Source organism: Azospirillum tabaci (assembly GCF_014596085.1).
Taxonomy (GTDB): domain Bacteria; phylum Pseudomonadota; class Alphaproteobacteria; order Azospirillales; family Azospirillaceae; genus Azospirillum; species Azospirillum tabaci.
The window spans coordinates 56711-112397 of record NZ_JACCJY010000023.1; the positions used below are offsets into that span (position 1 = coordinate 56711).

The 55687-nt window shown below is 69.0% G+C and carries 53 protein-coding genes and 1 tRNA gene (2 of these 54 cut by a window edge); 23 read left to right on the forward strand and 31 right to left on the reverse strand.

What is annotated here, in order from left to right; all coding sequences use genetic code 11:
- Positions 1–433 carry the 5' portion of a Fur family transcriptional regulator gene (locus H0B54_RS20010; protein WP_237904835.1) on the reverse strand. Its footprint begins 38 nt before the window's first position, so only the first 433 of its 471 coding nucleotides appear in the window; the start codon lies at positions 431–433; the stop codon falls past the left edge of the window.
- A gap of 462 nt (positions 434–895) precedes the next feature.
- On the opposite strand from H0B54_RS20010, the gene H0B54_RS20015 reads away from it, so the two are divergent.
- A complete protein-coding gene (locus tag H0B54_RS20015) occupies positions 896–2332 on the forward strand; it encodes a DEAD/DEAH box helicase (RefSeq protein ID WP_188261790.1) in 1437 nt (478 codons plus the stop codon).
- Positions 2333–2355: 23 nt separating this feature from the next.
- Here the strand turns inward: H0B54_RS20015 and H0B54_RS20020 are convergent, their stop codons facing one another.
- The 8 genes from H0B54_RS20020 to H0B54_RS20055 form a co-directional block, all read right to left on the reverse strand.
- The gene (locus tag H0B54_RS20020) at positions 2356–2865 is read right to left on the reverse strand and encodes a hypothetical protein (protein ID WP_188261791.1); all 510 of its coding nucleotides are present in this window, start codon (positions 2863–2865) and stop codon (positions 2356–2358) included.
- A 189-nt stretch (positions 2866–3054) separates the two neighbouring features.
- Positions 3055–3489, reverse strand: coding sequence for a VOC family protein (locus H0B54_RS20025; RefSeq protein ID WP_188261837.1), 435 nt, complete (start codon positions 3487–3489; stop codon positions 3055–3057).
- A 50-nt stretch (positions 3490–3539) separates the two neighbouring features.
- Positions 3540–4613 carry a sn-glycerol-3-phosphate import ATP-binding protein UgpC gene (locus H0B54_RS20030; protein ID WP_188261792.1) on the reverse strand — a complete coding sequence of 358 codons (1074 nt, stop codon included), beginning with the start codon at positions 4611–4613 and terminating at the stop codon, positions 3540–3542.
- 3 nt (positions 4614–4616) lie between these two features.
- Positions 4617–5489 carry a sn-glycerol-3-phosphate ABC transporter permease UgpE gene (gene ugpE / locus H0B54_RS20035; RefSeq protein ID WP_211109463.1) on the reverse strand — a complete coding sequence of 291 codons (873 nt, stop codon included), beginning with the start codon at positions 5487–5489 and terminating at the stop codon, positions 4617–4619.
- On the reverse strand, positions 5486–6370 hold the full coding sequence (ugpA, locus tag H0B54_RS20040) for a sn-glycerol-3-phosphate ABC transporter permease UgpA (protein WP_094305179.1): 885 nt from the start codon (positions 6368–6370) through the stop codon (positions 5486–5488). The genes ugpE and ugpA overlap by 4 nt, the downstream gene beginning before the upstream one ends.
- A gap of 191 nt (positions 6371–6561) precedes the next feature.
- Positions 6562–7899, reverse strand: a complete 1338-nt coding sequence (gene ugpB, locus H0B54_RS20045) for a sn-glycerol-3-phosphate ABC transporter substrate-binding protein UgpB (protein ID WP_188261793.1) — start codon at positions 7897–7899, stop codon at positions 6562–6564.
- A gap of 319 nt (positions 7900–8218) precedes the next feature.
- Positions 8219–8593 (reverse strand): hypothetical protein, encoded by a 375-nt coding sequence (locus tag H0B54_RS20050; RefSeq protein WP_188261794.1) that lies wholly within the window; start codon positions 8591–8593, stop codon positions 8219–8221.
- Between the two features lie 201 nt (positions 8594–8794).
- Positions 8795–9925, reverse strand: coding sequence for a PAS domain-containing sensor histidine kinase (locus H0B54_RS20055; protein WP_188261795.1), 1131 nt, complete (start codon positions 9923–9925; stop codon positions 8795–8797).
- 197 nt (positions 9926–10122) lie between these two features.
- On the opposite strand from H0B54_RS20055, the gene H0B54_RS20060 reads away from it, so the two are divergent.
- Positions 10123–10941, forward strand: a complete 819-nt coding sequence (locus tag H0B54_RS20060) for a M48 family metallopeptidase (RefSeq protein WP_188261796.1) — start codon at positions 10123–10125, stop codon at positions 10939–10941.
- 63 nt (positions 10942–11004) lie between these two features.
- The gene (locus H0B54_RS20065; protein ID WP_094305184.1) at positions 11005–12189 is read left to right on the forward strand and encodes a multidrug effflux MFS transporter; all 1185 of its coding nucleotides are present in this window, start codon (positions 11005–11007) and stop codon (positions 12187–12189) included.
- Here H0B54_RS20065 and H0B54_RS20070 read toward each other — a convergent pair.
- Complete coding sequence (locus H0B54_RS20070) at positions 12173–12676, reverse strand: MgtC/SapB family protein (protein ID WP_188261797.1); 504 nt, start codon at positions 12674–12676, stop codon at positions 12173–12175. The two genes, H0B54_RS20065 and H0B54_RS20070, sit on opposite strands and share 17 nt — an antisense overlap.
- 442 nt (positions 12677–13118) lie before the next feature.
- Here H0B54_RS20070 and H0B54_RS20075 point away from each other — a divergent pair, with 442 nt between their 5' ends.
- Positions 13119–14255 carry a type III PLP-dependent enzyme gene (locus H0B54_RS20075; RefSeq protein ID WP_188261798.1) on the forward strand — a complete coding sequence of 379 codons (1137 nt, stop codon included), beginning with the start codon at positions 13119–13121 and terminating at the stop codon, positions 14253–14255.
- 164 nt (positions 14256–14419) lie between these two features.
- On the opposite strand, the gene H0B54_RS20080 is transcribed toward H0B54_RS20075, so the two are convergent.
- Positions 14420–14638, reverse strand: coding sequence for a DUF1127 domain-containing protein (locus H0B54_RS20080; protein ID WP_188261799.1), 219 nt, complete (start codon positions 14636–14638; stop codon positions 14420–14422).
- A 311-nt stretch (positions 14639–14949) separates the two neighbouring features.
- On the opposite strand from H0B54_RS20080, the gene H0B54_RS20085 reads away from it, so the two are divergent.
- Both H0B54_RS20085 and H0B54_RS20090 read left to right on the forward strand, forming a co-directional pair.
- On the forward strand, positions 14950–15636 hold the full coding sequence (locus H0B54_RS20085; protein WP_094305187.1) for an HAD family hydrolase: 687 nt from the start codon (positions 14950–14952) through the stop codon (positions 15634–15636).
- Between the two features lie 14 nt (positions 15637–15650).
- A complete protein-coding gene (locus tag H0B54_RS20090; RefSeq protein ID WP_188261800.1) occupies positions 15651–16007 on the forward strand; it encodes a cupin domain-containing protein in 357 nt (118 codons plus the stop codon).
- Between the two features lie 67 nt (positions 16008–16074).
- On the opposite strand, the gene H0B54_RS20095 is transcribed toward H0B54_RS20090, so the two are convergent.
- The 6 genes from H0B54_RS20095 to H0B54_RS20120 all read right to left on the reverse strand — a co-directional run bounded on the left by H0B54_RS20095 (position 16075) and on the right by H0B54_RS20120 (position 19710).
- Complete coding sequence (locus tag H0B54_RS20095; protein WP_188261801.1) at positions 16075–16464, reverse strand: hypothetical protein; 390 nt, start codon at positions 16462–16464, stop codon at positions 16075–16077.
- A 148-nt stretch (positions 16465–16612) separates the two neighbouring features.
- A complete protein-coding gene (locus H0B54_RS20100; protein WP_094305190.1) occupies positions 16613–17017 on the reverse strand; it encodes a gamma-butyrobetaine hydroxylase family protein in 405 nt (134 codons plus the stop codon).
- Positions 17017–17253 (reverse strand): Trm112 family protein, encoded by a 237-nt coding sequence (locus tag H0B54_RS20105; protein ID WP_014238566.1) that lies wholly within the window; start codon positions 17251–17253, stop codon positions 17017–17019. The genes H0B54_RS20100 and H0B54_RS20105 overlap by 1 nt, the downstream gene beginning before the upstream one ends.
- Before the next feature lie 82 nt (positions 17254–17335).
- Entirely contained in the window at positions 17336–18025 is a 690-nt protein-coding gene (locus tag H0B54_RS20110; RefSeq protein WP_188261802.1) for an LON peptidase substrate-binding domain-containing protein, read from the reverse strand.
- Between the two features lie 113 nt (positions 18026–18138).
- Positions 18139–19089 carry a thioredoxin family protein gene (locus H0B54_RS20115; protein WP_188261803.1) on the reverse strand — a complete coding sequence of 317 codons (951 nt, stop codon included), beginning with the start codon at positions 19087–19089 and terminating at the stop codon, positions 18139–18141.
- Between the two features lie 54 nt (positions 19090–19143).
- On the reverse strand, positions 19144–19710 hold the full coding sequence (locus tag H0B54_RS20120; RefSeq protein ID WP_188261804.1) for a prolyl-tRNA synthetase associated domain-containing protein: 567 nt from the start codon (positions 19708–19710) through the stop codon (positions 19144–19146).
- Positions 19711–19873: 163 nt separating this feature from the next.
- On the opposite strand from H0B54_RS20120, the gene H0B54_RS20125 reads away from it, so the two are divergent.
- The 5 genes from H0B54_RS20125 to H0B54_RS20145 all read left to right on the forward strand — a co-directional run bounded on the left by H0B54_RS20125 (position 19874) and on the right by H0B54_RS20145 (position 25700).
- Positions 19874–19948 (forward strand) — tRNA-Gly (locus tag H0B54_RS20125).
- Positions 19949–20617: 669 nt separating this feature from the next.
- Positions 20618–21295, forward strand: a complete 678-nt coding sequence (locus H0B54_RS20130) for an RraA family protein (RefSeq protein ID WP_188261805.1) — start codon at positions 20618–20620, stop codon at positions 21293–21295.
- A gap of 90 nt (positions 21296–21385) precedes the next feature.
- A complete protein-coding gene (locus H0B54_RS20135; RefSeq protein WP_103040413.1) occupies positions 21386–22315 on the forward strand; it encodes an AEC family transporter in 930 nt (309 codons plus the stop codon).
- 547 nt (positions 22316–22862) lie between these two features.
- Positions 22863–23846 (forward strand): Bug family tripartite tricarboxylate transporter substrate binding protein, encoded by a 984-nt coding sequence (locus tag H0B54_RS20140; RefSeq protein ID WP_094305196.1) that lies wholly within the window; start codon positions 22863–22865, stop codon positions 23844–23846.
- A gap of 225 nt (positions 23847–24071) precedes the next feature.
- Entirely contained in the window at positions 24072–25700 is a 1629-nt protein-coding gene (locus H0B54_RS20145; protein ID WP_246472639.1) for a methyl-accepting chemotaxis protein, read from the forward strand.
- Positions 25701–25821: 121 nt separating this feature from the next.
- Here the strand turns inward: H0B54_RS20145 and H0B54_RS20150 are convergent, their stop codons facing one another.
- The gene (locus H0B54_RS20150; protein WP_188261806.1) at positions 25822–26793 is read right to left on the reverse strand and encodes a Bug family tripartite tricarboxylate transporter substrate binding protein; all 972 of its coding nucleotides are present in this window, start codon (positions 26791–26793) and stop codon (positions 25822–25824) included.
- Positions 26794–27039: 246 nt separating this feature from the next.
- Positions 27040–28707 (reverse strand): HD-GYP domain-containing protein, encoded by a 1668-nt coding sequence (locus H0B54_RS20155; protein WP_188261807.1) that lies wholly within the window; start codon positions 28705–28707, stop codon positions 27040–27042.
- 219 nt (positions 28708–28926) lie between these two features.
- Between H0B54_RS20155 and H0B54_RS20160 the strand changes: the two genes are divergently transcribed.
- From H0B54_RS20160 to H0B54_RS20180, 5 genes are all read left to right on the forward strand, one after another.
- Positions 28927–33783, forward strand: coding sequence for an NAD-glutamate dehydrogenase (locus H0B54_RS20160; RefSeq protein WP_188261808.1), 4857 nt, complete (start codon positions 28927–28929; stop codon positions 33781–33783).
- Between the two features lie 138 nt (positions 33784–33921).
- Complete coding sequence (locus H0B54_RS20165) at positions 33922–35556, forward strand: tetratricopeptide repeat protein (protein ID WP_188261809.1); 1635 nt, start codon at positions 33922–33924, stop codon at positions 35554–35556.
- Positions 35557–35622: 66 nt separating this feature from the next.
- Positions 35623–35838 (forward strand): hypothetical protein, encoded by a 216-nt coding sequence (locus H0B54_RS20170; RefSeq protein ID WP_188261810.1) that lies wholly within the window; start codon positions 35623–35625, stop codon positions 35836–35838.
- Between the two features lie 8 nt (positions 35839–35846).
- A complete protein-coding gene (locus tag H0B54_RS20175) occupies positions 35847–37157 on the forward strand; it encodes an MFS transporter (protein ID WP_188261811.1) in 1311 nt (436 codons plus the stop codon).
- Between the two features lie 81 nt (positions 37158–37238).
- A complete protein-coding gene (locus H0B54_RS20180; RefSeq protein WP_188261812.1) occupies positions 37239–37508 on the forward strand; it encodes a hypothetical protein in 270 nt (89 codons plus the stop codon).
- Between the two features lie 132 nt (positions 37509–37640).
- Here the strand turns inward: H0B54_RS20180 and purH are convergent, their stop codons facing one another.
- From purH to htpX, 6 genes are all read right to left on the reverse strand, one after another.
- Complete coding sequence (gene purH, locus H0B54_RS20185) at positions 37641–39245, reverse strand: bifunctional phosphoribosylaminoimidazolecarboxamide formyltransferase/IMP cyclohydrolase (RefSeq protein WP_188261813.1); 1605 nt, start codon at positions 39243–39245, stop codon at positions 37641–37643.
- Positions 39246–39462: 217 nt separating this feature from the next.
- Complete coding sequence (locus tag H0B54_RS20190; RefSeq protein ID WP_188261814.1) at positions 39463–41094, reverse strand: heparinase II/III family protein; 1632 nt, start codon at positions 41092–41094, stop codon at positions 39463–39465.
- Positions 41095–41242: 148 nt separating this feature from the next.
- Positions 41243–42559, reverse strand: coding sequence for an RsmB/NOP family class I SAM-dependent RNA methyltransferase (locus H0B54_RS20195; RefSeq protein WP_188261815.1), 1317 nt, complete (start codon positions 42557–42559; stop codon positions 41243–41245).
- A gap of 87 nt (positions 42560–42646) precedes the next feature.
- Positions 42647–43393, reverse strand: coding sequence for a hypothetical protein (locus H0B54_RS20200; protein WP_188261816.1), 747 nt, complete (start codon positions 43391–43393; stop codon positions 42647–42649).
- A gap of 8 nt (positions 43394–43401) precedes the next feature.
- Positions 43402–44334, reverse strand: a complete 933-nt coding sequence (locus H0B54_RS20205; RefSeq protein ID WP_188261817.1) for an exopolyphosphatase — start codon at positions 44332–44334, stop codon at positions 43402–43404.
- Positions 44335–44425: 91 nt separating this feature from the next.
- Complete coding sequence (htpX, locus tag H0B54_RS20210; RefSeq protein ID WP_188261818.1) at positions 44426–45316, reverse strand: zinc metalloprotease HtpX; 891 nt, start codon at positions 45314–45316, stop codon at positions 44426–44428.
- Between the two features lie 154 nt (positions 45317–45470).
- On the opposite strand from htpX, the gene H0B54_RS20215 reads away from it, so the two are divergent.
- The 3 genes from H0B54_RS20215 to H0B54_RS20225 all read left to right on the forward strand — a co-directional run bounded on the left by H0B54_RS20215 (position 45471) and on the right by H0B54_RS20225 (position 46775).
- Positions 45471–45686 carry a DUF1674 domain-containing protein gene (locus H0B54_RS20215; protein WP_188261819.1) on the forward strand — a complete coding sequence of 72 codons (216 nt, stop codon included), beginning with the start codon at positions 45471–45473 and terminating at the stop codon, positions 45684–45686.
- 163 nt (positions 45687–45849) lie between these two features.
- Complete coding sequence (locus tag H0B54_RS20220) at positions 45850–46335, forward strand: thermonuclease family protein (protein WP_188261820.1); 486 nt, start codon at positions 45850–45852, stop codon at positions 46333–46335.
- A gap of 80 nt (positions 46336–46415) precedes the next feature.
- On the forward strand, positions 46416–46775 hold the full coding sequence (locus H0B54_RS20225; RefSeq protein WP_188261821.1) for a hypothetical protein: 360 nt from the start codon (positions 46416–46418) through the stop codon (positions 46773–46775).
- Positions 46776–46842: 67 nt separating this feature from the next.
- Here the strand turns inward: H0B54_RS20225 and acs are convergent, their stop codons facing one another.
- On the reverse strand, positions 46843–48783 hold the full coding sequence (gene acs / locus H0B54_RS20230; RefSeq protein ID WP_188261822.1) for an acetate--CoA ligase: 1941 nt from the start codon (positions 48781–48783) through the stop codon (positions 46843–46845).
- A 340-nt stretch (positions 48784–49123) separates the two neighbouring features.
- Between acs and H0B54_RS20235 the strand changes: the two genes are divergently transcribed.
- On the forward strand, positions 49124–49420 hold the full coding sequence (locus tag H0B54_RS20235; RefSeq protein ID WP_188261823.1) for a hypothetical protein: 297 nt from the start codon (positions 49124–49126) through the stop codon (positions 49418–49420).
- Positions 49421–49463: 43 nt separating this feature from the next.
- On the opposite strand, the gene H0B54_RS20240 is transcribed toward H0B54_RS20235, so the two are convergent.
- The 5 genes from H0B54_RS20240 to tsaD all read right to left on the reverse strand — a co-directional run bounded on the left by H0B54_RS20240 (position 49464) and on the right by tsaD (position 53234).
- Positions 49464–49877: an EVE domain-containing protein gene (locus tag H0B54_RS20240; protein WP_137103966.1), complete on the reverse strand. Its 414-nt coding sequence runs from the start codon at positions 49875–49877 to the stop codon at positions 49464–49466.
- Between the two features lie 16 nt (positions 49878–49893).
- Positions 49894–50178: a YciI family protein gene (locus H0B54_RS20245; protein WP_094305214.1), complete on the reverse strand. Its 285-nt coding sequence runs from the start codon at positions 50176–50178 to the stop codon at positions 49894–49896.
- 408 nt (positions 50179–50586) lie between these two features.
- Positions 50587–51597 carry an NAD(P)H-dependent glycerol-3-phosphate dehydrogenase gene (locus H0B54_RS20250; protein WP_188261824.1) on the reverse strand — a complete coding sequence of 337 codons (1011 nt, stop codon included), beginning with the start codon at positions 51595–51597 and terminating at the stop codon, positions 50587–50589.
- A gap of 84 nt (positions 51598–51681) precedes the next feature.
- Entirely contained in the window at positions 51682–52149 is a 468-nt protein-coding gene (locus H0B54_RS20255; RefSeq protein WP_188261825.1) for a GNAT family N-acetyltransferase, read from the reverse strand.
- A gap of 11 nt (positions 52150–52160) precedes the next feature.
- Complete coding sequence (gene tsaD, locus H0B54_RS20260) at positions 52161–53234, reverse strand: tRNA (adenosine(37)-N6)-threonylcarbamoyltransferase complex transferase subunit TsaD (protein ID WP_188261826.1); 1074 nt, start codon at positions 53232–53234, stop codon at positions 52161–52163.
- Positions 53235–53311: 77 nt separating this feature from the next.
- On the opposite strand from tsaD, the gene H0B54_RS20265 reads away from it, so the two are divergent.
- The 3 genes in view from H0B54_RS20265 to H0B54_RS20275 are tightly spaced (at most 55 nt apart) and all read left to right on the forward strand, a layout consistent with a single transcriptional unit that may run on beyond the window.
- On the forward strand, positions 53312–54163 hold the full coding sequence (locus H0B54_RS20265) for a class I SAM-dependent methyltransferase (RefSeq protein WP_188261827.1): 852 nt from the start codon (positions 53312–53314) through the stop codon (positions 54161–54163).
- Between the two features lie 55 nt (positions 54164–54218).
- Positions 54219–55145 (forward strand): hydroxymethylbilane synthase, encoded by a 927-nt coding sequence (hemC, locus tag H0B54_RS20270; protein ID WP_094305218.1) that lies wholly within the window; start codon positions 54219–54221, stop codon positions 55143–55145.
- A gap of 13 nt (positions 55146–55158) precedes the next feature.
- Positions 55159–55687, forward strand: the 5' portion of a protein-coding gene (locus tag H0B54_RS20275; protein ID WP_188261828.1) for a uroporphyrinogen-III synthase. Its footprint extends 227 nt past the window's final position; only the first 529 of its 756 coding nucleotides appear in the window; the start codon lies at positions 55159–55161; its stop codon lies off the right edge, out of view.

Genomic DNA, 55687 nt, shown 5'->3' on the forward strand with positions numbered 1-55687 from the left:
GCGCGTCGCCGCCGTCGAGAGACACGCTGTCGAGCGGGACGCCGTAGATTTCCAGCCGGTGACCGACGATGCGGTAGCCCAGCTCCCGCGCGATGCGCTCCTTCAGCGCCTCCAGCTCCGGGCTGGCGAATTCGATGATCCGCCCGCTGCGCGTGTCGATCAGGTGGTGGTGATGGTCGGTGGACGCCTCTTCGTAGCGGGCGCGGCCGTCGCCCAGGTCCACCTTCTCGATCACCTGCGCGTCTTCCAGAAGGCGCATGGTGCGGTAGACGGTGGCGATGGAGATGCGTGGGTCGATCAGGACGGCGCGGCGATGAACCTCCTCCACGTCGGGATGGTCCTCCGACTCCGACAGGACCTGAGAGATGACCCGGCGCTGGCCGGTCATCTTCAGCCCCTTTTCCAGGCACAAGGATTCGAGACGCGACGTCATTGCCCCACCGCCTTTGCCATCCGTTCCGGCGCCATGTCCCGCGACCCGGGGCGCCATGCTGCAGCGCGCATCATAATACTGAAATTCATTCGCAATCTTATACCCCGTTTTTCTGTCCGGGAATTCGCGCGGCAAAATGCCTCACCTGCCGAAACTCCCCCCGCCATCCCCACCGTTCCCCTAAAACGCCGCCCGGCATAGGGACAATTCCGGTCCGGAACGGGGCCAAGGTCCTTGTTCGCTTGCCAAAAGCCACCCCACCGCCTATGTGTGGGCGGTCGATTTTGCTTTGGGGCTGCCGGCTCCTCGTCGTCCCGGTACCGGCGCCACTTGCGCCTTCCCACGGTGAATTGATGGCTCCGCGCACTCCCGCGGCGGAGCGCCCCAAGCCACGCCGCCCCCGGCCATGTCCGGGCACGGCCCAGGTGCAGCCTCTTTTCACGTGACCAGGACCCTCCCCGTATGACCGAATTCAGTGGCCTCGGCCTGATCGAGCCCCTTCTGCGCGCCGTCGCCGAAGAGGGTTACCAGACCGCCACGCCGATCCAGGCCGGCGCCATCCCCGTTCTTCTGGAAGGCCGCGACGTGCTCGGCCTCGCCCAGACCGGCACCGGCAAGACCGCCGCCTTCACCCTGCCGATCCTCCAGCGGCTGTTCCAGAACAAGAAGCGCGTGCAGGCCAAGGCGCCGCGCACGCTGATCCTGACGCCGACGCGCGAGCTGGCTCTGCAGATCGGCGAGAGCTTCCGCACCTACGGCCGGCACCTGCCGATCCGCCGCACGGTGATCCACGGCGGCGTCGGGCAGAGCCCGCAGGTCGCGGCGCTGGCCCGCGGCACCGACGTGCTGGTGGCCACGCCGGGCCGCCTGCTTGACCTGATGGCCCAGAAGCAGTGCGTGCTCGACCAGGTCGAGATCTTCGTCCTGGACGAGGCCGACCGCATGCTCGACATGGGCTTCATCCGCGACGTGCGGAAGGTGGTCGCGGTCCTGCCGAAGCAGCGCCAGACCCTGCTGTTCTCCGCCACCATGCCGGAAGGCGTGGTCGAGCTGGCGCACAGCATCCTGACCGACGCCGAGCGGATCGAGGTGGCGCCCCAATCCACCACGGTGGAGCGCATCGCCCAGCGCGTGTTGTTCGTGGAGCGCGCCGACAAGCGCCGCCTGCTCGCCGACCTGCTTCAGGACGGCGCCATGGAGCGGACCATCGTCTTCGCCCGCACCAAGCACGGCGCCGACCGCATCGCCGACCATCTGAAGAAGGCCGGCGTTCCGGCGGACGCGATCCACGGCGACAAGTCGCAGTCGGCCCGCGTGCGCGCGCTGGAGTCCTTCCGCAGCGGCGACCTGAAGGCGCTGGTGGCGACCGACATCGCGGCGCGCGGCATCGACATCGACGGCATCACGCACGTCATCAACTTCGACCTGCCGAACGAGCCGGAAAGCTACGTCCACCGCATCGGCCGCACGGCCCGCGCCGGCACCGACGGCAGCGCGGTGTCCTTCTGCGACGCCGAGGAGGTGGCTTATCTGAAGGCCATCGAGAAGACCATCCGCCAGCCGGTCCCGGCGGACCACGACCATCCCTACCACGCGTCGGTTGTGGCGGCGATCCACGCCTCCTCCGCCAAGCCGCCGAAGCCGGCGCCCAAGCAGCCCCGTCCGGGCCGCGGCCAGCCGCAGCAGGCGGCGGGCGGCAACAAGCCGCAGGGCCAGAAGCCTCAGGCGCCGAAGGCCCACGGCGCGAAGCCGCCGGCGCCGCAGGGCGCGCGGGTTGCCGGCGCCACCGGTGACCAGCCGCTGAAGGCCAAGGCCTCGGCCAACCAGCAGAACCGCCACAACCGCCGCCCCGCCCCGCATGGCGGCCAGCCGGGCGGCAACAAGCGGTCCGCGGCCTAAAGTCTGTCCGGTGCGCGGCGGGATCACCGCCCGCCGCGCACCGCCCGATTTGCCGCGGCCTGCTCGTCGATCACCGCGCCACGCGTCGGCGCCGCGCCGCTGTCGCCATAGCGCTGGACCTGGACGCTCCCGCCGAGTTGTTTGGCGATGGCCGCGGCGATCACCTGCCGCCGCTGCGCGTCGGACAGGGCGGCGGTCTGCCGCTCAAGCGCGCTCCAATCCAGCCGCGACGCAAGCCCGTTGCTCATTTGCGTCTGCCCGTCCCGCCAGACGGCGGCGACGACCTGACCGCCCTGCCGGAACACGGTGTGGGCCTGCACGGCGCGGCTGCGCGCCGTGACCGCCGGGTCCACGGCGTTCGGGTCCGCCGCGATCCTCATCTGCTGCTGAAAGGCGGAATCGCCGATTCCGACGCGCGCCATCATCTCCGGCGTCGCCTTGGTCGCCGCGGAGAAGCGGGTGACCATGCCGCCGTTCAGTGCGTACGCCCCGGATGATCCGAATCCCGCCACGGTGACGGGCAGGCTGCCCATGGGACACCTCACGGCTGACCGGCGAGATTGCTTCGGCAATTTCCCATTAGCAGCTTCCATGCCATCCCGATGACGCGAAAACATGGGCTTTCGCCAAGGCGGAGGGGAAAATCGCACCGGCTGCATGGGCCGGATCTTCCCCTCCGGGGTGAAGGAAATGCCGATGGCGTCAAAGCATTGCCGCCGGCATCACCGCGCGAAAATCTGCCCCATGTCCTGGAAGCTCTTGAACTCCAGGGCGTTCCCGCTCGGGTCGAGGAAGAACATGGTGGCCTGCTCGCCCACCTGACCCTTGAAGCGGATCTGCGGCTCGATCAGGAACCGGATGCCCTCGGCCTTCAGCTTGTCGGCCAGCGCGTGCCAGTCGTCCCACTCCAGGATCACGCCGAAATGGCTGGCCGGCACCTCCTCACCGTCCACCGGGTTGGTGGCGCGGGTCGCGGCCTCCTCGGTCACATGAGCCACCACCTGATGGCCGTAGAGGTCGAAGTCGATCCAGCGGTCGGATTCCCGCCCCACGCCGCAGCCCAGCAGGCCGGCGTAGAAGGCGCGCGCCTCCTCCTTGTCGCGGACGGGGAAGGCGAGGTGGAAGGGCGGAACGGGTTTGCGGTCGGTTGCGCTCATGCTCATGGGGGTCTTCGCCCCCCTCCCTGTTGCTTCTATACCCGACCAGTTTAATCAGGCAAACGCCGTCCTGTCTCGGGGTCGAACAGGTGCAGCGCGTCGGGCGGCGCACCGACGCGCAGGGTCTCGCCCTCACGGCAGGACGGCAGGCCGGCGACACGGACCACCAGCCCCTCCCCGTCCGGCAGGCGTCCGTAGACCACCGTGTCGGCGCCCAGCGCCTCCACCAGATCCACCGTGACGATCAGCGGCCCATGGCCGGGGGTAACGGCCAGATGCTCTGGCCGCACGCCCAGCTTGACCGGCCGCCTGGCCATGTCGGGCCGCGGGCGCGGCAGGACGAAGGCGGTGCCGCCGGGCAGGGCCACCGCCTGCCCGCTGGCGTCGAAGCGCGCGTCCAGCACGTTCATCGGCGGCGACCCGATGAAGCCGGCTACGAACAGGCTGGCCGGACGCTGGTAGACCTCCAGCGGCGTGCCGACCTGCTCCGCCACCCCGTGATTCATCACCAGGATGCGGTCGGCCAGCGTCATCGCCTCCACCTGATCGTGCGTCACATAGAGGCTGGTGATGCCCAACCGGTCCTGAAGCCGCTTGATCTCGACGCGCATCTGGGTGCGCAGCTTGGCGTCCAGGTTGGACAGCGGCTCGTCGAACAGGAAGGCGGCGGGCTCGCGCACGATGGCGCGGCCCATGGCCACGCGCTGGCGCTGCCCGCCCGACAGCTGGCTGGGCCGGCGGTCGAGGAAACGGTTCAGCTCCAGGATCTCCGCGGCCTTGGCGACTCGCGCCTGGATGTCCGGCTTGGGCAGGCCGCGGATCTTCAGCCCGTAGGCCATGTTGTCGAACACGCTCATGTGCGGGTAGAGCGCGTAGTTCTGGAACACCATGGCGATGTCGCGGTCCTTGGGCTCCAGCCCGTTGACCACCCGCCCGCCGATGGCGATCTCGCCCCCAGTGATGCTCTCCAGCCCGGCGACCATGCGCAGCAGCGTGGACTTGCCGCAGCCCGAGGGGCCGAGCAGCACGAGGAATTCCCCGTCCGCGACGCTGATGTCGATGCCCTTGATGGCTTCGACGGCGCCGTAGGACTTGCGGACCCGATTCAGATCGACCGTTGCCATTTCTTATTTCTCGCTGTCCACAAGGCCTTTGACGAACCAGCGCTGCATCAGCACCACCACCGCCACCGGCGGCAGCATGGCCAGCACCGTCGTCGCCATGATCAGGTTCCAGTCGGTCGCGGCCTCGCCGTTGCCGATCATCTTGGTGATGCCGATGACCACCGTCTCCATCTCCGCGCTGTTGGTGATCAGCAGCGGCCAGAGATACTGGTTCCAGCCATAGATGAAGAGGATGACGAACAGCGCCGCGATGTTGGTGCGCGACAGGGGCAGCACCACGTCCAGGAAGAAGCGCACCGCCCCCGCCCCGTCGATCTTCGCGGCCTCCGCCAGCTCGTCCGGAATGGTCAGGAAGAACTGCCGGAACAGCAGCGTCGCCGTGGCCGAGGCGATCAGCGGGATGGTCAGCCCGGCGTAGCTGTCGATCAGGCCGAGGTTCGCCACCACCTCGTAGGTCGGGATGATGCGCACCTCGACCGGCAGCATCAGCGTGATGAAGATCATCCAGAAGAAGACCATGCGCAGCGGGAAGCGGAAGAAGGCCACCGCGTAGGCCGAGATGATCGAGATGGCGATCTTGCCCAGCGCGATGACCAGCGCCATGACGAGGCTGTTCCACATCATGATGCGCACGGGCGTGTGCATGACGCGGTTGCCCTGCGACTCGCTCCAGGCCGAGGCGTAGTTGTTCAGCATCTCCCCGCCGGGAGTCAGCGGCAGGTTGCCGCGCCCGATGGTGGCGGCGTCCCAGGTCGAGCCGATGACCGTCACGTAGATCGGGAAGGCGAAGATCAGGACGCCCAGCATCAGGATGAGGTGCGGGACCATGTCCATCAGACGCCCGCCGGAGCGCGGATTGGCGCGGTCGGGATTCATGAGTAATGCACCTTGCGCTCGACGAAGCGGAACTGGATGGCGGTCAGCGCGATGACGATGACCATCAGGATCACCGACTGCGCCGAGGAGCCGCCCAGGTCGTGGTTGACCACGCCGTCCTGGTAGACGCGGAAGATCAGCGTCTCCGTGGCCTTGCCCGGCCCGCCGTGGGTCAGGGCGTGGATCGTGCCGAAGGTCTCGAAGAAGGCGTAGACGACGTCCACCACCAGCAGGAAGAAGGTCGTCGGCGACAGCAGCGGGAAGGTGATCGTCCAGAAGCGGCGCACCGCCCCTGCCCCGTCGATGCTCGCCGCCTCCAGCACGGAGCGCGGGATCGCCTGGAGACCGGCCAGGAAGAAGATGAAGTTGTAGGAGACCTGCTTCCAGCTCGCCGCCAGGATGACCATGGTCAGCGCCTGCCCGTCGTTCAGCCGGTAGTCCCAGGCGTAGCCGAGATTGTTCAGCGCGCGGCCCAGGATGCCGATGTCCGGGTTGAAGATGAACATCCACAACACCGCCGCCACCGCGGGCGCCAGCGCGTAGGGCCAGATCAGCAGCGTCTTGTAGGCCGAGGCCGCCCGGATCTTCGAATCGGCCAATACCGCCAGCCCCAGCGCGGAGCCCAGCGAGAGGACGGTCACCGACACGCTGAAGATGATGGTGGTCTTCACCGTCTCCAGATAGTTCGGGTCGCTCAGCACCGCCTCGAAATTCTCCAGCCCGACGAACTGGCTGCGCAGCCCGAAGGCGTCTTGGAGATGCACCGACTGCCACAGCGCCTGCGCCGCCGGCCAGATGAAGAAGATCAGCGTCACCGCCACCTGCGGCGCCAGCAGCAGGTAGGGCAGCGCCTTGTTGTCGAAAATCACGCGACGTTGCATGGAACCCTTCGGTTGTCTCCGGTTCTTTCAGCCCTCTCCCGCCCCGGGAGAGGGAAGGGGCCCGCGCCGCAGGCGTGGGAAGGGTGAGGGTGCTGCCAAGGACACCGCCTTGATCTTCGTACGACCCTCACCCGCCCGCTACGCGGGCACCCTCTCCCGGGACGGGAGAGGGGGACGAACCGCCGCGCCACTCAGGTCTTGTTGGCGCGCTCGAAGTTGCGCAGGACCGTGTCGCCGCGCTTCACTGCGTTGTCCAGCGCCTGCTGGGCGGTCTGCTGGCCCTGGAACGCCTTCTCCATCTCCTCCTGGATGATGTTGCGGATTTCCGGCAGGTTGCCCAGCCGCAGCCCCATGGTGTTCTCCGTGGTGGCGGTGCGGGTCAGCTGCTCCGCCGGCACCTCGGCACCGGGGTTCTTCTCGTAGAAGCCTTCCTTCTTCGCCAGCTCGAAGCCCTGGAGCGTCACCGGGACATAGCCGGTGTCCATGTGCCACTTGGCGTCCACCTCCGGACGGGCGAGGTAGCTGAAGAAGGCGGCGACGGCCTTGTACTCGTCGGCGGTGCGCTTGGGCGAGGTCATCACCCAGAAGGAGGCGCCGCCGATGATCGAGTTCTTCGGCGAGGAGATGGCGTCCGGCCAGTAGGGCAGCGGAGCGGCGCCCCAGTTGAACTTGGCCTCCTTGACGATCCGCCCGCGCAGGCCCGACGAGGCCTGGATCATCGCGCATTCGCCCGACGGGAACAGCGAGTCCGCGGCGTTGTCGCGACCGCCGTAGCGCAGGGCGCCTTCCTTCTGCAGGTCGATCAGCGTCTGGAGATGCTTCACGAAGAACGGGTCGTTGATCTTCAGCGTGGCGTTCAGCCCGCCGAAGCCGTTGGCCTCCGACGCGAAGGGCTTGTCATGGAGCGCGCCGACCTGCTCGAACTGCGTCCAGGTCGGCCAGGAGAAGGTCATCGGGCAGGTCACGCCCGCCGCCTTCAGCTTGCGCGCCGCGTCGGCCACCTCCGGCCAGGTGGCCGGCGGCTTGTTGGGGTCGAGACCGGCCTTCTGGAAGGCGTCCTTGTTGTAGAAGGTGATGGTGGTGGAGCTGTTGAACGGCAGGGCCATCATCTTGCCGTCCTTGGAGCTGTAATAGCCCCGGACCGCCGGGATGTAGGCCGCGGCGTCGAGGCCCGACCCCGTCTCGCTCATCAGCTGGTGCACCGGCTTGATGGCCGGGCCGGCGGACAGCATGGTGGCGGTGCCGACCTCGAACATCTGCACGACGTGCGGGGCGTTGCCGGCGCGGAAGGCGGCGATGGCCGCCTGCATCGTCTCCGGATAGCTGCCCTTGAAGGTCGGGTTGACCTGGACCTTGTCCTGGCTGTCGTTGAAGCCCTTCACCACCTGCTCGAGCTGGCCGCCGAGCGGCTGGGGCAGGCCGTGCCAGAATTCGACGACGGTCTTCTGCTGGGCGTAAGCGGCGCCGGTGAATCCGGCGGCGAGCGCGAAGGCGGCCGTCGAGACGGCGAGCTTGCGGCGGGTCAGCATGGTGGTCTCTCCCTGAACCATTCGATTGCGTGATGTGCTGACATGCAGGGCGCGGGTTGCGGTCCCGCGACGGTCTTTTGAAGATTTGATGACGTGTCCCTCAGGCGCGCGCACGGACGCGCCGCACCCGCTCCTCACGGTTGCAACGTTGGACGCGCAAAGGCATGGGACGGGACTTAGGGCGGTGACGGATGCTGCGCCGGCATTGATGGTATTCCTCCCCGTATGTGTGTTTCTCTTTTTTTACAAGGCTTAAGGATAGAGGGAAGGACTGTCAATCAGCCGTACGTATCAACACGGATGTATCACCATGTCGCTATCACCGGGCGAGTGCCCAGAGTGCAGCGTCGTCCCGGCACAGGGACCCGGCCAATTGCGACAGGGTGCTGCCCATCAGGCCCGAGGAGCGCAGCAGGCAGTAGGAACGGCTCGGCGCCGACAGATAGAGCGCCGCCGAGGGAGTCGCGACCGGAGGCGCCGGGTAGAGGGCGGCGGGCGGCGGGCAGTAATAGGGCTGCGCACCGGGGTTGTAGCCGGGCACCAGCCGGTCCAGACCGGGCCGGGGGCCGAAGACGCAGCCGCGCTGGTCCCAATCCAGACTCGTCGTCTGTGCGCTGGCGGGCAGAGCCACAACGACGGCCACCGCAACCCCCGCCAGACAACCGGCCAGCCGGCACCCTGCATTGCGAACCATGCTTTCCCCCGATCGCAGGCCGCGTAGAGGCGCACCCAGAACGCTGGGCGCGGCGGGCCGTGAACGGCCTCGGCCTTCGGAGGAATTATGCGCGCTCCATCGACGCCCGGCGCGGCACCGATGGACGGGTCGGTGAGCGCAAGCGAGGACGACGCTCTCTGTTCGTTCGGTGGGATGGAGGAAAAGGGGCTCCCCGCCCCGTCACGCCGCGCTGCTGCTCTCGACCGGCAACGCCTCGGCGCTCTCCACCGCCAGCGGGACATCCACCGCGAAGACGGAACCCTTGCCGGGCACCGAGCGCAGCGAGACCGGCAGGCCCAGCAACGCAGCCAGACGCCGCACGATGGCGAGGCCGAGCCCCAACCCATGCCGGCGGTCGCGGTTCGGGTTGCCGAGCTGGTGGAAGTCGTCGAAGATCGCCGACTGGTCGGTGGGGGCGATGCCGAGCCCGGTGTCCCACACCTCGATGCGCAACGCCCCGCCGCGCCGCCGCGCCGCCAGCAGCACGCCACCCGACTCGGTGAAGCGCAGGGCGTTGGACAGGATCGGGCGCAGAAGCTGCTCCAGCAGGACCGGGTCGGTGCTCACTTCCGCGTCCGCGGGGCGGACGTTGAAGCGCAGGGCCTTGGCGTCGGCCTCCGGCGCGAATTCGTTGAGGAGGCGGCCCAGCGTCTCGTCGATGGGGAAGGTCTGCACCTGCATCCGGACCAGCCCGGCTTCCAGCTTCGACACGTCCAGCAAGGCGCGCAGGAGCGCCTCCGCCGCCTCGATCGACATCTCCAGCTTCTCGCCCAGATCGCGCGCGCCGGGATCGGTCAGGCGGCCCATCAGCAGATGGTGGAACAGGTGCATGGCCTGGAATGGCTGGCGCAGGTCGTGGCTGGCGGCGGACAGGAAACGCCCGATGGCGGTCCGTCCCGTCTCGGCCTCCTGGCGAATCCGCTCGGTCTCCGCCTTCGCCCGCTCGGCCTCGGCGCGGGCGGCGGCCAGCGTGGCGGCGGCGGTGTCGGCGATGGCGGCGACCGCGGTGATCGCCCCGTCCGCGTCGCGCACCGGGCTCAGCACCATTTCGCCGCGGGGCAGCAGGCCGAAGGCCGACACCGGCGCCCCGGTGACAGCGGCGCGGCGGACCTGCGCTTCCACTTGGGAGACAATGGCCGCCGGAACACCCAGCTCGGTCAGCTCCTTGCCCTCCACCTCCTCCGGCAGGCAGCCGAAGGCCGCCGCAAAGGCTTGGTTGACCACGAGAAGCCGCGCGTCCAACCCAAGCAGAGCGTGAGCGGCGCCGTTGGCGGAGACCAGAGCCTCAAGCCAGATCGCACGATGCGTCATATGACCTCTGGTTGAGTTCTTTCCGGTATACTCGACCACGACTTCACCACAAGGACTGGGATTACAGCACGTTTATCCCGCCACCTTGCCCCAGTGTCAAATATCACATGCAAAACTCACTTGGGACAAATTCCGTTTGAATGTGAAAGAGAACGGCCCCATTGGCCCCGGCCGGCCATGCGGGCTATAAGTCAGGTATGTTCTTCCGCCGCAAATCCCAGCCCTCCAAAACCCCCATCCTCCGTCCGAAGGCTCCGCGCGCCCTGACCGTCGCCGGCCTGCCCGTGCCGCTGGAGCTGCGGGAAAGCGCCCGCGCCCGCCGCATGACCCTGCGGGTGGACGCCGGGCGCGGGCTGATCCAGGTGGTGATCCCGGTGGGCGTTCCGGAGGCCGAGGCGCTGCGCTTCGTCGGGCGGCACGACGGCTGGGTCCGGGCGCGGCTGGCCGCCCTGCCGCCGCAGTTGCCCTTCGCCGACGGAGCGACGGTGCCCTATCTGGGAATCGACCACGTTATCCGGCACAGCCCGGACCTGCGCGGGGCGACCCGGCGCGAGGACGGCGCGATCCTGGTCGGCGGCCGGGCGGAGCATGTCGCCCGCCGGGTGCGCGACTTCCTGATGGCGGAGGCGCGGCGGGAGTTGGCCGAACGGTCGCGCGCCAAGGCCGCGCTGATCGGCGCGCGGGTCGCCGCGGTCACCGTGCGCGACACCAAGAGCCGCTGGGGAAGCTGCTCCGCCACCGGGCGCCTCTCCTTCTCCTGGCGGCTGATCCTGACGCCGGAATCCGTTCTGGATTATGTGGTGGGGCATGAGGTGGCGCATCTGCGCGAGATGAACCACTCCCAGCGCTTCTGGACGCTGTGCGCGCAGCTGACCGGCGACGTGCGCACGCCGCGCCTCTGGCTGAAGGCCAACGGCGCGCGGCTGCTGCGCTACGGTGAAGGGGGCGGCGAGGGCGGCCGTGAGGGGACCGAAATGGTTTCACCTGCAAATGACGGTCATGCCGAAACGCCGTGACGGGGTCGCGCCGAGCCTCTGCTAGAGTGCGCCTCCCCCATCGTTTCCGGCCCGACTCCCTCCATGCCCCGTCCCGATTCCCTGACCGTCCGCGTGCTGCTGACGGCGCTCGTCGCCTTCGGCCCGCTGTCCACGGACCTCTATCTGCCCTCCCTGCCGACTCTGGTCACCGTGTTCGGCACGGACATCGCCACGGTGCAGCTGACCCTGTCGGTCTTCCTCGCCGGCTTCGCGGTGTCGCAGCTCGTCTACGGGCCGGTGTCCGACCGGTTCGGGCGGCGCCCCGCCCTGCTCGGCGGCATCCTCATCTATCTGGTGGCGAGCGCCGCCTGCGCGCTGACCGACGACATCGAAACCCTGATCGTCGCCCGCTTCTTCCAGGCGCTGGGCGCCTGCTGCGGCCCTGTGGTGGCGCGGGCGGTGGTGCGCGACGTCTTCGGTCGCGACCGCGCGGCCACCGTCCTGGCCTACATGGCGATGGCGATGACGCTGGCCCCGGCCGCCGGCCCCATCCTGGGCGGCGTTCTGACGGAGTGGTTCGGCTGGCGGAGCAACTTCCTGCTGCTGACCGGCTTCGCCGCCCTGATCCTGGCCGCCACCTGGACCCTGATGGGCGAGACCAACGCCAACCGCGACGAGACGGCGCTGCAGCCCGGCCGGCTGATCGCCAACTACGCGCTGCTGCTGCGCGACCGTGGCTTCGTCGGGCAGATGCTGACGGTGGCCTTCGCCTACAGCGGCATCTTCGCCTTCATCTCCGGGTCCAGCTTCGTGCTGATCGGGCGGCTGCACCTGACGCCCGCGCAGTACGGAGCGAGCTTCGGCGCGGTGGTGCTGGGCTACGCCGTCGGCTCCTTTCTCGCCGGGCGGCTGAGCGCGCGGCTGGGCGGGCCGCGGATGATCCGCACCGGCACGGCGGTCTCGCTGGCCGGCGGGCTGCTCGGGGTGGGGCTGGCGCTGGGCGGGGTGCTGCATCTGGCGGCGGTGGTGGCGCCGGTCTTCCTCTTCATGCTGGGCGCCGGGCTGACCCTGCCCAACGCCATGGCCGGGGCGGTCGGCCCCTACCCGATGATGGCCGGGCTGGCCTCCTCCCTGGTCGGCTTCGTGCAGATGACCGTGGCGGCGCTGATCGGCGTGGTGCTCGGCCACACCCATGCCGACAGCCAGCTTCCCATGATGACGGCCATCGGGCTGGTCGCGCTGGGGGGCGCGCTGGCCCATCGTCTTCTGGTCAGTCCTCGGGTTTGACAGATTTGGCGGGCTTGGCGGGCTCCGGAATCCAGCGCAGGGCGTAGGAGAAGACGATGGTGACGCCGAGGCAGAGCGCCAGCGCCATTCCCGCCAGCACGTAGAATCCGGCTCCGCAGGCGATGCCCAGCGCGCCCGCCATCCAGATCAGCGCCGCGGTGGTCGCCCCGCGCACCGTGGTCCCGGCGCGGAACATCACCCCGGCGCTGATGAAGCCGATGGCCTGGGCGATGCCCTGGATGACGCGGGTGGGGTCCATGTCGCCCCCGCCGCTTCCACCGCCGCCCTTCTGCCCGGCCATGCCCCAATAAAGCTCCAGCGCAACCAGGGTCGTCACCGCCGCGCTGATGGCCACCAACGTGTGGGTGCGCAGCCCCGCCGCCTTGCCCCGGATCTCGCGGTCGAGTCCCAGCGCCGCCCCGCAAACCGCCGCCGCGGCCAACCGGGCGGCGATGTCCCAGACCGGAATGGCCGTACTCAAGTCCATGTTATTCCTCCGTATTTTTACCTTTGCGTAACGCTTGCTACTTTTTTGCGCCCGGTCGCATTTTTCACTTTAAAAGGCGGCCCGTTCGATCTATGTAACCGCAACTCGCAAGCGCACGTGCCGCTGGCCCGCCCCTCGTCCTTTTCGAGATGTGGTTATGCAACGACGTAACGCGTGATCCCCGACCGTCCCTTAAGCAAGGCGGCGTCTTGGAGGTTACGATGGTTCATGTTGTTGTGGGTGGGCACCGGCTCACCCGTCTCCGACTCTTTCCGGTTCTGTCCAGTCCGGTCCTTCCCCGCAAGGCAACACGGCAGTCCAGTATGGGCGGCCTGAGCGCCTGACCGTCTTTTCTTTCTGACCGGTCAGCAGCGCGCGGCCGCTCCGCCCCTGCTTTTTCACAATTCGTCCGACACCTTCATCTTGCGTCCGGGAGACTGAGATGACCGATAAGATTGCGCGCTTTTTCGAAGAGCAGCGTCCGCAGACCCCGTGCCTCGTCGTCGATCTGGACGTCGTGGAAGCGAACTATCACGACCTGGAGGAAGCGCTCCCGGACGCCAAGATCTTCTACGCCGTGAAGGCCAATCCGGCGCCGGAGATCCTCGGCCTGCTGACCCGTCTGGGCTCCGCCTTCGACACCGCCAGCGTCCCGGAAATCCAGATGGTCCTGGCCGCCGGCTGCGCGCCGGAGCGCATCTCCTACGGCAACACCATCAAGAAGGAAGCGGACATCCGCCGCGCCTTCGAGCTGGGCGTGCGCCTGTTCGCCTTCGACAGCGAGGCGGAGCTTGAGAAGATCGCCCGCGCCGCCCCCGGCGCCCGCGTCTTCTGCCGCATCCTGACCTCCGGCGAGGGCGCCGAGTGGCCGCTGTCGCGCAAGTTCGGCTGCGACCTCGCCATGGCGCGGGAGCTGCTGCTGAAGGCCAAGGGCATGAACGTCGTTCCCTACGGCGTGTCCTTCCATGTCGGCTCGCAGCAGAAGGACCTGATGCAGTGGGACCACGCCATCTTCCAGGTGGCGCAGCTGTTCCGCGAGCTTGAGGTGCTGGGCGTCGATCTCGGTATGATCAACCTGGGCGGCGGCTTCCCGACCCGCTACCGCACCGACGTGCCGGAGACCACCGCCTACGGCCAGGCCATCTTCGAGTCCCTGCGCACCCACTTCGGCAACCACCTGCCGGAAGCCATCGTGGAGCCGGGCCGCAGCATGGTCGGCAACGCCGGCATCATCGAGAGCGAGGTCGTCCTCGTCTCCCGCAAGTCGGCCAACGACGTGAAGCGCTGGGTCTATCTGGACATCGGCAAGTTCAGCGGTCTCGCCGAGACGATGGACGAGGCGATCCAGTACCCGATCCAGGTGATGGGGGACGACGGAGAGGGCGACACGGAAGCGGTCGTGCTGGCCGGCCCGACCTGCGACAGCGCCGACGTGCTCTACGAGCGCGCCGAGTACAAGCTGCCGATGGACCTGAAGGCCGGCGACCGTGTGCGCATCCACGCCACGGGCGCCTACACGACGACCTACTCGGCGGTCTGCTTCAACGGCTTCGCCCCGCTCCAGCAGATCTGCATCTGATCGAGCGACGGTCCGTTTCAAGAAAAAGCCCCCCGTCCTTCGGGATGGGGGGCTTTTTCTTTTGGTAACTTGCGGGAACGCCAAGACCCGAATGCGAAAAGGGCCGCTCCCTTAGACAGGAGCGGCCCTTTTCCTTGCGGTCTCCCGCAGCCGTGACGGCGGCATCAAGCCTTCCAGAACGGCTTGCTGATCTCGCCTTCGACGTCGATCTGGGAGATGCCGATGTCGTGCAGCATCCGGTCGTCCAGCCGAGCCAGCTCGCGGCGGGTGATGGTGCGCTGCCGCCACAGGGCGAACGTGTCCAGAACGCTGTCCAGCACATACGCCACCGGAGCAGCCCGCAGGGTGCGGCCGACGGGGGCCGAGCGCAGAGCGATTGCCATGGTGGTCATCCTATCTTTGAAGGTCCCGAGGGGGCCTGCCGGAAGTGGCCGCCGCACCCTCGCTTTGTGAGAAAGAATATTGCTCATCCCGCGCAAACCCGCCACCGCCATGTGGGTATGCGAGCCGTGTGCTTTCTCGATAGCTGTCGTAGGAATATCACCGATGCAGAAATAATGGGCCGATGCATAGTTTTTGGGCGTCACAAATTGTGCAGTTCACCAACAAACAGGGTTTGAAACGGGGCGCTGGACAGGCGCCGCGGCGCGGCCTACCTCTGATCCCGACCGTCGTCCGACATCGAGTTCTTCCCATGATCGACACCATCGCCTTCGACGGCGACGACACGCTGTGGCACAACGAGTCCCTGTTCTCGATGACGCAGGACCGCTTCCGCGCGCTGCTCGCCAACCATTTGGCCGATCCCGCGGACATCGACCGGCGGCTGTTGCAGGCCGAGCGCGAGAACCTCCGCGTCTACGGCTACGGCATCAAGGGCTTCGTCCTGTCGATGATCGAGACGGCGGTGGACCTGACCGACGGGCGCATCGGCGGGCGGGACATCCAGAGCCTCGTCGAGTTCGGCAAGGCGATGCTGGAGCACCCGGTCGATCTGCTCGATGGGGTGCAGGAGGTGGTGGAGGGGCTGTCCGGGCGCTACCGGCTGCTGCTCGTCACCAAGGGCGACCTGTTCGACCAGGAAAGCAAGATCGCCCGCTCCGGCCTCGCCGGGAAGTTCGACGCCATCGAGATCGTCAGCGAGAAGGACCCGGCCACCTACCGCCGCCTGCTCGACCGGCACGGAGTGGACCCGGCGCGCTTCGTCATGGTGGGCAATTCCGTGCGGTCGGACATCCTGCCGGTGCTGGCCGTGGGCGGCCACGCCGTGCATGTGCCCTACCACGTCACCTGGGCGCACGAGGTGGCCGAGCCGCCCACCGAGAACTACCGCCGCATCGACAGCCTGCACGGCCTGCCGCCGCTGCTCGCCGCCTGGTGAATGGGAGACGTGTGATGAGCTTCGCCCTGCTGACCGACCCCGCCCGCCCCGCCGCGGAGCCCGAGACCGGAGGGCCGGCCGCCGACCGCGTCCTGTCCGGTGCGCCGGTCTTCACCACCTGGAACGAGTACGAATCGGCAGACGGCAAGCGCTTCGCCGGGGTCTGGCGCTCCACCCCCGGTTCCTGGCGGATCGTCTACGACGAGTGGGAGTATTGCGAGATCCTGGAGGGGACCAGCGCCATCAGCCACGCCGACGGGCGCCGGTGGGTGGTTGGCCCCGGCGACCGCTTCACGCTGGAGCCGGGTTTCGACGGCGTGTGGGAGGTGCTGGAGACCACGACGAAACGCTACGTGGTCATTCTTCCCTAAGGGGCAGTTCATCTGCATTCGGCCATTTTAACCCTCTCCCCTCTGGGGAGAGGGAACATCAAGCGCTTCAGCCGCGCTGCCCGAACAGATGGACAGCGCCGAGGTCGGCGCGGTTCAGCACGACCACCGCTTTGCGTCCGATCTCCACGGCCAGCACGCCCAACGCCAGGATCGACACCACCAGGACGATCCGCGCGATGTCCCTCGCCCAGGCGCGCCGCTTGCGCCGCCGGGCCGCCAAGTGGGTGGCCAGCTTTTGCCGCAACGCGCCGCCGCGCCGCCCATAGCCGCGCGTCCACCCACCCCAGCCCCGCTCCACGGGCGGCGGATCATGGGGCGGATCATTCGGCGCGGGCGTGGCGGGAACGGGCAATCCGGCGCCGCCGACAGGCGGCGAACCGGTGTTGGGCGCGGCGGTCTGGCTGGCGGTCGCGCCGGTCGGGTCGGTCGCGGTCACGGCGGTCATCCTGCGGCGGAGGAACGGTCGATGGGCCGTTATCTACGCCCTTTTCATGAAAGCGCAACACGCCGCGCCCGAACGCTCGAAAAGGCCGTACGGAAAAAAGCGGACCCGCGACGGAATGCCGCGCCCCGCTTCCGCCGCATCAGCGCCGGCCACGGGGATCGCGGCTCAGCCCCTTGGCCTCCAGCTCCGCCAGATACTCCGCCCACAGGCGGTCCTGGTCCTCGCCCAGCTCGTACAGCAGCTTCCAGGAGTAGATGCCGCTGTCGTGCAGGTCGTCGAAGACGATGCGCAGGGCATAGTGGCCGATGGCCTCCAGGCTCATGATGCCGACATGGCGGCGGGCCGAGACGGTCTGCTTCTGGCCGGGACCGTGGCCCTGCACCTCGGCGCTGGGGCTGTGGACGCGCAGGAACTCCGCCGGGTAGGAGAAGGTCCGGCCGTTGTCGAAATCGACCTCCAGCCGCTTCTCCTCCTTCTTCAGCCGGATTTCCACCGGCCAGTGCTTGGTGCCGAAGGCGTCCGACGCGAATTGCTCGTCGGACATCAGGCCGCCCCCGGCTTCCCGTCGAGGCTGCGGGCCTCGTCGATCAGCATGATCGGAATGCCGTCGCGGATCGGATAGGCCAGCCCGGCGCGGTCGCTGATCAGCTCGGCGCGCTCGGCGTCGTAGCGCAACGGCCCCTTGGTCAGCGGGCAGACGAGGATCTCCAGAAGCTTCGGATCGACGCGCGCCTGCGTCTTGCCGTCGGCGGGCGTGTCGTCGTGGGGATGGGCGCTCATGGATCGGGCCTCGCAGTCGGAGAATGCAGTATCGGTTGAAGAACGATGAACCGGTCAGTGACGATCGGTCAGTGACGATCGGTCAGTGACGCAACGCGCCGCCGCCGTCGCCCTCATGGCTGTCGAGAATGGCCATCTCGACCAGGGCGATCAAGAGCTTCGCGCGCTCCGGCAGGTCCGGCGTCTCCAGAAGGGCCTGCTTTTCGCTGGGCGAGAAGGGGCAGATCATGGCCAGAGAGGTGACCAGCCGCTCGTCCGGCGTGCCGTCGATGGCCTTCCAGTCGACCGACAGCCCCTGCATCTTGAAATAGCCCTTCAGTCCGGCCAGCAGACGCGCGCGGTCCAGCCCGCAGCCGTCAGCGCCGCCGCGCTCCAGCGGGTCGATCAGGTCGCCGGAGAAGCGGTCCCAGTCCGCGGCGACGCGGCGGTAGCCGCGCTGTCCGTCCAGCTCCCGCATGATTGCGAAGCGGCTGACCCCGGTCAGAGTGATCAGGTAGCGGCCGTCCTCGGTCTCGGCGAAGCTGGTGATCCGCCCGGCGCAGCCGGTGCCGTAGACCGCCGGCTCGCGCAGGCGGCAGGCCGGGTCGGTCGGCTGGACCATGCCAATCATGCGGTCGCCGGCCAGCGCATCCTCGACCATCGCGAGGTAGCGCGGCTCGAAGATGTTCAGCGGCAGTCGCCCGCGCGGCAGCAGCAGGACCCCCGCAAGCGGGAAAATCGGGAGCTGCCGCGGCAAGCGGTCCAGTGACGGGTCGATGGGGTTCCGGCTCATGCGACGAATATAGAACCCCCGGACACGGCGAACAGAGCGACCGCGAACGAAGCGGCCGCGAACCAAACAGGCTCACGGCGCGGAGTCGCCTCCGCGCCGCAGTCCGCCCGCGATCAGCGGAACAGGATCGAGGACAGGCGGCGACGGCTCTGCACCGTCAGCGGGTCGGTCGGGCCGAAGGCCTCGAAGAACTTGACGAGCTGCTTGCGGGCGGCCTCGTCGTTCCAGCCGCGGTCGCGGCGCACCAGCTCCAGAAGCTCGTCCACCGCCGCCTCGCGCTTGCCGGCGGCGAACAGCGCGAGCGCGAGGTCGAAGCGGGCCTCGTGGTCGTCCTCGTTGCGGGCGACCTTTTCCGTCAGCTCCGGGATCGGGCCGGCGTTGGCGGCCTGCTCGGCGACCTCCAGCGCGCTGCGCACCGCGGCGATCTCCTTGTCCTTGGCGATCTGCTCGGGCACCTTGTCGAGCATCTGCTTGGCACGGGCCAGCTCGTCGTTGACGATCAGGCAGCGGACCAGCCCGGCGTAGGCGGCGGCGTTCAGGTTCTCCGGATCGGCCTGCAGGATCTCGCCATAGATCTCCGACGCGGTCTGGGTGTCGCCGGCCTCCAGCGCCTCCTTGGCCTGGGCCAGCGCCTCCTCCAGGATGTCGCCCTCGCCGCCGCCTGCGGTACCGGCCAGCTTCACCAGCTTCTCCACGAAGGCCTTCACCTGCGACTCCGGCAGGGCGCCCATGAAGCCGTCCACCGGACGTCCCTGGAAGAAGGCGTAGACCGCCGGGATCGACTGCACGCGGAGCTGCGAGGCGATCATCGGGTCCTTGTCGGTGTCGATCTTGACCAGCCGCACCTTGCCCTTCGCGGCCAGCACGGTCTTTTCCAGGATCGGGCCGAGCTGCTTGCACGGGCCGCACCAGGGCGCCCAGAAATCGACGATCACCGGCACGGACTGCGACGCCTCGATGACGTCGGCCATGAAGGCGCGGTCGCTGCTGTCCTTGATCAGGTCACCGGCGGCGGGAGCGGCACCGGCGGCGGCGGGCTTGTTGGCGGGCGGAATGGAGAACATGGCGGTCACGTATCCCTTTGCGATCTCGCGTGATAGATGAGCGCACGGGGCGCGTTAAGCAAGCGTCGGCTGAGAGTCCGGCGGCTCCTCCCCGAAGGGCACGATCAGCGGTTCATGCCCGCCGGCCCGGAGGAAGCGCAGCAGGTCCGCGGCGGCGATGGCCGTGGTGCGGTCGTTCAGCAGCGGATGGTAGTTCAGCGGGTCGTGGGCCAGCATCTGCTCCTGCAGCACCACCCTCACCCGCCGCTCGCGGTCGTTGACCAGCGCGAAGGGCGTGACCGAGCCGGGCCGCACACCGAGATGCCGCCACAGCCGGTCGGCGGAGGCGAAGGACAGCCGCGCCGACCCGATCACCTTGTCGAAGCGGTTCAACTCCACCCGCGCGTCCTCCAGCGCGACGACCAGCCAGTGCTGCTCCTTCTTGTCCTTCAGGAACAGGTTCTTGCAATGGCCGCCGGGCAGCGCGCCGCGCAGCGCCTTGCTCTCCTCCACCGTGTGCAGCGGCGGGTGGCTGTGGGTCACGGTGCGGATGCCGAGCGTCGCGAGATGCTCCAGGAGCTGCTCCGGGCTCGTCGGCAGCGGCTCCTCGTCCCTGCCCTCGGGGGTGTCGCGGGTGTCCATGGAGCCATCTTTAGCGGTGCCGGGAAAATTCGTCCGGGAAAATCTGTCCAGGCGCCCGAGAAAAGTGAAACATGACGCTTGCATTGCGCCGATCCATGAGTATAGTCCGCCGCACGCCGCCGGACGGCACCGAACAAGGGTCCGAACGGCAGCGAAACGGAGCGCGGGCGTAGCTCAGGGGTAGAGCACAACCTTGCCAAGGTTGGGGTCGAGGGTTCGAATCCCTTCGCCCGCTCCATTCTCCCGACGGAGGCGGTGGTCCTTCGGAGGGAAACAGGACGGTTGATGGAAAGGCTGGACCTTCGGGTGCCGGCCTTTTTCGTTTTTCCCTCCCGGCCGCACCCTTTCCCCGCGCGTTGCGATTCCGCAACCGACGCCCTCGCTTCCGAAGCCGAGTCTGCGCCGCGGCACTCCGCCGGACGCAACCGGTGCCTTGGCCCCCGACGTTCCCGACCCCGAACCAGCGCAGCCATACAGGGCGGGCAACGCCAAATTCCGCAACCAAAAGGCGACAATCCTCGCAAACCGCATGCCTTTGTAGGTCATTCCCCGCGCACATACCCCATATGACTGCGTGAACAAATTTACTTCTTGGCAACCTACTTGCGTATGACCGTCCGAAAGACTAAGCTTCAAATGCGAAACAAATAGAACTTCTATCCGATTAGGGTTGTATGCACCATGGATGGCCTGGTGGCGTCGGACGGGCTGAGCCCGTGATTTTCCCGGATAGGACGCTCCTGCCCGGCCGGCGTCCGCCGCTCCGGCAACACCGGCCCTCCCCCGCCTGATCGTCATCGGCTCCGTTGTCGTCGCGCTGCGACCGGCGGTGCCGCTGGTCGCGCTTCCAAGCCCCGCTTCGTACAGCCCCGACGGCAATCCGCCCAGACGACAAGAGGTCCTCCCCATGGCTATGCAACGCTACATCGTGAATTTTCCGCGCCTGTCCCGGGACATGCTGGACATTTGGAAGACGGTCCCCAGCAGCATCGCGTCCGACGTGCAGAACCGCTGCCAGAGCATGGACGCCCGGATCAAGCCCTGCGCCCCCGGCATGCGCATCTGCGGGCAGGCCCGCACCGCCGTGTCGATGCCGGGCGACAACAGCATGCTGCTGACCGCCTGCAGCCTGGCCGAGCCGGGCGAGGTGGTGGTGGTCGCCGGCGCCGGCCTGGAGGAGGTGGCGCTGGCCGGCGAATGGGTGGTCCGCGGCTGCAAGTCGCGCGGCCTGGGCGGGCTGGTGATCGACGGCTCCGTCCGCGACCTTCAGGAAATCCGGACCATCGGCTTCCCGGTCTTCGCCAAGGGCTCGGTCCCGCGCGGCCCGCACAAGGCCTTCGGCGGCAAGATGGACGTCCCGGCCGGCGTCGGCGGCATGGTGGTCAATCCGGGCGACCTCATCATCGGCGACGACGATGGCGTGACCGTGGTGCCGCTGGCCGTGATGGACGAGGTGCTGCGGCGCTGCCTGGAACTGATGGCCAAGGAGAAGATTTGGTCGCAGCAGCTCGACGCCGGCAAGTCGCTGATGGAGGTGCTGGGCGTGCCGGAACCGGAGATCGTCGAGACGCCCACCCTGCGCTGACCCCCGGTATCCGCCGGATCGGCCGACGATCCAGGCCGGCCGGCGGACCGCGCCCCCCTTCGAGCCGCCCCAAGACCGGTTTCCGCCGCCATGACGCTCATCTTTCAAATCGTGCTGCCGATGTTCGTCCTGGTCGCGCTCGGCTTCTACGCCGGGAAATCGGGCAACTTCAGCAACACGGCGGCTCAGGGCCTGTCGCGCTTTCTCGGCATCTACGCCCTGCCCGCGCTGCTGTTCGCGGCGATGGCCAAGGCGAAGATCCCCGATCCCATCGAATGGGGCTTCGTGGCGTCCTTCTTCGTCGCGGCCTTCATCATCTTCGCGCTGGGTGCGGCCTGGATGCTGTCGATCCGGAGGCGGGACGAGGCGGCGATCGGCGGCTTCGCCCCCTCCTTCTCCTCCATCGGCCTGCTCGGCGCGCCGATCCTGATGGACGCCTACGGATCGTCGGTGGCCATCCCGGTGATGCTGCTGATCCTGTTCCAGTCGCCGCTTCTCTTCACCACGGCGACGATGATCGCCGAGGCGCAGCGGACGGCGGGCGGACGGCCGGTCGCCGCCGCGGTCAACGCCGTCAAGGCGACCCTGCTCAGCCCGATGATCCTGTCGATCGTCGTCGGCATGGGCTTCAACCTGAGCGGCGTCCATGTGCCGGACGCGGTCATGAAGGCTGCGGACTACGCCGCGGCCACCGTCCTGCCCTGCGCCTGCTTCACGCTGGGCACCTCGCTGTCCTTCGGGAAGCTGTCGGGCAAGTTCGGCCAAGCGCTGGTCCTGGCGGTGATGAAGACGGTCCTGCACCCGGTGCTGACCTGGGTCCTGGCGGTGGAGGTGTTCCATCTCCCGCCGGACTGGCTGGCCCCCGCCGTGACCGCGGCAGCGCTGCCCATCGGCGTCAACGTCTACGCCTTCGCCGAGCGCTACCAGACGGGGCGGGAGCTGGTGTCCATGTCGCTGCTGCTGTCCACCCTGATGTCCCCGATCTCGATTTCCGTCGCCTTCATGGTGGCGATGGGCTGACGCGGTCATTTCGCCGCAGGCGCCTTTCACTATGCGTCCATTTGACGCTCATCACGCAGACCTGATCGCGCGGAACTCCAAGGAACCACACCAGATAGAAAGCATTCGTCGAAAATCGCCCTTATTTCCGGATATCAGATCCGGTCAGCACGATTGATACACGAATAGAGACCCTGTATCTTCCACTCCGAAGCGTCAAAGCCGCTTCCATCGGGTCGATTTGACAGCGTTGGGTCTATGAATCGCTCCTTTTCGCGAGAAACGCGACCGAACTCCGCCGCTGTGCCGGCAACGGGATCGGCCATCCACGAAAACAGACATACCGAAGTATGCATCCACTCGACCGAAGGTCTGGATGGCACTTCGTGTCGTCTCTGACCCCATATTTCAACACTGTCAAAATCAATGGCCATCGATCTTTACGAGAATTTCAGAAAAGGAGGCCCAGCCTGTGTCCGCATCGGGACGGGCGGGATCTCCCGGGACCCCACCGCGTCCGCGGCCAAGGGGGGTCTTCCGCAATAACGCAGGAAAGAAGGGCATCCAGATGATCATTCGCAGCAAGTTCCTGGCGCTGGCGACCGGGACCCTGGCGCTGGCCATGTCGACGACCGCTCTGTCGACGGCCCAGGCCGCCTACCCCGAGAAGCCGATCACCGTGGTCGTCGCCTACGACGCCGGCGGATCGACCGACGTGACCGCGCGCCTGCTGGCTCCCTTCATCGAGAAGCACCTGGGCGGCACCCGGATCGAAGTGGTGAACAAGCCGGGCGCCGGCGGCGAGATCGGCTTCGCGGCCATCGCCGACGCCGCGCCGGACGGCTACTCCATCGGCTTCTGCAACACGCCCAACATGGTGTCGATCCCGATCGAGCGTCAGGCCCGCTTCTCGGCGGACCGGCTGGACGCGCTGGTCAACGTCGTCGACGATCCCGGCGTGTGGAGCGTTCCCGGCGACAGCACCTTCAAGACGCTGAAGGACGTCGTGGAGCACGCCAAGGCCAACCCGAACACCGTCACCGTCGGCACCACCGGCGTGGGCTCGGACGACCAGCTCGCCATGCTGCTGGTGCAGCGCCAGGCGGGCGTGCAGTTCACCCACGTCCCCTTCTCCGGCTCCGCGGCCAACTACAAGGCGATGCTCGCCAAGAAGATCCAGATCAGCGGCCAGAACCTCGGCGAGGGGCTGCGCGGTCAGGCCTCCGACCAGATCCGCGTGCTGGGTGTGATGAGCAAGGACCGCTGGAAGGCCGCCCCGGACATCCCGACCTTCGCGGAGCAGGGCTACCCGGTGCTGATGGCCTCGCTGCGCGGCGTCTGCGCGCCGAAGGGCCTGCCCGCCGACGTCCGCGCCAAGCTGGTGGACGCCGTCACCAAGGCCGCCACGGATCCGGAGTTCGTGGCGAAGGCCGAGGCCAAGGAGACCTTCCAGCCGCTGCGCGTCCTCGGCCCCGACGCCTTCGCGGCGGAGCTGAAGCAGCTCGACACCGAGCTGAAGTCGCTGTGGCAGTCGTCGCCCTGGCTGAAGTGATCCGGGGCTGACGCGACCCGGGCGGGCTGGTCCGTCCGGGTCCGGCCCATCCGCGAAACCACCCGACGCCGGCCGACCGGCCTGCGTCGGGTGCGGTTCAAGCCCCCCTGACCATCCGGCGCCAACGGTCCGGCCAATGGTTGAAGCAGGTGCTCCATGACTTTCCTCAATCACCTCCACATTCCCACCAAAATGGGAATCCCGGCGGCGACAGCGATTCTGGGCATGCTTGCCATCGCGTTGCTCGGCGGCTCCGCCATCACGGAACAGTCACGCCTGCTGGACACGCTGTTCAACCGCTCCTTCACGCGGGAAGCGGACGTCCAGGCGTTGACCGACACGCTGACCGTCGCCCACGCCGGCCTCTACCGGACGGTGATCCTCAGCACCGCCAACGCCTCCCCCAAGGCGGTCGAGGACGAGGCGAAGGCGCTGACCGAACAGCTCTCCAGGCTGAAGGGCCAGGCGGACAAGATGAAGGGCCAGTCGGCCGCGACCGAGGAGGAGGGGCAGATCCTCCAGCGCTTCGGCTCCGACACCGCCGCCTACCAGGCGAAGGTGACCAGCTTCCTCGACCTGCTGAAGATGGGCGTCGATCCGCTCGACTTCCTGCAGGAGGTCCAGGCGGCCTACGGGCGCCTGAACGGCACCTCCCGCGATTACCTGACCTACCAGCGCCAGCAGTCGGCCGACGCCTACGCCAACGTGAACGCGTCGGTCGACGCGACCACCCAGGCCTTCATCGCCTCGGCGATCGTCGCCTTGCTCATCACCGTGGGCGTGGCGCTGTTCATCGGCTTCAACATCGCCCGTCCGGTGGTTCGCCTGACCATGGTCATGGAACGGTTGGCCCAGGGCCGGCTGGAGGACGAGGTCCCCGCCGCCGAGCGCGGCGACGAGATCGGCCAGATGGCCCGCACCGTCCGCGTCTTCAAGGAGAACGCGCTGCGCGTCCAGGAGATGGCGCGCGAGCAGGAGGCCATGCGCACCCGCGCCACGGAGGAGCAGCGCCGGGCCATGAACAGCCTCGCCGCCGACCTGGAGGCGTCGGTCAAGGCGATGATGGGGGAGGTGGTGCGCTCCGCCGACTCCATGCGCGGCGAAGCCAACGTCATGCTGGAGAACGCCCGCCAGACCAGCCACCACAGCGATTCGGTCGCCCACGCGGTGCAGGAGGCGACGAGCGAGGTGGAGAGCGTGGCCGCCGGCGCCGAGCAGCTCCGCGCCTCCATCGACGAGATCACCCGGTCCATCACCCAGTCGACCCAGCTCGCCCGCGGCGCGGTGGACGAGGCCGGGCGGACCGACTCGATCGTCCAGGGCCTCAGCGAGGCCAGCCGGAAGATCGAGGAGGTGGTCGGCCTCATCAACAACATCGCCGGCCAGACCAACCTGCTGGCGCTGAACGCCACCATCGAGGCGGCCCGCGCGGGCGAGGCCGGCAAGGGCTTCGCCGTGGTGGCGCAGGAGGTCAAGAGCCTCGCCAACCAGACCGCCAAGGCCACAGACGAGATCGGCGCGGAAATCGCGGCGGTTCAGGCGGCGACGACCGCGGCGGTCAACGCCATCCGCGCCATCGTCAACACCATCCGGCAGGTGGACGAATCGCTCAGCACCGTCGCCGCGGCGGTGGAGGAGCAGGACGCCGCCACCCGCGACATCAGCGAACGCTCCCAGCGCGCCGCCACCGACACGGTGGCCGTGCTCCAGGAGATGCGGCTGGTGCAGCAGGCGGCGGAGACCACCGGCCATTCCGCTGGCGCCGTCCAGACCACGACCGAGGAGCTGTCGCGCAGCTTCAACCGGCTGGACAACGAGATCGAAGCCTTCATCACCCGCATCACCGCGGCCTGACCTGGCCCGATGCGGGGGGGAGGACGCCATGGCGTCCTCCGGCAGCGCCCATGAAAAAGACCCCTTTTCCACGTGGAAAAGGGGTCTTTCCTATGCGGCCTGTCCCGTCCGCCTCACCCAATCACTTCAACCAGGGGAACTCGCGCCAGAGGTTGCGGAAATCGCCGTCCAACTCCTTCAGCTCCGCAGAGAAGGCTTCCGAATCGAGGATGCGCAGCGGCTGGTAGGTGTCGCGGGCCTTGCTCTGGAATTCAGGATCGTTGGCGGCCTTGGTCACCGCCTCGACCAGCTTGGCGCGGATTTCCGGCGGCAGGCCCTTCGGCGCGCCGACGCCGCGCAGCGACGCCATGGTGATGTTGTAGCCCAGTTCCTTGAAGGTCGGCAGGTCGGGCGCCATGTCCCAGCGCTGCGTGCTCATCACGCCCAGGATGCGGATGTTGTCGCCGCCGGCCTTGCCGCGCAGCCCCTCGCCGAGGTTCTGGCCGCAGATCTGGGTGTGGCGGCCGAGCATGGAGCGGTAGTTCTCCGCGCTGCCGGGAAACGGCACATGGGTGAAGCGGACGTTCGCCTGCCGCTGGAGCAACAGCATGCCCAGATGGTCGTCCGACCCGACGCCGGTGGAGCCCAGCGTGATGGTGTTCGGGTTGGCCTTGGCCTGGGCGACGAGATCCTCCACCGTCTTGTAGGGGCTGTCGCCGTGAACCGTCATGATGCCCGGGTCGTCGACGATGTTGACCAGCGGGTCCAGCCGGTCGAGCGTGAAGCGGGCGTTGCGCTCGATCGGGATGGTGACGACGTTCGGCGTGTTGATGAAGCCGATGGTGTAGCCGTCCGGCGTGGCGTCGGCGATGGCCGCGAAGCCGATCTCGCCCCCGGCGCCGCCGCGGTTCATCACCACGATCCGTGCGCCGCCGCCCAGATATTTTTCAATGAAGGGCGCCAGCATGCGCGCGGTCACGTCGGTCGATCCGCCGGCTCCATAGGCGACGATCATGGTGATCGGCTTGTCCGGGTAGGCAGCCTGGGCCGCCGTCGCGCCCAACAGCAGGGCACAGGAGGTCAAAAGGCTGGAAAAGAAGTGTCTGGCTTTCATGGTCGGCTCCGCCAAATGCTGCCGCCCGATCACCACAACGGAGCGCCGCCAAGGAGCGTCCCGCGGTATCGGTTGCACAATTTATAGTAACACGATTTTTTGTACACAATAGTATTTACAGGACAACCGCCATGGGAGAAACGGACACATTGCCGCGCCTGTCCTCGTCATCGGAAAGTGACGGCAAAACGGCTTTTCCACCTGGGAAAGGCCGTTCGGTCCGGTTTCGCCATACGGGGACGGGATTCAATTGATCGGTTCGGCGCGGTTGCCGAACAGGGCGCGCAGCTTGCGCCCGATCGCCGCCACCAGCAGGCCCTGGTTGCCGCCCTCCGGCTTGGGGAACCAGTCCGGCTCCTCGGCCTGGATGCGGCGGACCACCGTCAGGAACGCCTCGACCACCAGCGGGTCGAAATCCTTGCCCGCCCGCTCGGCGATCCAGGTGATGGCGTGCTCCACCCCCCACGCCTTGCGGTACTGGCGGTCGGTGATGAGGGCGTCGAACACGTCGGCCACGGCCATGATCCGCGCCGACACCGGAATGGCCCCGCCGCGCAAACCTTCCATGTAGCCCGACCCGTCGTAGCGCTCGTGGTGGTAGCGGGCGATCTCCGCGGCGATCGACAGCAGGCTGCGCCCGCGCAGGGGCAGCGCCGCCTCGCTGAGGATGCGGTGGCCGATCAGGGTGTGGCGCTGGATGGCGGCCATGTCGTTGTTGGCCAGCTCGCCGGGAATGCCCAGCGTCTCGTCCGACACGCTCAGCATGCCGACGTCGTGCAGCAGGGCGGCCAGCCCGACCTTCTCCGCCAGCTCCTCGTCCAGTTCGTCGGCGAAGCGGCCGTGGACGCGCAGCTCGCGGGCGATGTCGCCGACCAGCCGCTCGATGCGCTGGAGATGGCCGGCGGCAGCGTTGTCCTTGTATTCGGCAAGCGATCCCATGGCCAGGACGGTGGCCTTCTGGGCGGTGTTCAGCTCCTCGAACAGCAGGGCGTTCTCGAAGGCGATCGAGCATTTGTTGCGGAACAGCTCCAGCAGCTGCCACTCGCGCGCGGTGCCCTCGTTGTTGTGGCCCTCGACGTAGATCATGCCGATGATCCCGCCATGAGCGCGCAGCCGCAGGGCGCAATAGCCCGGCTCCACGATGGTCTCGGAACTCGGGCTCAGCCGTTCCAGAGCGGCGGCCACGCTGGGCTCGCCCAGTTCGGCGACGTCCACGTCCTTCCATTTGGCGAAGCGGCCGGTGGAGGCGCGCACGCGGATTCGGCGGTCGCGCGGCAGCGTGTCGCCCTGGATGCACAGCAGCGCGTGCCGCCCGATGCCCAGCAGCCCGACGACGCGCGGCAGGATGTTGGGGAACAGCACGTCAGGGGTGCGCATCTCCAGCAGGCCGGTGGTCGCCACCAGCATGCGGGCCAGCGCCTTGCGCCCGGCCGCCTGGGTCTGCAGGTTGAGGAAAGCGCGCAGCCGCGGCACGACCGCGGTGCGCAGCGCGCGCGCCGTCAGCCCGTCCTTCAGACGGTAGTCGCTGACGTCGTGGCCCTCCACCACCTCCTCCTCCGGCGCCCGCTCGGGATGGGCGGTGCAGACCAGGATGCGGACGCGGCTGTTCCCAAGATCCTTGCGGATGTGGTCGATGAAGGCGAGCCCTTCGGGCGGCCCATCCGCCGCGGGGTCCAGCACCGGCTCCAGCAGGACGGCGGCGGTGCCGAGATTGCGGTACAGCGCCTCGCGCGCCTCGGCGGCGGTCGCGGCGGTCAGCACCGTCACCGGCGCCCCGTCCAGCGCGAAGCCGTCGAGCGCAGCGCGCGTCAGCCCGGCCAGCGCCGGGTCGGGATCGACCACGAGGACATGCAGGCGGGGCTTTGCGGGCGGAACCGGGGTGGCCTCCGGCGGGCGGGCGTCGTCGTTGGGCATGACCGTCTCGATGGTTGCGCGCTGCGGGCGCGCTTGCACAAAAAATACGCCTCCTTTCCGACTCATTCAACTTTCATCGATTTGGACACGAAGGGCTTCTCCGTAATAACCGCCTCTTCCGGTTACGCCCCTCCGCCTGTTGCCTGTGGCGGCAAATCGGCTACCCTCTGCCTACAACGGCGGCAAACCGCCGCAAAAAATCAGGGAAGGATTGGAGCGATGGCTCTCAGGGCCGAACAGCTCAAGGACGAGCTGACCGAAGAGGTCGTGCGGCAGGTTCGCGAGCGGCTGGGCCGCACCCGCGCCGCACCGGCGGAGCGCTTCGTACGGCAGTTCTACGACAACGTCCCGCCCGACGACATCATCCAGGCTCCGGCGGAGCAGCTCTACGGCGCCGCCCTGGCCATGTGGCAATGGGGCCAGCAGCGCGAGGCGACGGACCGCGCCAAGGTCCGCGTCTACAACCCCCGCGTCGAGGAGCATGGCTGGCAGTCTCACCGCACGGTGGTGGAGATCGTCAACGACGACATGCCCTTCCTCGTCGACTCGGTGACCGCGGAGCTGAACCGCCAGGGGCTGACCGTCCATCTGGTCATCCACCCCGTGGTGCGGGTCAAGCGGGACGCCGACGGCCAGCTGGTGGAGCTGTACGAGCCCGCGGCGGCCCCCACCGACGCCGCCCCCGAATCCTTCATGCATGTCGAGGTCGGCGCGGTCACCGGCGCCGCCGCGCTGAACCAGGCCCGCGAGGGGTTGGAGCGCGTGCTGGCCGACGTGCGCGCCGCCGTCGCCGACTGGCGGGCCATGCGCCAGCAGGTGCGCGCCGCCATCGCGGAGGCCGACTGCGCCCGCGCCGCCGTCCCAGCCATCATCCCTGACGACGAGGTGGACGAGGCCAAAGCCTTCCTCTCCTGGGCCGACGACGACCATTTCACCTTCCTCGGCTACCGCGAATACCGCTTCGAGAGCGGCGCCGACGGGGCGGACTCCTCGCTGGGGCTGGTCGCCGGCAGCGGTCTGGGCATCCTGCGCGACGACTCCGTCACCGTCTTCGACGGGCTGCGCAACTACGCCACCCTGCCGCCCGACGTGCGCGATTTCCTGCGCAACCCGCGGGTGCTGATGGTGACCAAGGGCAACCGCCCCTCCCCCGTGCACCGCTCCGTCCCGATGGACGCCATCCTCGTCAAGCGCTTCGACGCCGAGGGGCGGATCATCGGCGAGCGGCTGGTCGCCGGCCTCTTCACCTCCGTCGCCTACAACCGCAGCCCGCGCGAGATCCCCTACCTCCGCCGCAAGGTCGCCGAGGTGATGGATCTCGCCGGCTTCGACCCGCAGGGCCATGACGGCAAGGCGCTTCTGCACATCCTGGAGACCTACCCGCGCGACGAGCTGTTCCAGATCCAGGTGCCGGAACTTCTGGACATCGCGGTCGGCATCCTGCACCTGCAGGAACGGCAGCGGCTGGCCCTGTTCGTGCGCAAGGACCCGTTCGAGCGCTTCGCCTCCTGCCTCGTCTACGTGCCGCGCGACCGTTACGACACCACGTTGCGCCGGCGCATCCAGTCCATCCTGGAGGCCGCCTACGACGGCACCTGCACCGGCTTCACCACGCAGCTGACCGAAAGCGTGCTGGCCCGCCTGCATTTCATCATCAAGACCGAGCCGGGCCGCGTGCCCGCCGTCGACGCCACCGATCTGGAGGCGCGGCTGGTCCAGGCGTCCCGCGGCTGGGACGACCATCTGCGCGACGCGCTGGTCGAGGCCCACGGCGAGGAGCAGGGGCGCACCCTGTTCCGCCGCTACGCCGACGCCTTCCCCACCGCCTACCGCGAGGAGTTCAACGCGGAGGCCGCCGTCTTCGACATCGAGCGGATCGAGAAGGCGACGGCCCAGGGCACGCTGGGCATCAACCTCTACCGCCCGCTGGAGGCCGAAGGGGACGAGCTGCACGTCAAGATCTACCACGAAGGTCGCCCGGTGCCGCTGTCCGACGTGCTGCCCATGCTGGAGCACATGGACCTGAAGGTGATCACCGAGGCCCCCTTCGAGATCGCCATCGCCGGCCACGCCGCCCCGGTGTGGATCCACGACTTCACCGCGCGCTCCCAGAACGGGCTGCCCATCGACTGCGCGATGGTGAAGGAGAAGTTCCAGGACGCCTTCGCCGCCGTCTGGGACGGCCGGATGGAGGATGACGGCTTCAACCGCCTCGTCCTCCGCGCCGGCCTGACCGCGCGGGAGGTGACGGTGCTGCGCGCCTACGCCAAGTATCTGCGCCAGGCCCGCATCCCCTATGGGCAGGACGTGGTGGAAAGCACGCTGGCCGGCCATCCGGCCATCGCGCGCAAGCTGGTCGCCCTGTTCCACAGCCGCTTCGACCCGGCCCGCCGCCCGCAGAACGATCCGGGGCTGGCCGCGGAGATCGAACGCGCGCTCGACGGGGTGAAGAACCTGGACGAGGACCGCATCCTGCGGCGCTTCCTCAACCTGCTGTGCAACACGCTGCGCACCAACGCCTATCAGAACGGCGCGGACGGGCGGCCCAAGACCTACATCTCCTTCAAGATCGACAGCCGCCACATCGACGAGCTGCCGTTGCCTCGCCCGATGGTCGAGGTGTTCGTCTACAGCCCGCGGATGGAGGGCGTCCATCTGCGCGGCGGCAAGGTGGCGCGCGGCGGCATCCGCTGGTCCGACCGCCGCGAGGATTTCCGCACGGAGATCCTCGGGCTGATGAAGGCGCAGATGGTCAAGAACACCGTCATCGTGCCGGTCGGCTCCAAGGGCGGCTTCGTGGTCAAGCGCCCTCCGCCGCCGTCCGCCGGACGCGAGGTGGCGCTGGCCGAGGGCATCGAGTGCTACAAGACGCTGATGCGCGGCCTGCTGGACATCACCGACAACCTCGACGCCCAGGGCGCGGTGGTGCCGCCGCCCGAAGTGGTGCGCCACGATGAGGACGATCCCTATCTGGTGGTCGCCGCCGACAAGGGCACGGCGACCTTCTCCGACATCGCCAATTCGGTGTCGGTGGACCACGGCTTCTGGCTGGGCGACGCCTTCGCGTCGGGCGGCTCCGCCGGCTACGACCACAAGAAGATGGGCATCACCGCCCGCGGCGCCTGGGAATCGGTGAAGCGCCATTTCCGCGAGCTGGGGCGCGACACCCAGACGCAGGACTTCACCGTGGTCGGCGTCGGCGACATGTCGGGCGACGTGTTCGGCAACGGCATGCTGCTGTCGAAGCACATCCGCCTGCTCGCCGCCTTCGACCACCGGCACATCTTCGTCGATCCCGACCCCGACGCCGCGCGGAGCTGGGAGGAGCGGCAGCGCCTGTTCGACCTGCCCCGCTCCTCCTGGGCGGACTACGACGCGTCGCTGCTGTCCGCGGGCGGGCGCGTCTTCGACCGCTCCGCCAAGTCGCTGGAGCTGACGCCGGAGATCCGCCAGCGCTTCGGCATCGCCAAGGACCACGTCACTCCGCTGGAGCTGATGCAGATCCTGCTGAAGGCCGAGGTGGACCTGCTGTGGTTCGGCGGCATCGGCACCTACCTGAAGGCGGCGGAGGAGACCAACGCCGAGGTCGGCGACAAGGCCAACGACGCGCTGCGCATCGACGGACGCGACGTGCGGGCCAAGGTGATCGGCGAGGGCGCCAACCTCGGCGTCACCCAGCGCGGCCGCATCGAGGCGGCGCAGCACGGGGTGCGGCTGAACACCGACGCCATCGACAATTCGGCGGGCGTCGACACCTCCGACCATGAGGTGAACATCAAGATCCTGCTGAACGACGTGGTCGTCCGCGGCGACATGACGCTGAAGCAGCGCGACCAGCTTCTCGCCGCCATGACCGACGAGGTGGCCGGTCTGGTGCTGGCCGACAACTATCTGCAGAGCCAGGCGCTGACCGTCGCCCGCGCCCAGGGTCCCGACGCGCTGGAGGCGCAGGCCCGGCTGATCCGCTCGCTGGAGAAGGCGGGCCGGCTGAACCGCGCCATCGAGTATCTGCCCGACGAGGAGGAGCTGTCCGTCCGCATGGCCAACCGCGAGGGGCTGACCCGGCCCGAGCTGGCGGTGCTGCTGGCCTACGCCAAGATCACGCTCTACGACGATCTGCTGGCGTCGGACCTGCCGGACGATCCCTTCATGGCCGACGACCTCACCCGCTACTTCCCCAAGCCGCTGCGCAAGGCCCATGCGGAGGCGGTGGGGCGGCACCGGCTGCGGCGGGAGATCATCGCGACCAGCGTCACCAACAGCCTCGTCAACCGCACCGGCCCGACCTTCGTCAAGGAGATGATGGAGAAGACCGGCATGGGGCCGGCGGACGTCGCCCGCGCCTACACCATCGTGCGGGACGCCTTCGGCCTGCGCTCGCTGTGGACGGGGATCGAGGATCTCGACACCGTCGTCCCGGCCGCGCTCCAGACCAGCATGATCCTGGAGACGGTCCGCCACATGGAGCGCGCCGCCGCCTGGTTCCTGGCGAGCTGCCAGCAGCCGCTGGACATCGCCCGCGAGACGGAGGCCTTCCGGCCCGGCATCGAGACGCTTCTGGCCGGGCTGGACAATGTGCTGGACGCCGAGGAGACGGCCCGCCTGACCGCCCGCGTCGCCTCCTACCAGGAGCAGGGCGTCCCCGCCGAGCTGGCCCGCCGCATGGCGGCGCTGCCGGTGCTGGCCGCCGCCCCCGACCTCGTCCGCATCGCCGGGCGCACCGGGCGCGGGGTCGCGGACGTCGCCGCGGTCTACTTCATGCTGGGCCGCCGCTTCGGCCTGGAATGGCTGCGCGACAAGGCCGCCGCGGCGAAGGCGGAGAACCATTGGCAGAAGCAGGCGGTGGCCGCCCTGGTGGACGACCTGTTCGCCCACCAGACCGCGCTGACCACCCGCGTTCTGGAGGCGGTGGACCAGCTTCCCGCGGAAGCCCCCGTGGAGGCCTGGATCGCGCACCGCCGCCCGGTGGTGGAGCGGGTGGAGCAGCTGCTGTCCGAGCTGCGCACCCAGCCCAACGTCGACCTGTCGATGCTGGCGGTGGCGAACCGGCAGCTCCGCGGCCTGACGGCGGGATAAGACGGCGGGCAAGGAGCCAAGACCCTCTTCCGGCCCCCTTCGGGCGGGTCCGGAAGAGGGTTTCCCCATGCGTCCCGCCCGCTTTCCGGCTATGGTGCGGCCATTCCAAGGATTGTCCGCCCAACCGGAGCCGCCGCGATGACCGACCCCCAGCCGACCCTGAACGACGCCATCCGCCTGCTGCGGACGAACGATCTGGGCGGGGCGGAGGCGGCCTGTCGGGCGATCCTGGCGACCGACCCGCACAACGCGCAGGCTCTGCACCTTCTGGGCGTCGTCGCCGCCCACACCGGCCATCCCGACGGCGCGCTCGACCTCTTCACGCACGCCATCGCGGAGGACGGCAAGGACCCATCCTTCCACAACAGCCGCGGCAGCCTGCTCTTCCAGCTCGGCCGCGCGGCGGAGGCGGAGGCGGCGTTCCGCGCCGGCATCGCTCTCAACGACCGCCTGCCGGAGCTTCACGGCAATCTGGGCAACGCGCTGAAGGCGCTGGGCCGGCTGGAGGACGCCGAGGGCGCCTTCCGCGCCGCCCTGGCCCTGCGCGGCGACGCGCCGGAGATGCACAACTTCCTGGGCACCACCCTGCGCGAGCTGGGCCGGCTGGACGAGGCGGAGGCCGCTTTCCGCGCCGCGCTGGAGCGGGCGCCGGAGTATCTGGAGGCCCGCTACAACCTCGCCGAGGCGCTGAGCACGCGCGGCGCCCTGGAGGAGGCGGAGGAGGCCTTCCGCGTGGTGATCGCGGCGGCGCCCCGCTTCGTCCCCGCCCATGTCGGCCTCGCCCACACGCTGCAGAGCCTCGACCGCGCCAACGAGGCGGTGGAGGCCATCGAGGCCGCCCGCGCCATCGCGCCGGACCACCCGCTGGTTCAGTTCACCCGCCGGCTGATCTATTCCAACGCCGTCCCCGGCTGGCACCTGCCGATGATCAACGATTTCGAGCGCAACGACGCCTACGAGGCGGCGCTGAAGCGGGCGGTGACTCCGGACTCGCTGGTCCTGGAGATCGGCACCGGCTCGGGCATCGTCGCCATGATGGCGGCGCGCGCCGGGGCGCGGAAGGTGGTGACCTGCGAGGTCAACCCGATCCTCGCCCGCATCGCCCGCGAGACCGTCGCCAACAACGGCTACGCCGACCGCATCGACGTGGTGCCGAAGCTGTCCACCCGCCTGTCGGTGGGCGAGGGCGGCGACCTGCCGGAGAAGGCCGACGTCTTCGTGTCGGAACTCATCAACATCGGCATGCTGGCGCCGCGCATGCTGTCGGTCCTGCAGCACGCGCGCACCCATCTGGTGAAGCCCGGCGGCGCGATCATCCCGCGCGCCTCGACCGTCTACGCCATGCTGGTGGAAACGCCGGAACTGGCCCGCATCAACCCGGTGAAGAGCATCGGCGGCTTCGACATGTCGACCTTCGACGTGTTCCGCTCCCCCGGCTACCAGCAGATCGACCTCGGCGCCGACACCCACACGCCGCTGTCGGCCGCCTTCACCGCGCTCGATTTTGACTTCACCCGCAACATGCCCGAGGAGGGCGGCCGCGAGATCGCCGTGGAGATCACGGCGGAGGGCACCTGCCACGGCGTGGCCTTCTGGTTCGACCTGCACATGGACGAGGAGGTCACCTACCGCTCCGAAAGCCGGGCGCGGACGAACCACTGGAAGCAGGCGATGACCTATCTGGAGACGCCGATCCGCGTGCGCCCCGGCGACCGGCTGACCATCGTCGCCCGCTACGACAACAACCAGATTTCGTTCGGCGTGGGCGGTTGAGCCGGCACGAGCCTTCGCCCCCCGTGGGCCGACGCCAGCCGACCGACATCGAACCGGAGAGATCCCATGAGCACCGACGAGTCTTCCGACCGCATCGCCACCGACGTCGCCGTCCCGCCGCCGGACCTGTCTGAGTTGGACCGGCAGAGGGCGGAGATCGAGGCGATCCAGGCGCAGATGGCGCAATTCCGCGCCCGGATCGATCAGCGCCTGGACGACCAGCGCCCCATCATCGACCTCGTCCCGATCCGCCCCACCCCACCCCCGCCGACCGTCGAGTAATCCGACCGATGACCACCGCCAACGACACGCCGAGCCGGCGCGCCGTCGTGTCCTGGTGCCTCTACGACTGGGCGAACTCGTCGTACAACACCATCATCACGACCTTCATCTTCTCGGTCTATTTCGCCCGCGGCGTGGTCGGGGACGAGGTCGCCGGGGCCTCGCGCTGGAGCGCCGCGCTGACCGTCGCCGGTCTGCTGATCGCCTTGCTCAGCCCCGTTCTGGGCGCGGTGGCCGACCGGACGGGGAGGCGCAAGCCGTGGATGGCGCTGTTCACCGGCCTGACCGTGGTCTTCTGCGCCGCCCTGTGGTGGGTGAAGCCCGACCCATCCCACGCGCTGTTCGCCCTGGTCTGCGTGGTCGTCGGCACCGTCGCCTTCGAGCTGGCGAACGTCTTCTACAACGCCAGCCTGACCGCGCTGGCGCCGCCGCGGATGCTCGGGCGGATTTCCGGCTGGGGCTGGGGCATCGGCTATTTCGGCGGGCTGGCCTGTCTGGTGGTCGCCCTGTTCGTCTTCGTGAAGTCCCCAACCCCGCTGTTCGGCCTGCTCGACACGGCGGAGCAGGCGCCGGTGCGTGCCACCGCCCTTCTCGCCGCCGCCTGGTACGGGCTGTTCGCCCTGCCCTTCTTCCTGTTCGTTCCGGACGTGCCGGCGACCGGCCTCGGCATCCGTCAGGCCGCGCGGGAGGGCATGGCGACGCTGCGCCGGACGCTGGCGGAGACGCGCAAATACCGCAACACGCTGCGCTTCCTGATCGCCAGCGCGATCTACCGCGACGGCATCAACACCATCACCGCCTTCGGCGGCATCTTCGCCGCCCACGCCTTTGGCATGAGTTTCGAGGAGATCCTGCTCTTCGCCATCGCGCTGAACGTGGTGGCCGGAGTCGGGGCCATCGGCTTCGCCTGGGTGGACGACCGGATGGGGGCCAAGCCGACCATCCTGGTCAGCCTGATCGGCCTGACCGTCTTCGGCGTGCCGCTGCTGCTGGCGACGGAGAAGGCGTGGTTCTGGGTGCTGGCCCTGGGGCTGGGCGCCTTCTTCGGGCCGGCGCAGGCGGCCGGGCGGTCGATGATGGCGCGGCTGGCCCCGCCGGGCATGGTGGGCGAGATGTTCGGGCTCTACAGCCTGACCGGCCGCATGGCCGGCTTCGTCGGGCCGCTCGCCTTCGGGCTGGCGACCGCGTTGTTCGAGAGCCAACGGGCCGGCATGGCGAGCGTTGTGGCTTTCTTCGTGATCGGTTTTGGGCTTATGCTCACGGTTCGGGAGCCGGTACCGGGCGATGCGAATACGGTGCGACAGTCCGCCGCGGCATGACGGCGGACTCACCCAGCGGAAGCTGCTAACTTGCCTTTTGCTGCGACGCACAACGAACTTGGCGCGGAGGGCGGAACGGACATGTTGCACATCAAGGACATCGAGGCCTTCGCGCACATCAACGAGGCGCTGGCCCGCGACCAAGCCGCGGCGCGGGGGGAGAGCGATTCGGCGGGACACCAGCCGGGGCATCATCCCGCGCCTCATCATCCTGCAATGCATCCGGCGATGCTCATCGCCATGGCGGCGACCGGGCGCCTGAAGCCGGAAGACGGTGCGGACGGGAAAACATCGCAGGCCGAAGCCGCCGCCTTGCTGGCGCGGATGTTGGGGGCGCGGCGGGGTTCGTAAGCGCGCTGGGGGTGTCGGCGTAATTGCCCCCACCCCGGCCCTCCCCCGCTGGGCGGGGGAGGGAGAATGGTCCCCTCCCCTGCGAAGCGGGGGAGGGTTAGGGAGGGGGCAATGGATGCGCCCCCGCCCTGCTCAGTGCCGGAAGTGGCGCATTCCCGTCAGCACCATTGCCAGACCCTTCTCATCGGCGGCGGCGATGACGTCGTTGTCGCGGATCGAACCGCCGGGCTGGATCACCGCCGTCACGCCGGCTTCCGCCGCGGCCAGCAGGCCGTCCGCGAAGGGGAAGAAGGCGTCCGAGGCGACCACCGAGCCCTTGGTCAGCGGCTCGCTCAGGCCGGCGGCCTTGGCGGCCTCCGCCGACTTGATGGCGGCGATGCGGGCCGAGTCGACGCGGCTCATCTGGCCGGCGCCGACGCCCACCGTGGCGCCGTTCTTGGCGTAGACGATGGCGTTCGACTTCACATGCTTGGCGACGCGGAAGGCGAAGAGCAGGTCGGCCAGTTCCTGCTCGGTCGGCGCGCGCTTGGTCACCACCTTGAGGTCGGCAGGCGTGATGCGGCCGTTGTCGCGGTTCTGCAGCAGGAAGCCGCCGGAGAGCTGCTTCACCATCATGCCCGGCTCGGCCGGGTTCGGCACGTCCTTGGTCAGCAGGACGCGCAGGTTCTTCTTGCTGGCGAGCAGGGCACGGGCCGCGTCGTCGGCGTCCGGGGCGATCACCACCTCGGCGAACAGCTTGGAAATCTCCTCCGCCGTGGCGGCGTCCAGCGGACGGTTGACGGCGATGATGCCGCCGAAGGCGCTGACCGGGTCGCACAGCAGGGCCTGCTTGTAGGCGTCGAGCAGGTTCGCGCCCTCGGCCACCCCGCAGGGGTTGGCGTGCTTGATGATGGCGACGGCCGGACGCTCGAACTCGGCGACCAGCTCGAAGGCGGCGTCGGTGTCGTTGAGGTTGTTGTAGGACAGCTCCTTGCCCTGGAGCTGGATCGCCGTCGCGACACCCGGACGCTGCTCGCCGGTGACGTAGAAGGCCGCCTGCTGGTGGGGGTTCTCGCCGTAGCGCAGGGTCTGGCTGAGCTTGCCCGACAGGGTGGTGCGCGGCGGGAAGGTCTCGCCGAGCTGACCGGCCAGCCAGGAGGAGATGGCCGCGTCGTAGGAGGCCGTGCGGGCGTAGGCGCGCTGGGCCAGCGTGCGGCGGAGCTTCAGCGTGACGGCGCCGTCATGGGTCGCCAGCTCGTCCAGCACCGCCTCGTAATCCTCGGGGTCGGTGACGACGGTGACGAAGTCGTGGTTCTTGGCCGCGGCGCGGATCATCGCCGGGCCGCCGATGTCGATGTTCTCCACGCAGTTGGCGTAGTCGGCGCCCTTCGACACCGTCGCCTCGAACGGGTAGAGGTTCACCACCACGAGGTCGATCGGCGGGATGTCGTGGGTGGTCATCGCCTCGGCGTGGATGTCGCGGCGGGCCAGGATGCCGCCGTGAACGCGCGGGTGCAGCGTCTTGACGCGCCCGTCCATGATCTCCGGGAAGCCGGTGTGGTCGGAGACCTCCTTCACCGGGATGCCGGCCTCGGCCAGCCGCTGGGCGGAGCCGCCGGTGGACAGGATCTCCACGCCCTTGGCCGCCAGCGCCTGGCCGAGCGCGACGAGGCCCGTCTTGTCGGACACGGAGATCAGCGCGCGCGTGATGCGGACGAGATCGGGGGCGGGCGAGTGGGCGACGTTCGGCGGGCTCATCGGGGCATCCTGGCTGTCATGGAACCGGCTGCGGCGGGCAGGGCCTGAGAAGACGGGGCATGGGAAGACGGGGCTTGGGAAGACGGAAAAGCGAAACACCCCGCTTCGTTACCCCCGCCCGGGCGGGGATCACGGTCGCAGGGCGAACACTCCACAGACTCTCGAAACAGGCACCGATCCGTATTCCCACGGCCTGTCCGCCGCGGATGCGCGCGGTTTACCCCCCCTTGCGCTCGCGGCGCAAGGCCCATTTCACCGTCTTGATGGCGGGGCCGGTATGTCCGGAGATGGCGATCTGGGTGGTTCGCCGCGGTTCGTCGCCGCTGCCCAGATAGATGCTCTCCTCCAGTTCCAGCGTGCCGCCCGACGCGCGCAGCCGCCAGGCGGCCCCGCTCGGCAGCTTGAGCTGCACCTGCCCTCCCTGGACCGGCGTCGCCTGGACCGAGGGATGCAGGTGGAAGCGGATGGTGAAGGGCTGTGGCTCCGGCGTGGCGCCGATCACCGGCTCCAACATGTCCTCGCCACGCAGGTCCTCGCCGTTCTCCGCCAGATAGACGCGGCGGCGGTGCAGATAGCCGAAGTTGCGGCTGTAGCCGTTGTGGGTGGCGACGACCAGCACCGCCCCGTCGTTCTCCTGCCGCTCGCAGCCGACATGGGAGGGGCGCCGGCCCAGCCCGCCCTGCTCGATCACCTCCGACGAGTTGGTTTCGGCCAGCACGACGGTGGAATGGGCGGCGGTGCCGGCCAGGGCGGCGCGCCAGGGGCCGGTCTTCACCGGATGGGCGCCGCAATTGACGATCAGCCGCTCCTTGCCGACCGACATTTCCAGCGACAGCGTGCCGGCGTGAGCGGTGGCGTCCAGCCCGGTGACCGGCGGCACGCCGGTGTCCATCAGCACCATGGTGCGCCCGGCGATCAGCCGCTCGAAGCCGGTGTGCGGCGCGCTCTTCAGCGGGCGCCCGCGGGCATCGGCCTGGGCCAGCACCGTGTCGACCAGCGCCGCGTCCTCTTCCCGCCCGCCGTTGAACAGGGCAAGGCCGCCGTCGCCGTGGCGGAAGAAGCGCAGGGCCGGGGTCATGCGGTCGATGGCGTGCTGCAGCGCCTCCGGCACGTCGGCGCGGGCGGTGCGCAGGACCGAGCGCATGTCGATCAAATCGCGCAGGATGCGGAGCTGAACGGAGGGGCAGCGCTCGACATGGCCGCCGTCCGGCAGGATCTGGCGCGGCAGCTCGCGCTCCAGCAGCTTCAGCGCGTCCTGGCCGGCACGCTCGTACTCCGGCAGGCAGAATCCGCCATAGACGAGGCCCTTGGCCGCGGTGACCAGCGCCTTGCCGTCCAGCGCGCCGGGCACCACGCGGGTCAGATGCTTGACCTGCCGGGCGAGGCTGTCGAAGACCGCGGCGCGGAACTCGTCGTCGGCGGAGGCGCAGTAGAAGTCGTGCAGGCCGATCCAGGCGGCGATGCGGGCGCCCAGCACCTCCGGCGCCCAGGTCTGGGCGTTCCAGCCGCCATTGTGGTCGAGCCAGGACAGCACCAGCGAACGGGCGCGCCGCCGTGCTGTGTCGCCGCCGACCGCCCGCAGATCGCGCAGCCATTCGAAGCCGTGCAGGGCGTCCTGCCAGACGGCGCTGCCGGCCCGCCAATTCGGCGCGCCGTGAGCGTCGGCCGCCGCGGCCTGCCCGCCGAAGCGGAAGACGCCGGCCAGGATCGCCGAGCCTTCCCCGGCGTCGCCCGGCCAGGGGTCGGGCGGCACGACGGACAGGGCGGTCGGCGCGCGGCCGCCCAACGTCAGCTTGTAGATCGGGTTGCCGAAGGCGATCTGCGCGACGCCGTCCCGCAAGCGGCCCATTTTCCCACGTCCGGCGCTCATCGGCTCACCCCGTCACACGGCAGGGGGAGGCGATGGCCGGCGCTTCGCTGAAGGCATTCGGGCGATCGGGGGGATGCATCCTGTTGTCGTATCAAATTCGCCTCGACCCCCGCAAGCCGGTGGTGCCCTAATCGTGCAGCCGTCGCAGCCTTGCCACGAAGAACCCGTCGATGCCGCCGAGGTCCCCGAGCATGCCCGGCAGGGATCGTACCTCACCACGCTCGTTGATCAACTCGGCCAAATTGCCATCCCCCGCATGACCGCCACCCAAATCTCCCGGCGTGATCGGCAAGCGCTCGACGCGGGGGTCGCGGGTCAGGATGCGGTCGATCTGCGCCTCGCCCTCCTCCGGCTGGATGGAGCAGGTGCAATAGATCAGCGTGCCGCCGGGCTTCACCAGATCGACGGCGTGGGCCAGCAGGCGGCTTTGCGCCTTGGCCAGCTTGGCAATGTCCTCCGGCGTCTTGACGCGCAGGATGTCGGGATGGCGGCGGATCGCCCCGGTGGCCGAACAGGGGGCGTCGAGCAGCACCGCGTCGGCGGGCTGGTCCGGTGTCCAGGTGGCGGCGTCGGTCGCCAGCACCTCCGCCGACAGGTTGAGGCGGGCCAGATTGTCCCGCACCCGCTCCAGCCGCTTGGCGGAGCGGTCGACCGCCGTCACCTGCGCGCCCTGCGCGACGAGCTGCGCGGTCTTGCCGCCGGGCGCCGCGCACAGGTCGTAGACGCGTTTGCCCGCCAGATCGCCGAACAGCTTGGCCGGCAGCGAGGCGGCGAGGTCCTGCACCCACCAGGCGCCCTCGGCGAAGCCCGGCAGCTCGGTGAGATTGCCGCCGGCGGCGCGGCGCAGCGTGCCGGTGGGCAGCAGCCTGGCCTCCAGCCGCTCGGCCCAGGCCGCGGGATCGGCCTTGGCGGTGATGTCCAGCGGCGCCTCGTGCAGATGCGCCTCGACGATGCCGCGGGTGCGGCCGATGCCGTAGGCCTGCCTCCAGGCCAGCCACAGCCAGTCCGGCGTGTTCAGGCGCCCAGCGTCCTGCTGGGCGGCCAGCTCCGCCCCCTCGCGCCCGATGCGGCGCAGGACGGCGTTGATCAGGCCCTTGTAGGGTTCCGCCCCCTTGGCCGCGGCCAGCTCCACCGCCGTGTCGACGGCGGCGTGGGCGGGCGTGCCGAGGAAGACGAGCTGGGCCGCGCCCAGCCGCAGGATGTCGTGCACCGTGGCCTTGGGCAGGCCCGGCTTGGCGAGGCTGCCCTGGATCAGCGCGTCGATCTGGCCGAGCCGGCGCAGCACGGTGGCGGTCAGCAGCCGCACGAAGCCGCGGTCGCGCGGGTCGAGCCCGCGCAACTCCGGATGCGCGTCGAACGCGTCGTCGAAGGGGATGGACTTGCGCAGCACATCGCGCAGCAGGTCGAGCGCGGCGGAGCGCGCGGCAAGGGAGGCGTCGGACATGCCGCTGGATGTAGCGCGCCGGACGGCGGGTGTCGAGTAGCCGCAGCGCAGAGCCGAGCGGATTCCGGCATCCCTCAGCGAGGCGCCTCAGCGGGCCAGCGCGCCCCGCCGTCCGCCTTCGTGGTCGGGATAGGGGCCGACGTCCTCGACGAAGAAGCAGGCGATGCCCCGCAGCTCGCCCCGGCGCAGGATGAAACGGTTGCCATTGCCGGCCTTCATCCCCCAAAGCTCCGTCCCCTCCAGCCCTGCCCCCTCCAGCGGGCTCAGCTCCAGCTCCGGCGGCACCGGGTCCTCGCCCAGCCGCTTGAGGAAACGGTCGGCGCGCACGCGGTCGTCCGGCGGCAAGCTGCGCGCGGCGCGGGCGTCGTAGCGGTCGCTCTTGACGTAGCGGGTCCCCACGCCCTGGATGGGGCTGGACGCTCCCCCGGGATCGGCGGCGGCGCGCTCCAGCATCAGCGCCCAGCGCGCGTCCCGCACGACCGCCAGGGCGCGGCGGTGGATGGCGCGGCAATGCTCGGCCAGCTCATGGAAGCGGGGCATCAGGTCGCGCTTGCGGAAGCCGACCTCCATCATGACGCGCTCCACCGCCCCATCCGCCGCGGTGCCGGAGGCGGGGATGCCGCGCGTCTCCAGCGCCAGCAGGGCGTCGATGCGCCGGTCGTGGTCCGCCGCGATGCCCTGCTTCAGTGTCCGACCGAGCCGCTCCAGCGCCGCCTCGGCGCGGCGCTCGGCTTCGGCGATGCAGAGGAGCACGTCGTCGCGGTTCGCGGCGGAGGAAACGGTCAGCCACCCCGAATCGAACAACGGCGTCTTGTCGAGAAACAGATCCGGCACGATTCCCGTCAACCGTCGGCGCGCATGCGCGCGACGATCTCCTCCAGAACCGCTTCGGCCTTGTCGTTGTCCACCTGGCAGGTGCCCGCGGCCTCGTGCCCGCCGCCGCCGTACTCCAGCATCAGCGGACCGATGTTGGTTTTGGAGCTGCGGTTGATGATCGACTTGCCGCAGGCCAGCACGGTGTTCTGCTGCTTCAGACCCCACAGCACATGGATCGACACGTTCGATTCCGGGTACATGGCGTAGATCATGAAGCGGTTGCCGGCGTAGATGGTCTCCTCCCGCCGCAGGTCAATGACCACGACGTTGCCGCGGATCGTGCTGCAACGGGCGAGCTGGTCGGAGAACTTCGCCTCATGCTCGGTGTAGAGGTCCACCCGCTCCTTCACATCGGGCAGGGCGAGGATCTCCTCGATGCCGTGATTCCGGCAGCAGTCGATCAGCTCCATCATCAGCTGGTAGTTGGAGATCCGGAAGTCGCGGAAGCGGCCGAGGCCGGTGCGCGCGTCCATGATGAAGTTCAGCAGGGTCCAGCCCTGCGGCTTCAGGATGTCCTCGATGCCGTACTGGGCGGAGTCGGCCTGATCGACCGCGGCCATCATCGCGTCGGAGATGGTCGGGAAGCGCTCCTTGCCGCCGTAGTAATTGTAGACGACGCGGGCGGCGGAGGGGGCGTCGGCCTCGATGATGTGGTTGTCGCGCTTGCCGACGCGGATCGTCTCCGACAGGTGATGGTCGAAGGCGAGATGGACGCCGGGCACATAGGGCAGATTGGTGGTGATGTCGCGGTCGGAGATCTCGACCTTGCCGTCCTGCATGTCCTTGGGATGCACGAACTTGATCTCGTCGAGGATGCCAAGCTCCTTCAGGAGCACGGCGCAGACCAGCCCGTCGAAATCGGACCGGGTGACGAGGCGGTATTTCGTGGCGTCGGACATGCGGTTCCCCCTGATCGCCCCACAATCGGCAAGCTGTGGGAAGGTAGACGTACGTCTTTCGGCGTGCAACCGCGAACCGATCCGTCTCCGCTCACCCCCAGGGGCTGCGCGGCATGAAGGAGGGGCCGGCCATGCCGCGCAGGCGGCGGACCCGCTCCTCCATGTTCGGGTGGGTGGAGAACAGGCTGTCGAGGCTGCGCCCGTGCAGCGGATTGGCGATGAACAGATGCGCCGTGGCCGGGTTGGATTCCGCCGCGTAGTTCGGGATCTGGTGGGCGTAGTTGTGGATGCGGGTCAGCGCGTCGGCCAGCCACAGCGGGCGCCCGCAGATTTCCGCGCCGATGCGGTCGGCCTCGTACTCGCGGGTGCGGCTGATCGCCATCTGGACGATCATCGCGGCGAAGGGGGCCAGGACGGCGATCAGGATGCCGCCGATCAGCCCCAGCGGGTTGCCGCCCTGCCCGTTCTGGCTGTTGCCCTGCGATGCGCCGAAGAACATGCCGAAGTTGGCGAGCATGGAGATGGCGCCCGCGATGGTCGCCGTGATCGTCATGATCAGCGTGTCGCGGTTCTTCACATGGGCCAGCTCATGCGCCATGACGCCGGCGATCTCCTCCGGGCTCAGCAGGCGCAGCAGGCCGGTGGTGGCGGCGACCGCGGCGTTTTCCGGGTTGCGCCCGGTGGCGAAGGCGTTGGGCTGGTCGTTCTCCATGATGCAGACGCGCGGCATCGGCAGGCCGGCGCGCTCGGCCAGCTGCTGGACGATGCCGTAATATTCGGGGGCGGTGTAGGCGTCGACCTCCCGCGCGCCGTACATGGACAGCACCATGTCGCCGGAATTCCAGTAGCTGAACAGGTTCATGCCCAGCGCCATGACGAAGGCGATCATCATGCCGCCCTTGCCGCCGATCAGATAGCCGATGCCCATGAACAGGGCGGTCAGGCCGGCGAGGAGGATGGTGGTCTTCACATAGCTGGTCATGGCGATGTTCCGGGCGATCTTCTGGACGGTTTCACTGTTGGTTGGACGAGACGGCCCCGGCGGGGCTTTCCGCCGGGCTTGTCTGGTGATATGGGCTTGGCGGAAGGCATCGTTCAAGATGGCCAAGCACCGCACCCGACCCCAGAGGACGGCCATGACCGAGACGAAGACCACCGGCCCGGCACCGGAAGACGCCGCGACGCCCGCCTCCCCGGCGACCGAAGCGGACGAGGCCCGGACCCCGGACGCCAAGGCCGGAGAGGGGGCCAAGGGACCCGAGCAGATGCCCGGCGAAATCGGCGGCCCGAAGGGACCGGAGCCGACCCGCTTCGGCGACTGGGAGTTCAAGGGCCGCTGCTCGGACTTCTAAGCCGACGCCATTTAGGATGGATTGCCTGAACGCCCACCGACACGAACTGAATACATACGCATTCAGGACACAATACCTAGGTTGTGCTTGATGCGTTCTGGTTCGCGCGCTACTCTGTGACCGGTTCGCCCTTTCGCGAACCGGTGCCCGGAGAGGTCGCGCCATGGGATCACCCAAGTCCATCACCCTATGCCCGCTCCGCTCCGCCGGGCTGTGGCTGGCGCTTCTCTCCACCCTGCTGTCCGGCACCCTCCACGCCGCTCCGCCCGCCCTGCCCGGCCCGATCCCGGCGGAGGTGCTGGATGTTCTGGACGGCGACACGCTGCTGGTGCGCGCCACCATTTGGCTGGGTCAGGTGGTGGAAACCCATGTCCGGGTGGACGGGCTGGACGCGCCGGAGATGCGTGCCCGCTGCCCCCATGAGCGGGAACTGGCGGAGACCGCCCGCGACCACGCGCGCCGCCTGATCGGGGCCGCCCCGGTGCGGCTGCTCGACGTCCAACCCGACAAATATGGCGGTCGGGTGCGCGCCCGCGTGCTGACCATCGCGGGCGACGACTTGTCGGCCGCGCTGATCGCGGCGGGGCTCGCCCGCCCCTATCACGGCGAACGGCGCCAGCCCTGGTGCGACGGGACGGGCATGGGCTAATCCGGTTCCACCAAAGGACGAAGCGGGAACCCGCCGTCTCGCTCCGCTGTTGCCCCTCCCACCAAGGAGGAGAGCGAACCATGACGACCCAGACCTCGCCCTACGTCCCCGGCGCCATCGCCTTGCTGGCCGCCAGCCTCGCCCTGACCGGTGCCGCCGCCGCGCAGGACGCCAAGACGATGGAGGGTGGCCTCGGCGCCGCCCCGCCGTCCCAGGGCGAAGCCTGGATGGAATCGACCGGCGCCCAGGACCCGACGCTGGGCGAGCGCCGCACCGAGAAGCAGAAGAACGCGGCGGAGACCCGCGCGCTGGGCCGCATCGGCTCCATCCCCGACGCGGCGAGCGGCGAGTCCGGCCTGAAGCCCGGCACCGCCGAAGCCGTCAAGAGCCAGTCCGGCAGCGGCGCCTCCGGCGGATCGGACGCCACTCCCAAGCAATGACCCGAAAAAAGAAACCGGGGGCCGCGAAGGCCCCCGGTTCGTAGACAAACCCCGATGAACGCCGCGCTCAGGCGTTGTTCATGCGGTTCTCGATCAGGTCGGTCACGACGGTCGGATCAGCCAGCGTCGAGGTGTCGCCCAGGCTGTCGTGCTCGTTCGCGGCGATCTTGCGCAGGATGCGGCGCATGATCTTGCCCGAACGGGTCTTCGGCAGGCCCGGAGACCACTGGATCAGGTCCGGCGAGGCGATCGGGCCGATCTCCTTGCGGACCCAGGCCACCAGTTCCTTGCGCAGTTCCTCCGACGGGGTCTCGCCGGCGTTGAGCGTGACGTAGGCGTAGATGCCCTGGCCCTTGAGGTCGTGCGGGTAGCCCACGACGGCGGCCTCGGCCACCTTCGGGTGGGCGACCAGCGCGCTTTCGACTTCCGCCGTGCCCATGCGGTGGCCGGACACGTTGATCACGTCGTCCACGCGGCCGGTGATCCAGTAATAGCCGTCCGCGTCGCGGCGGCAGCCGTCACCGGTGAAGTAGTAGCCCGCGAAGGTCGAGAAGTAGGTCTGGACGAAGCGCTCGTGGTCGCCGAACACCGTGCGCATCTGGCCCGGCCAGCTGTCGGCGATGCACAGGTTGCCTTCCGTCTCGCCGTCCAGTTCCTTGCCGTCGTTGTCCACGACGACCGGCTTGACGCCGAAGAAGGGCTTGGTCGCGGAACCCGGCTTCTGGCCGATGGCGCCCGGCAGCGGGGTGATCAGGATGCCGCCGGTCTCGGTCTGCCACCAGGTGTCGACGATCGGGCAACGGCCCTCGCCGACCACGTTGTAGTACCACAGCCAGGCTTCCGGGTTGATCGGCTCGCCCACCGAACCCAGGATGCGCAGGCTGGAGCGGGAGGTCTTCTTCACCGGCCCCTCACCCTCGCGCATCAGCGAGCGGATGGCGGTCGGGGCGGTGTAGAAGATGTTGACCTTGTGCTTGTCCACCACCTGCCAGAAGCGGGAGATGTCCGGATAGGTCGGCACGCCTTCGAACATCAGCGTGGTGGCGCCGTTGGCCAGCGGACCGTAGACGATGTAGCTGTGGCCGGTGACCCAGCCCACGTCGGCGGTGCACCAGTAAACCTCGCCGTCCTTGTAGTCGAAGACGTACTGGTGCGTCATCGAGGCGTAGACGAGATAGCCGCCGGTGGTGTGCAGCACGCCCTTCGGCTTGCCGGTCGAGCCCGAGGTGTAGAGGATGAACAGCGGGTCTTCCGCGCTCATCTCCTCCGGCGGGCAGTCGGCGGAGACTGACGCGATCTCCTCGTGATACCAGAGGTCGCGGCCTTCGGTCCAGGCGACGTCGCCGCCGGTGTGCTTGACGACCAGCACGTGCTTGACGCCCGGCGCCGCGGCGACGGCCTTGTCGGCGTTCGCCTTCAGCGGAACCTTGCGGCCGCCGCGCAGACCCTCGTCGGAGGTGATGACGAAGTGGCTGTCGCAGTCGACGATGCGGTCCTTCAGGCTGTCCGGCGAGAAGCCGCCGAACACGATGGAGTGGATGGCGCCGACGCGCGCGCAGGCCAGCATGGCGTAGGCGGCCTCGGGGATCATCGGCAGGTAGATGGTGACGCGGTCGCCCTTCTTGACGCCGTTCTTCTTCAGAACGTTGGCGAGGCGGCAGACCTGCTCGTGCAGTTCCTTGTAGGTGATGTGCTTGGAAACGCCCGGATCGTCGCCCTCGAAAATGATGGCGGTCTGGTCGCCGCGCGTCGCAAGGTGGCGGTCGACGCAGTTGGCGGACACGTTCAGCGTGCCGTCGTAGAACCACTTGATGTGGACATCGCCGGTGTAGCTGACGTCCTTCACCTTGCTGTAGGGCTTGATCCAGTCGATGCGCTTGCCCTGCTCGCCCCAGAAGGCTTCCGGATCGTTGATCGATTGCTCGTACAGGCGGGCGTAGGCGGCTTCGTCCACGTAAGCGGTCTTGGCGATTTCCGGCTTAACAGGAAAAAACGAATTGTCGGACATTGGCTCGCGATTCCCCCGTAGTGCTTCTGGTTACGCCCTGAAGGGCTGTTGGGGAGCGGTTTCCGGCCGCTCCTGTTGCGGGACATTATCCACACAAGTTCCCGTCACCACAAGCAGAACGGCTGATTGTCCGCCCCCTCCATCGGGGCTTTCCGCTCCACTTTGTTGCAGCGCACCGCCCGTTCTTTTGAATTCACCGGCATCCGCGGCGGCGCGACCGCGCGACTATTTGTCGCGCATAGCACGAAAGCATGATGGCGCCCTCCGGAGGTCCGCTTAACCCGGTCTTAACCGCCGCATCGTTAGCGTGCATGCCGTTCACCCACAGCAAGGCACCGGCATGGCCAACGCGGACGGCAACACCGGAAACGGCACCACTGGTGGCGGCGCCGGACACGGCATGGAACTGGCCGGGCGCCTGTCGGAGATGGGCAGCCGCACCAGCCTGATGGTGATCGACGCCGCCCTGCGCACGGCGTCGCTGGCCGAGTTCGAGGCGTCCGGCTCCGCGGCCCTGGCGCCGTTCGGGCAAGACGCGGGCTTCGCCGGAGCCGCGGCGGAGATGCAGGCGCTGGCCCGCCGGATGCTCCAGGCCACACAGGATTTCCAGGCGGCCATCTGCGAACCGGCGGACTGATCCGCCGCCGCAGACGGCAGCTCTCAAGAGTTCCGAAGAACCGTCACGCCTCGATCCCGGCCAGTGCGCAGACATGCGCCCATTCGGCGTCCGACACCGGGCAGACCGACAGGCGCGACTGCTTGACCAGGGCCATGCCCTGAAGCAGCGGGTCGGCCTTCATCGTCTTCAGCGTGACCGGCGTCTTCACGGGCAGCAGCGCCCGCACGTCGACCATGCCGAAGCGCCCCGCCTCGTCGCTCGGGTCCGGGTAGTATTCCCGCGCGATCTCGACGACGCCGACCACCTCCAACCCCTCGTTCGAGTGGTAGAAGAAGGCGCGGTCGCCGATCTTCATGGCCTTCAGGTTGTTCGACGCCTGATGGTTGCGCACGCCGTCCCAATGGGTGGTGCCGTCGGCGACCATGCGCTCCCACGAATATTTGAAGGGCTCCGACTTCAGAAGCCAGCGGGCCATCGCCGTCCGCCCCCGGTCAGGACTTCGGGTAGACCCGGCGCCACGCCCGGATCTCCACGTTCTCGAACAGCCCGGCCTGGGCGTAGGGGTCGTTGGCGGCGAACGCCTTGGCGTCGGCCTCGTCGGCGCACTCCACGATCAGCAGGCTGCCGGCCATTCCCTGGCCGTCGTCGGACAGCAGCGGGCCGGCGGCGAACAGGCGGTCGGCGTGCGCCTCCAGATAGGCCAGATGGGCCGGGCGGTTGTCGGCCCGAACCTGGGCGGCGCCGGCCTTGTCGGTGCAATGGAACATGTACAGCATGGGTGGGTCTCCCGTTCGGTCGGGCGGGAGCCTAGCGCAGCCGCGACCGCCGCGGAAGGTGCCGCGACACGCGGCCTCTCCGCAGGCGGGGTTGTCTCAGCGGTGCAGCCAGAGGAAGGGTGCGCGCAGCGGCGGTGGACGGCCGGAACGCGCTGGATCGGCCTTGCGGCGGTTTCTCTCAGGCGCCGCGCTGTTTTCGCCCGTCCGCGCTCCGGTCCGCGGCGATCATCCGCCCGGCGGCCAGCAAAGCGGCGGCGCGGAACGCCAACAGAGCGAGCGGGTGCGGCGGGACAAGCATAAAACGGACTCCGATTGTGAAGGCGTGAAACCTCGCACAATCCATCCGGACATGCAACCATTCCGGAAATGGATGACCTGCCCTCCGGGCCTTCGTGGCGCCCCCTCCCCTCAGCGTCCCTCCTCGCGGAACGGCCGCGACAGCAGCCCGTCGATCGTCGCGTCCAGCCCGGCGCCGTGGTTCAGGATGGCGTCCACGGCGGCGCAGAGCGGCATGTCCACGCCCTTCTTCCCGGCCAGCCCGACCACCGCGGCGGCGGTGTAGACGCCCTCGGCGACGGAGCGGCGCTCCGCCAGCACCTCGGCCAGCGTCCGGCCCTCCCCCAGAGCGGCGCCCAGCGACATGTTGCGCGATTGCAGGCTGGAGCAGGTCAGCGTCAGGTCGCCCAGCCCCGACAGCCCCATCAGCGTCTCCGGCCGCCCGCCGAGCGCCAGGGCCAGCCGCGTGATCTCCGCCAGCCCCCGGGTGATCAGCGCCGCCCGCGCGTTGTCGCCCAGCTTGCGGCCTTCCACCACGCCGCAGGCGATGGCCAGCACGTTCTTCACCGCCCCGCCGATCTGCGACCCCACCACGTCGTCGGACAGGTAGGGGCGGAAGGTGCGGCTGCCCAGCGCCTCGACCAGCCGGGCGCCCAGCGCGGCGTCGGCGCAGGCGAGCGTCACCGCGGTCGGCAGGCCGCGCGCCACCTCCGCCGCGAAGGTCGGGCCGGACAGCACGGCCAGCGGAGTCCCCGCCGGCAGCGCGGCGGCGGCGGCCTCGCTCATCAGGGCGTGGCTGTCCAGCTCGATCCCCTTGGCGCAGATGACCAGCGGGGTGCCCGCCCGCAAATGGGCGGCGAGGCCGGCGCAGGCGCTGCGCAGATGTTGGGCCGGGGTGACGAGCAGGATGGCGTCGCAGGCGGCGGCCTCGGCCAGATCGCCGGTCGCGCGCAGCTCGGCGGGCAAGGTCACGCCTGGCAGATAGTCGCGGTTCTCCCGCGCGGCGTTGACCGACCCGACCACCGCCGGCTCGCGCGCCCACAGCAGGGCCTCCCGCCCGGCGCGCAGGGCGGCCAGAGCCAGCGCCGTGCCCCAGGCCCCGCCACCGATCACGCCGATGCGCCGGAAGTCCGTCGCCGCCATGGATGCCCCCCGTTTTTGATACTGTGGCTTCAAGGATTTTCCCGCCTGTTTAGGCGGAGCGTCCCCGGTCCGCAAGCCGGACGGTCAAGCCTCCGGTGTCAACAGAAGCTTCATCCCGACATGGCTCGCCCGAAAGCCCAGCCGCTCGTAGAAGCGGTGGGCGTCGATGCGCCGGGTCTGGCTGGTCAGTTGCACCATCACGCACCCCTCGGCGCGGGCCAGCGCGATGGCGTGCCGCATCATGGCGCTGCCGATCCCCTGGCCGCGCAACGCGCCGTCCACCTTCACCGCCTCCACCGTCGCCCGCGCCGCACCCCGGCGGGCCAGCCCGTGGGTGACGGTGAACTGGAAGCAGCCGACGATCCGCCCGTCCTGCTCCGCCAGCACGATGGAATTGCCCGGCTGGGCCGCCACGCGGTCGAAGGCGTCCCAATAGAGCGGGTCCAGCGGCTCGCCGTAGACGTCGCCGCCGGTGGACAGGGCGTCGTCGGCGGTCAGCCGGACGATCTCCGGCACGTCGTCGCGCCCGGCTTTGCGGAAAGTCAGAGCCATGGAACGCGCCCTCACGCCTTCACGCCGGAGCCGACCCCGGCCTTGCCGATGGCGGGCTTCGCGCTGGGGTCGAGCGGCCAGCGCGGGCGCGGCGCGAAGTCCAGCGGGTCGGTCTGGCCCAGCCGCAGCCGCTCGATCCCCGCCCAGGCGATCATCGCCGCGTTGTCGGTGCACAGCCGCAGCGGCGGCGCCACGAAGGGCATGGCCTCGCGGTCGGCCAGCTTCTGCAGGCGCGCGCGCAGCGTCTTGTTGGCGGCCACGCCGCCGGCCACCACCAGGGCGCCGCCCTGCGGGTGCATCTCCTTGAACCGGCGCATGGCGCGGGCGCAGCGGTCGGCCATCACCTCGGCCACCGTGTTCTGGAAGGCGGCGGCGAGGTCGGCTCGATCCTCCGCCGACAGCGGCGTCCCCAGCTCCTCGACATGGCGCCGCACCGCGGTCTTCAGGCCGGAGAAGGAGAAATCGCAGCCGGGGCGCCCGACCATCGGGCGCGGCAGGTCGAAGCGGCCCGGATTCGTCGCCAGCGCCGCCGCCTTCTCCAGAAGCGGCCCGCCGGGATAGCCGAGACCGAGCAGCTTGGCCGTCTTGTCGAACGCCTCCCCCACCGCGTCGTCGATGGTGGTGCCGAGCCGCCGGTATCGGCCCACCCCCTCCACGACCAGAAGCTGGCAATGCCCGCCGGACACCAGCAGCAGCAGATACGGGAAGGGCACGCCGTCGGTCAGCCGGGCGGTCAGCGCGTGGCCTTCCAGATGGTTCACCGCGACGAAGGGCAGCCCGCGCGCCGCGGCGATGGCCTTGGCGGTCATCACCCCGACGATCACCCCGCCGATCAGCCCCGGCCCGCCGGTCGCCGCCACGGCGTCGATGTCGGCGAAGCCCAGCCCGGACTCCGCCATGGCGCGGCGGATCAGCCCGTCCAGATGCTCCAGATGGGCGCGCGCGGCGATTTCCGGCACCACCCCGCCATAGGGCGTGTGGTCGTCCAGCTGCGAGAGCACCACGTCGGCGCGGATCTCCCGCGCGTCGGTCACGATGGCCGCCGCCGTCTCGTCGCAGCTCGTTTCGATTCCAAGAACGATCATGATGGCCGTCAAACTAGCCGTCTCCACCGCTCTGGTATAGGGTCTTGGCCCGGAATTTTCAGGCTGTTCAGGCGCCCATGAACAAGGACGTCCCCGACGACGACGCCAGCATCGTCTATTACGACGGCGATTACCCGTCGCTGGAGATCGGCGAGGCGCGGGCCGAGCACGCGGCGACTCTGGCCCGCCTCGGCATCCTCGGCGACGTGCCCTTCTACAAGGAGCGCGCGGCGGAGGCGGGCGGCCCGGTTCTGGAGATCGGCTGCGGCACCGGGCGCCTGACCATCCCGCTGGCCCGCGACGGGCATGACGTATGGGCGGTGGACGTCTCCGCCGCCATGCTCGACCAGCTCCGCGCCAAGCTGGCGCGCGAGGCGCCGGAGGTGCGGGACCGCGTCCATCTGGTGCGGCAGGACGCCGCGGCGCTGGATCTGCCGGCGCGGGATTTCCGGCTGGCCGTCGTTCCCTTCAACGTGCTGATGCTGATCCCCGACCTGACGGCGGAGCGCCGCACGCTGGCCGCCGCCGCTGCCCATCTGGCGCCGGGCGGCGTGTTGGCGCTGGACGTGATGAACCCGCTGACCCTGCCGATGGACGCCGAGACGAAGCCCAGCCCGTCGGAGCCGCGGCGCAACCCGCACAGCGGCAACCGCTACATCCGCAACAGCTTGGCCACCCGCCTGGACGAGCGGCAGTGCCAGCGCATCCACGGCTGGTACGACGAGCTGTTGCCGGATGGCAAGATCGCGGTGACCGAATACGGCTTCACCTGGCGGATGATCTTCCGCTACGAGCTGGAGCTGATGTTGGAGGCCGCCGGATTTGCCGTGGAGCGGCTGGCCGGCGATTTCGAGAACGCTCCCTGGACGGTGGACAGCCGCCGCATGGTGGTCACGGCGCGCCGCGCCTCCCCTCTCGCCAAAGACTAACGCGCTTGTCACCAGGGCTTGCAAACCGCAGTGGATCGCCTAGAACACTGACCTCATGACCCAACCGCTCCGCATCGGCACGCGCGGCAGCCCGCTGGCGCTGGCGCAGGCCCACGAGACCCGCGACCGGCTGATCGCGGCGCACCCGCATCTGGCCGCCCCCGGCGCCATCGAGATCGTCGTCTTCAAGACGACCGGCGACCGCATCCTCGACCGCACGCTGGCCGAAGCCGGCGGCAAGGGCCTGTTCACCAAGGAACTGGAGGACGCGCTGCTCGAAGGCAGCGCCGACCTCGCCGTCCATTCGATGAAGGACGTGCCGACCTGGATGCCGGAGGGGCTGGAGATCGCCACGCTCCTGCCGCGCGAGGACACGCGCGACGCCTTCTTCTCGCGGGGCGGCCACACGGTGGACACGCTGCCCGCCGGCTCCGTCGTCGGCACAGCGGGCTTGCGCCGTCAGGCCCAGATCCTGGAGCGGCGGCCCGACCTCACGGTCGTGCCCTTCCGCGGCAACGTTCAGACCCGCCTCGCCAAGCTGGAGGCCGGGGAGGTGGACGCCACCCTGCTGGCGCTCGCCGGGCTGCGCCGCCTCGGCCTGACCGATCGCATCACCGCCGTGCTGGAGCATGAGGAGATGCTGCCCGCCGTCGCCCAGGGCGCCATCGGCATCGAGATCCGCAGCGCCGACGACGCCACCCGAGCCCTCCTCGCCCCGCTGAACTGCGCCGCCACCGCGGCCCGTGTGACGGCGGAACGCGCGCTCCTCGCCATGCTCGACGGCTCCTGCCGCACCCCCATCGCGGCGCTGGCCACGCTGGACGGCGACCGGCTGCATCTGAAGGCAAAGGTGCTGTCCAACGACGGGCGGCAGGTCTTCCGGGCGGAGCGCAGCGGCAACGCAAGCGACGCCGCCGCCATCGGCGCAGACGCCGGCGCGGAGATTAAGGCGGTCCTGCCGCCCGACTTCTTCAAGAGCTGACGGGCGGCCGGCGATGGCGGGCCCTCACATCCTCGTCACCCGTCCGGCGGAGGATTCCGAGCCGCTGGCGGCCCATCTGCGCGCGCTGGGCTTCACCGTGTCGGTGGAGCCGATGCTGGAGATCCGCTGGCTGGACGGGCCGGAGCCGGACATCGGGAACGTACAGGCCCTCCTCTTCACCAGCGCAAACGGCGTACGGGGCTACACCAGACGTACAGGCCGGCTTGACCGTCCGGTCTATGCGGTCGGCGACGCCACCGCGACCGCCGCCCGCGAGGCCGGTTTCACCCAGGTGGAAAGCGCGTCCGGGGACGTGTACGCGCTGGCCGATCTGGTGCGCCGACGCTGCGCCGCAGCGGCGGGTCCGCTACTTCATGTCGCAGGAACCAAGCTCGCCGGCGACCTGTCGGCCATGCTGGGCTTGTCCGGATTTTCCATCCTGCGGGAAACGCTGTACGACGCCGTTCCGAGCGCGCGGCTGTCGGACGGCACGGCGGCGCTGTTGCGTACGGGAACACTGGACGCCGTGTTGTTTTTCTCTC

Excerpts from the sequence above, each read along its gene's own strand:
- H0B54_RS20015 (WP_188261790.1), top strand. The coding sequence starts at position 896 with ATGACCGAATTCAGTGGCCTCGGCCTGATCGAGCCCCTTCTGCGCGCC.
- H0B54_RS20020 (WP_188261791.1), bottom strand. The coding sequence starts at position 2,865 with ATGGGCAGCCTGCCCGTCACCGTGGCGGGATTCGGATCATCCGGGGCG.
- H0B54_RS20025 (WP_188261837.1), bottom strand. The coding sequence starts at position 3,489 with ATGAGCGCAACCGACCGCAAACCCGTTCCGCCCTTCCACCTCGCCTTC.
- H0B54_RS20030 (WP_188261792.1), bottom strand. The coding sequence starts at position 4,613 with ATGGCAACGGTCGATCTGAATCGGGTCCGCAAGTCCTACGGCGCCGTC.
- ugpE (WP_211109463.1), bottom strand. The coding sequence starts at position 5,489 with ATGAATCCCGACCGCGCCAATCCGCGCTCCGGCGGGCGTCTGATGGAC.
- ugpA (WP_094305179.1), bottom strand. The coding sequence starts at position 6,370 with ATGCAACGTCGCGTGATTTTCGACAACAAGGCGCTGCCCTACCTGCTG.
- ugpB (WP_188261793.1), bottom strand. The coding sequence starts at position 7,899 with ATGCTGACCCGCCGCAAGCTCGCCGTCTCGACGGCCGCCTTCGCGCTC.
- H0B54_RS20050 (WP_188261794.1), bottom strand. The coding sequence starts at position 8,593 with ATGGTTCGCAATGCAGGGTGCCGGCTGGCCGGTTGTCTGGCGGGGGTT.
- H0B54_RS20055 (WP_188261795.1), bottom strand. The coding sequence starts at position 9,925 with ATGACGCATCGTGCGATCTGGCTTGAGGCTCTGGTCTCCGCCAACGGC.
- H0B54_RS20060 (WP_188261796.1), top strand. The coding sequence starts at position 10,123 with ATGTTCTTCCGCCGCAAATCCCAGCCCTCCAAAACCCCCATCCTCCGT.
- H0B54_RS20065 (WP_094305184.1), top strand. The coding sequence starts at position 11,005 with ATGCCCCGTCCCGATTCCCTGACCGTCCGCGTGCTGCTGACGGCGCTC.
- H0B54_RS20070 (WP_188261797.1), bottom strand. The coding sequence starts at position 12,676 with ATGGACTTGAGTACGGCCATTCCGGTCTGGGACATCGCCGCCCGGTTG.
- H0B54_RS20075 (WP_188261798.1), top strand. The coding sequence starts at position 13,119 with ATGACCGATAAGATTGCGCGCTTTTTCGAAGAGCAGCGTCCGCAGACC.
- H0B54_RS20080 (WP_188261799.1), bottom strand. The coding sequence starts at position 14,638 with ATGGCAATCGCTCTGCGCTCGGCCCCCGTCGGCCGCACCCTGCGGGCT.
- H0B54_RS20085 (WP_094305187.1), top strand. The coding sequence starts at position 14,950 with ATGATCGACACCATCGCCTTCGACGGCGACGACACGCTGTGGCACAAC.
- H0B54_RS20090 (WP_188261800.1), top strand. The coding sequence starts at position 15,651 with ATGAGCTTCGCCCTGCTGACCGACCCCGCCCGCCCCGCCGCGGAGCCC.
- H0B54_RS20100 (WP_094305190.1), bottom strand. The coding sequence starts at position 17,017 with ATGTCCGACGAGCAATTCGCGTCGGACGCCTTCGGCACCAAGCACTGG.
- H0B54_RS20105 (WP_014238566.1), bottom strand. The coding sequence starts at position 17,253 with ATGAGCGCCCATCCCCACGACGACACGCCCGCCGACGGCAAGACGCAG.
- H0B54_RS20110 (WP_188261802.1), bottom strand. The coding sequence starts at position 18,025 with ATGAGCCGGAACCCCATCGACCCGTCACTGGACCGCTTGCCGCGGCAG.
- H0B54_RS20115 (WP_188261803.1), bottom strand. The coding sequence starts at position 19,089 with ATGTTCTCCATTCCGCCCGCCAACAAGCCCGCCGCCGCCGGTGCCGCT.
- H0B54_RS20120 (WP_188261804.1), bottom strand. The coding sequence starts at position 19,710 with ATGGACACCCGCGACACCCCCGAGGGCAGGGACGAGGAGCCGCTGCCG.
- H0B54_RS20130 (WP_188261805.1), top strand. The coding sequence starts at position 20,618 with ATGGCTATGCAACGCTACATCGTGAATTTTCCGCGCCTGTCCCGGGAC.
- H0B54_RS20135 (WP_103040413.1), top strand. The coding sequence starts at position 21,386 with ATGACGCTCATCTTTCAAATCGTGCTGCCGATGTTCGTCCTGGTCGCG.
- H0B54_RS20140 (WP_094305196.1), top strand. The coding sequence starts at position 22,863 with ATGATCATTCGCAGCAAGTTCCTGGCGCTGGCGACCGGGACCCTGGCG.
- H0B54_RS20145 (WP_246472639.1), top strand. The coding sequence starts at position 24,072 with ATGCTTGCCATCGCGTTGCTCGGCGGCTCCGCCATCACGGAACAGTCA.
- H0B54_RS20150 (WP_188261806.1), bottom strand. The coding sequence starts at position 26,793 with ATGAAAGCCAGACACTTCTTTTCCAGCCTTTTGACCTCCTGTGCCCTG.
- H0B54_RS20155 (WP_188261807.1), bottom strand. The coding sequence starts at position 28,707 with ATGCCCAACGACGACGCCCGCCCGCCGGAGGCCACCCCGGTTCCGCCC.
- H0B54_RS20160 (WP_188261808.1), top strand. The coding sequence starts at position 28,927 with ATGGCTCTCAGGGCCGAACAGCTCAAGGACGAGCTGACCGAAGAGGTC.
- H0B54_RS20165 (WP_188261809.1), top strand. The coding sequence starts at position 33,922 with ATGACCGACCCCCAGCCGACCCTGAACGACGCCATCCGCCTGCTGCGG.
- H0B54_RS20170 (WP_188261810.1), top strand. The coding sequence starts at position 35,623 with ATGAGCACCGACGAGTCTTCCGACCGCATCGCCACCGACGTCGCCGTC.
- H0B54_RS20175 (WP_188261811.1), top strand. The coding sequence starts at position 35,847 with ATGACCACCGCCAACGACACGCCGAGCCGGCGCGCCGTCGTGTCCTGG.
- H0B54_RS20180 (WP_188261812.1), top strand. The coding sequence starts at position 37,239 with ATGTTGCACATCAAGGACATCGAGGCCTTCGCGCACATCAACGAGGCG.
- purH (WP_188261813.1), bottom strand. The coding sequence starts at position 39,245 with ATGAGCCCGCCGAACGTCGCCCACTCGCCCGCCCCCGATCTCGTCCGC.
- H0B54_RS20190 (WP_188261814.1), bottom strand. The coding sequence starts at position 41,094 with ATGGGCCGCTTGCGGGACGGCGTCGCGCAGATCGCCTTCGGCAACCCG.
- H0B54_RS20195 (WP_188261815.1), bottom strand. The coding sequence starts at position 42,559 with ATGTCCGACGCCTCCCTTGCCGCGCGCTCCGCCGCGCTCGACCTGCTG.
- H0B54_RS20205 (WP_188261817.1), bottom strand. The coding sequence starts at position 44,334 with ATGTCCGACGCCACGAAATACCGCCTCGTCACCCGGTCCGATTTCGAC.
- htpX (WP_188261818.1), bottom strand. The coding sequence starts at position 45,316 with ATGACCAGCTATGTGAAGACCACCATCCTCCTCGCCGGCCTGACCGCC.
- H0B54_RS20215 (WP_188261819.1), top strand. The coding sequence starts at position 45,471 with ATGACCGAGACGAAGACCACCGGCCCGGCACCGGAAGACGCCGCGACG.
- H0B54_RS20220 (WP_188261820.1), top strand. The coding sequence starts at position 45,850 with ATGGGATCACCCAAGTCCATCACCCTATGCCCGCTCCGCTCCGCCGGG.
- H0B54_RS20225 (WP_188261821.1), top strand. The coding sequence starts at position 46,416 with ATGACGACCCAGACCTCGCCCTACGTCCCCGGCGCCATCGCCTTGCTG.
- acs (WP_188261822.1), bottom strand. The coding sequence starts at position 48,783 with ATGTCCGACAATTCGTTTTTTCCTGTTAAGCCGGAAATCGCCAAGACC.
- H0B54_RS20235 (WP_188261823.1), top strand. The coding sequence starts at position 49,124 with ATGGCCAACGCGGACGGCAACACCGGAAACGGCACCACTGGTGGCGGC.
- H0B54_RS20240 (WP_137103966.1), bottom strand. The coding sequence starts at position 49,877 with ATGGCCCGCTGGCTTCTGAAGTCGGAGCCCTTCAAATATTCGTGGGAG.
- H0B54_RS20245 (WP_094305214.1), bottom strand. The coding sequence starts at position 50,178 with ATGCTGTACATGTTCCATTGCACCGACAAGGCCGGCGCCGCCCAGGTT.
- H0B54_RS20250 (WP_188261824.1), bottom strand. The coding sequence starts at position 51,597 with ATGGCGGCGACGGACTTCCGGCGCATCGGCGTGATCGGTGGCGGGGCC.
- H0B54_RS20255 (WP_188261825.1), bottom strand. The coding sequence starts at position 52,149 with ATGGCTCTGACTTTCCGCAAAGCCGGGCGCGACGACGTGCCGGAGATC.
- tsaD (WP_188261826.1), bottom strand. The coding sequence starts at position 53,234 with ATGATCGTTCTTGGAATCGAAACGAGCTGCGACGAGACGGCGGCGGCC.
- H0B54_RS20265 (WP_188261827.1), top strand. The coding sequence starts at position 53,312 with ATGAACAAGGACGTCCCCGACGACGACGCCAGCATCGTCTATTACGAC.
- hemC (WP_094305218.1), top strand. The coding sequence starts at position 54,219 with ATGACCCAACCGCTCCGCATCGGCACGCGCGGCAGCCCGCTGGCGCTG.